The following is a 57,671-nucleotide window of genomic DNA, read 5'->3' as shown; positions in this document are numbered from 1 at the left end:
GGCGCGCCGCGCGCGGTCGACGTCGAGGCGATGAGCGACGGGGAGGTGATGCGGCTCAGCTACGAGGCCTTCGAGTCCCTCAGCGCTCGCAACCCCGCGCTCGCCCGCCACATCCTGCTCGACCTTGGGCGCATCCTGTCCGCCCGCCTGCGGGCCGGTGACGATCACACGCCGGGGTGGACGGGCTGAGCTTCCCGAACTACACCCAGATCCCGTCGCGGCTGCCGATCCGCTGGTGGCAGGCGATCCGGAGCGGGAGCATCGTCCTCGCGCTGGGCGTGGCCGCGCTGCTGATCGCCGTCCCGGACACGGGCCTGGTGGTGATGTGGAAGGTCGTCATCCCGCTGCTCCCGGTGCTCTTCCTGGTCGCGCCCGGCGTCTGGCGCAACATCTGCCCGCTCGCCGCCTCGAATCAGACGCCGCGGGCGCTGGGCATCACCAAGGCCAAGACCGCGCCGCCGTGGTTGAAGGAGTACGGCTACGTGATCGCCTTCAGCCTGTTCATCGGCTTCGTCGTGCTGCGGCGGTTGGGCCTCGACGACAGCGGGCCATTCAGCGCGATCCTGCTGCTCGGCGCGATGACCGCGGCGTTCACCGGCGGGATGCTCCTGAAGGGCAAGAGCGGCTGGTGCTCGACGATCTGCCCGCTGCTGCCCGTGCAGCGGATCTACGGCCAGACGCCGCTGCTGATGGTCGCCAACGCGCACTGCCAGCCGTGCGTCGGGTGCGTCAAGAACTGCTACGACTTCAATCCGCGCGCCGCCTACCTCGCCGACCTCAACGAGGGCGACACCTACTGGAGCGGCTACCGCAAGTACTTCGTCGGCGCCTTCCCGGGCCTGATCTTCGGCTTCTTCGCCGCGGCGAATCTCGGCTGGATGGCGGTGGCCGTCGCGATCAGCATCGCCTCCTTCGCCACGCTGATCGCGTTCTGGAAGACCTCCGCGCACACGATCACGTCGCTCTACGGCGCGGTCGCGTTCAGCATCTTCTATTGGTTCGCGACCCGCATCCTGCCCGAGGCGCTGACGTGGGTGGGGCGGGCGGCGGCGATCGCGCTGGCGGCGACGTGGTTCGTGCGCACGGTGCGCAAGGAGAAGCCGTTCCTGGAGTCCGCGAGCGGCCCGGTGGCCGCGCCCGCGGGCACGGTCGCCGGCGTCGGGGTCCGGACGCTCGCCCGCCGCGCCGCCAACGCGCCCGAGGTCACCTTCGTGCCCGACAACACGCGCGTCGCGCCCAAGCCCGGCCAGACGCTGCTCGAGGTCGCCGAGGCCGCGGGGATGACGATCGAGGCGGGCTGCCGGATGGGCGTCTGCGGTGCCGATCCGGTCGCGATCCGCTCCGGCCTGGAGAACCTGTCGCGCGTCACCGACGACGAGCTCGCGACCCTCGGGCGGCTCGGGTACGCCGACAACACGCGGATGGCGTGCTGCGTGCGCGTGTCCGGCCCGGTCGAGGTGGCGCTCACGCCCGACAAGGCCGAGACGCCGAACCTCAGCCAGATCGAGATCAAGTTCGACACCTCGCTCAAGAAGGTGGTCGTGGTCGGCAACGGCATCGCGGGCGTGACCGCGGCCGACCAGCTGCGCCGCCGCCACCCGGACGTCGAGATCGACCTGATCGCCGAGGAGCCGCACCACCTCTACAACCGCATGGGCATCTCGCGGCTCGTCTACGGGCGCAGCGCGATGCAGGGGCTCTATTTGAACCCGGACGCCTGGTACGAGGAGCGCCGGATCACCGCCTGGCTGAACACCCGTGCGCTGGAGATCGACCGCGCGGCGCGCACGGTGCAACTCGGGACGGGGGAGACGCTCGGCTACGACCGCGTGATCCTCGCCACCGGCTCGAGCAGCCACGTCCCGCCGATCGAAGGCTTCGGCGTGCCCGGCACCGCGGTCCTGCGCTCGGCCGACGACGCGATCGGGCTGCGGGCCTTCGCCCAGCGCCCGGCCACCCGCTTCGCCGCGATCGCCGGCGGCGGCCTGCTCGGCCTGGAGGCCGCGTACGCGCTGCACAAGATCGGCCTGAAGACCGTCGTGCTCGAGCGCTCGAACCGCCTGCTCAAACGCCAGCTCGACGCCCGCGCGGCGAAGATCCTGCGCAACTACCTCGAGGGTCTCGGCCTCGCGTTCGAGATGGAGGCCGAGGCCGAGTCCGTCGACGCCAACGGGCGCCTGCGCGGCGTGACGCTGACCGACGGCCGCCGGCTGGAGGCCCACATCCTGCTCGTCGCCGCCGGCATCCGGCCCAACGTCGACCTGGCCAAGGCCGCGGGCCTGGCCGTCAAGCGCGGCGTGCTGGTCGACGAGCGCATGCGCACCGACGATCCGAACGTGCTCGCCGCGGGGGACGTGGCCGAGTTCGGTGGCCAGCTCCCCGGGCTGTGGCCGACCGCGGTGGCGATGGCGGAGGTCGCGGCGGACACCGTCGCGGGCGGCGAGAAGACCTACGCGGGCATCGTGCCGGTGACGATCTTGAAGGTCGTCGGCATCGAGCTGACGTCGATCGGCCGCTTCGAGCCGTCCTCGCCCGACGACGAGGTGATCGCGCTCGAGGACGACCTCGGCACCAAGTACCGCAAGCTCGTGATCTCCGACGGCAGGATCATCGGCGCGATCCTGCTCGGGTACCAGGCCGAGGTCGCCCCGGTGCGCGCCGCGATCACCCAGGGCACCGACGTGACACCGCACCTCGCGGGGCTGCGCCAGGGACGCTGGGGGGTCCTCGGCGGGGAATAGGCGCTAGGCCACCCGCGTCTTGGGTGGCATGAAGCCGAGAATCCGAACCACTCCTCCGCGCATCGCCGCGCTGGCGCTCGCCGCGGGGGTCGCGGCGCTCGCGCTCCCCGGCGCGGCCAGCGCAGCGGTGACTCCCCAGTTCGCCAACGGCACGCTGACGATCGACTCCGACAACGCGAGCGACAACATCACGCTCACGGTCAACGGCGCCGGCCTGATCACCCACAACTTCCCCGTCACCGGCCAGGTGGGCGTCGGCATCGAGGACAACACCGACTTCGATCCAGGCGCCGGCAAGGTCACCGTCCCGTCCAACGGCACGGCGAACCTCGTCGTCAACGGCGGCGGCGGCAACGACAACATCAACGTCCAGGCGCCGAGCTTCGCCGGCTCCCCGGCGCTCAACGGCGGCGAGGGCGATGACATCATCCTCGGCACCGGCGTCGCCGACACCATCGACGGCGGCGACGGCAACGACCGGATCACCGGCTTCCGCGGCAACGAGACGATCGTCGGCGGCAACGGCAACGATGTCACGATCTGGGCCAACGGTGACGGCAACGACACCAACCAGGCCGGCCCGGGCGTCGACGAGACCCTGATCACCGAGGGCAACGCCGACGATGTCAACGCGATCACGCAGGTCGGCGCCGCCGTGCACTTCGCCCGCACCAACGCGCCGTTCACGGTCGATTCGATCGATACCGAGAAGCTGACGCTCACGTCCTTCTCGGGCAATGACACGCTGACGACCGCCGCCGGCGTCGCCATCGGCATGAACATCGACGCCGGGCCCGGCGATGACACGATCACCACCGGCGCCGGCCCGGATCGCATCCTCGGCGACCGTGGCAACGACACGCTCAACGGCGCGGGCGGCGATGACACGATCGTGTGGACCAACGGCGACGGCAACGACGTGATGAACGGCGACGCCGGCTTCGACGTGATCGAGAACGACCTCGGCAACGCCGACGACAACTCGTTCATCAAGCTCGAGAACGGCCGCGTCCGCTACGACCGCACCAACGCGCCGTTCAACCTCAGCATCGGCAGCGCCGAGCTGATGCAGCTCAACACGTTCGGCGGCAACGACACGCTGCACACCGCGCAGGACGTCACGATGAACCTCGACGTCAACGGCGGCTCGGGCAACGACGTCCTCGACGGCTCGCTCGGCAACGACCGCCTCGACGGCGGCGACGGCGACGACACGCTGGCCACGCGCGACGCCAAGGCCGACTTCGTCGTCGGCGGCGCGGGCGCCGACACCGCCCTCGTCGACAATCTCGACGCGGTCGCGGGCGACGTCGAGACCGTCGAGAGCGTCGGCGGCGCGCCGGCTCCGCCTCCCGCTCCGAACCCGGGTCCGGCCGCGGGCGCCGCGTCGCTGAGCAAGACCGCCAAGGTCGCCAAGGGCGTCGCTCAGGTCAAGGTCTCCTGCCCGGCCGGCACCGCGGGCTGCAAGGGCTCCGTGGCGCTGTTCTCGTCGGGCGCGATCAAGGTGGGCCCCCTCAAGGCCAAGCTCGAGCTCGGTCGCGCGAACTACACGGTCGGCGCCGGCCAGAGCAAGACGATCAAGGTCAAGCTCGCCTCCGGCACGGCCAAGCTGGCCAAGAAGAAGAAGCTGGCCGTGACCGCCCGCGTCGTCTCCGACGGCGCCGGCGAGCGCAGCTCGAAGCTGACCCTCAGCTTCTAGAGCGGCTCAGCCGCCGAGCACCCGCTGCGATAGCCAGAACAAGCCCATAGCCGCGGCCGCTGAGCCGGCCGCGGCGTGGGCGAAGCCGGACCACTTGAACTTCCGGACGGCGAGCAGCAGCGGGAAGACGGCGGCGATGATCAGCGCCTGGCCCGCCTCGATGCCGAGGTTGAAGCCGATCAGCGCGCCGAGGAGCGGCGTCCCGTCGGCGAACGTCACCGCGCCCGCGAAGCCGAGCCCGTGCAGCAGGCCGAAGAGGAAGACGACCGCGAGCCTGGTCCGCGATTCCCCGCCGAGCACGTTCTCCACCGCCACATAGACGATCGAGGCGGCGATCAGGGGCTCGACGATCGCGCTCGGGACCTCGACGACGCCGAGCACGGCCAGTGCGAGCGTGACGCTGTGCGCGACGGTGAACGCCGAAGCGAGCTTGATCACGCTCTTCAGGCTCGATGCGCCCAGCAGCAGGATCACGAGGAAGAGCACGTGGTCCCAGCCGAGCAGGATGTGCTCGACGCCGAGGTGCACGAAGCGCGGGAAGCCCGGGCTGTCCGCCGTCATCGACGTGTGGTCGGGATCGAAGAGGTATGTCCCCTTGGCGCCGCCGAGCTCGTAGTCGACGACGTTCTCCATCGGCAGGTCGTAGTCGACGCGGAACGCGCCCTGGGCCTGCGGGCACTCCATGTCCAGCCAGATCCGCGTGTACGGCGTCTCGCGGTGCGGGAGCGGCTCGGCGCTGCGCATCTTCGTGCGGCAGGACTCGCCGTCGACCGTCAGCCGGACCGCGCCGGTCAGGTAGGACTCCATCGCCGCCTTGGACTCGCCGGCGACGGCGACGAGCGGCTCGGTCTCCAGCCCCAGCACGTAATTGACGTGCGTGCCGTGCTGGCGGACCTCGGAGAAGCCGGGCTTGGTGACGTGGGCGTGGGCGGTCGCCGCGCTCGCGACGAGGGGGATGAGGAGCGCGAGCAGCGCGACCAGTCTTCTCATGGCGCGCTCACTGAACCAGCGAGCGGCCGGGTGCTCGTTACCGAGTTGTGACGTCACGACCTCGTAACGGGCTCACGCCACTCTCATCAAATACTCCGCGCCGGTCATCTAACTCTCATTCAAGGAGTCAATACGTTGAACGCAGCAAGGTGGCGCCACGCTCCCGTGGCGCACCGTGCGATGCTCGTCGGCGCCCTCACGACGGCGATGTTCGCCGGAGCGTGGAACGTCGCGCAGAGCCAGAACGAGCCGACCCCGGCGTACCCGCAGGCGGACAAGCACCGTCCGTCCACGCTGGCCGACCGCGTCGTGCTGACGTGGGAGGGCGACCCGTCGAACTCCCAGTCGGTCACGTGGCGTACCGATGCGACGGTCAAGACGGCTCAGGCGCAGCTCGCGCTGTCGGGCGAGGGCCCGTCGTTCAAGACCGGCGCGAGCACCGTGCTCGCGACGCGCAACCTCACCCAGACCACCAATCTGGGCTACGACTCCGTCTACCACACGGTCCGGTTCACGGGGCTGGCGGCGAAGACGAAGTACCTCTACCGCCTCGGCGACGGCACCAACTGGAGCGAGTGGTACGAGTTCCAGACGGCGTCCGCCGCTGCGGAGCCGTTCTCGTTCGTCTACTACGGCGACGCGCAGAACGACATCCAGGAGCACTGGTCGCGCGTCGTGCGCCAGGCCTTCAAGGAGGCGCCGGACACGAAGCTCTTCCTGCACGCCGGCGACCTGATCGACAGCTCCACGTCGGACTCGCAGTGGGGCGAGTGGTTCAACGCGGGCGAGTGGGTCAACGGCATGGTGCCGTCCTTCGCGACCACCGGCAACCACGAGTACAGCGGCTCCGCCGTCGCGCCGCAGTGGAACACGAACTTCGCGTGGCCGCAGAACGGCCCGCAGGGTACGGGTCCGGTCTACGACGCGCTCAAGGGCACGGCGTTCTACACGGACTTCCAGGGCGTCCGGTTCATCTCGATGAACTCGAACACCGCGGCGGTCGCGTCGAACCTCCGCACGCAGTTCCTCGACGTCCAGACGGCGTGGCTCGAGGACCTGCTCAAGAACAACCCGAACAAGTGGAGCGTCGTGACGTTCCACCACCCGATGTTCTCCAACGAGCCGGCGCGCAACAACCCGGAGCAGCGCAACCGCTGGCTGCCGATCCTCGAGAAGTACGGCGTCGACCTCGTGCTCCAGGGCCACGACCACTCCTACGGCCGCGGCAACGTCATCCAGGGCACGACGACCGAGGGCGGCAACGGCACCATGTACGTCGTCTCGGTCTCCGGCCCGAAGATGTACGGCGCGGACGACTCCAACTGGGTCGAGAACGGCGCCCAGGTCAAGCGCATCCTCACCAACACGCAGCTCTATCAGGTCATCAGCGTCGAGGGTGACCGCATGACGTACAAGGCCAAGACGGCCACGGGCCGCCTGCACGATCAATTCACGATCGACAAGCCGACCGGCAAGGGCAAGATCGTCACCGACGACCTCGCCAACGTGAAGCCGCAGAGCGTGGGCGCGACGGTGCCGGGCACGCTCTCGCTCGAGCTGGGCGCCGCCCCGACCCTGGGCGCGTTCACGCCGGGCGTCGCGAAGGACTACGAGGCGGGCGTCGGCGCGACGATCACGAGCACGGCGGGCGACGCCACGCTCTCGATCGTCGACCCGGCCACGACCGCTCCGGGCAAGCTGGTCAACGGCACGTTCGCGCTCGCCCAGCCGCTCCAGGCGGCCGTCAGCGGGGCGTTCGCGCCGGTCGGCGGCGCGCCGTTGGCGCTGCACAGCTACAGCGGGCCGGTGTCCAAGGACCCGCAGACGATCCGGTTCAAGCAGTCGATCGGCGGCGCCGAGCCGCTGCGCACCGGCGCGTACGCCAAGTCGTTGACGCTGTCGCTGTCGACGACGGCGCCGTAAGCGATGCTATAGGCTGGGTTGCGTGACGCAACCCAGTTCTTTGACGGAGAGCGAGCGGGTCCGGACCTTCACGTGGTCGGACCCGCTCGCGACCGCCATGGCCGCGGCGTCGCTGCCGGGCCTGGAGGCGATCCGCAAGATCGCCGCGGGTGAGCTCCCGCCGCCGCCGATCGCCCAGCTGCTCGACTTCGAGATCTCGCTCGTCGAGGAGGGCCGCGTGATCTTCGCCTTCACGCCCGCCGAGTGGATGTACAACCCGATCGGGTCCGTCCACGGCGGCGTCGCCGCGACGCTCCTGGATTCCTCGCTCGGCTGCGCCGTGCACACGACGCTGGCGGCCGGGCAGCAGTACACGACGTCGGACCTGCAGGTCCGCTACGTGCGGGCGATGAGCGCGGACTCGGGGCGGGTGCTGGCCGACAGCCACGTCGTGCATGTGGGGCGCAGGCTGGCGACCGCCGAGGGTCGTCTATACGCCGAGGAGAGCGGCAAGTTGTTCGCTCACGCGACGACTTCCTGCCTGATTCTCTAGGTGTAGTTGCCGGAGCCGCGCGAACTCAGCGGTGCACGTTGACCGTGAACGTGAAAGGCCCATCCGGGAAGCCGATGTCGAGCGTGACGACGTCGCCGTCGCGCAGGCCGTCGATGATCGCGGCGTGGCCGTGGGCGGTGAAGGTTTGCAGGCCATGGTGCTCGCCCTCGGGCACCCAGACCCAGCGCCAGCGGGTGACGAACTCGAACCGATGCCGGTCGATCTCGACCGACCGCCCGCGGGCCGAGAGCCGCAGGCCTTCGATCGGCGCGTCGGACTCGACCGCGCAGCGGCGCTGCTCCCACGGCGCGCGGACACCTTCCCAGCTGGCGCAGTACGCGCCGAACTGGATGAACAGGCGCGCTCCCGCCGGCAGGTCGCACGCGATCGGCTCGCCCGTGGTGGAGTAGGGCTGATAGAGGCCGGGCGCCAGCGGGGCGCATTTCCCGTCGTAGGGCGCGTTGCGCCCGTCGAACGCGCGCTGCCAGCCATCGCCGGCGAGCTCGCCGGCGGCTGGAGCGGGGCCGATGTCGAGCGCGTGCGCGCGGGCGGGCGCTGCGGTGGCGAGCGCGACCGCGGCGGCCAGGATGAGCGGGAGACGACGCATGGGGAACCTCCTCGTGGTTCGGTTGCTCCCAGCCTCCTCATACGTGGTCTAGCGCCGGTAGAGCCGTGGTCGAGGCGCGCTGTAGGCTCGCGCTCGGACGCTCGATGGACGTATTCCTGCTCGGGCCGGTCGAGGCTCGCCTCGACGGCCGGCCACTCGCGCTCGGGGCCCGCAAGCAGCGGGCGCTGCTGGCAATGCTCGCGCTGGAGGCGGGGCGAACGGTCTCCACGGACCGGCTGGCCGAGGGCCTGTGGGGAGAGGCGCTGCCGTCGAGCGCGCCGAAGATGGTCCAGCACTACGTCTCGCAACTGCGGCGCCTCGGCGCCGACATCGCGACCCGCGGGCGCGGGTATGAGCTGACGCTCGACGGCGAGCTGGACCGCGAGCGCGCCGAGCGCCTGCTCTCCGACGGGCGCCCGCGCGACGCGCTCGGCCTGTGGCGCGGGGCACCGCTCGCGGACGTCGCCGACGAGCCGTTCGCCGCGTCCGAGATCCGCCAGCTGGACGAGCTGCACTGGCGCGTCGCGGAGGCGGCCGTCGACGCGGACCTCGACGCGGGCCGGCATCGCGAGATCCTGGCCGAGCTGGCCGGGCTGCTGGACGCCGAGCCGCTGCGCGAGCGCTTCCACGCGCAGCGGATTCTCGCGCTCTACCGGTCCGGGCGCCAGGCCGAGGCGCTCGCGGCCTACCAGCAGGCGCGCGCGCTGCTGGTCGAGCGCATCGGCGTCGAGCCCGGCGCGGAGCTGCGGGAGCTGCAGCGTGCTGTCCTGGCCCAGGACCCTTCGCTTGACCTCCCGCGCCCGGCGGTCGCGCCCCGGCGGCGGCGCCGGCGTCGCTGGGCGCTGATCGCCGCGGCGCCGCTCGTCGCGCTGGGCGTGTTCGCGGTCGCTCGCCCCGGCGGCCTCGAACGCATCGACGAAGACCACGCGGGCCTGATCGACGGCGAGCGCATCGCGCGTCAGCTGCGGATCGGCCACGGCGCCTCGGCCGCGATCGCCGGCGGCGGGTCGGTGTGGGTGGCGAACGCGCTCGACGGCACGGTCTCGCGCATCGACGACGAGCAGGTCGGCGCGATCACCGTCGGCGGCGCGCCGTCGGCGCTGGCCTACGGGCTCGGCTCGGTCTGGGTGGCCGACGGCAGCGGGCGCCGGGTCATCCAGATCGACCCCGAGGACAACGCCGTCGTCGCCCGCTACGCCGCGGGCAACGCCCCGCGCTCGGTCGCTGTCGCGGGCGGCGCGCTCTGGGTCGCCTCCGGCGTCGACCAGGCGGTCCGCCGGATCGTGATCGGGCGCGAGCTCACCACGCAAGTGGTCCGGCTCGGCTCCAGCGCGACGGCGATCGCCGCGGGTGCGGGCGCGGTCTGGGTCGCGAGCGAGGAGACCGGGACCGTCGCGCGGATCGACGCCCGCTCCGGGAAGGTCGTCAGCACGGTCGGCGTCGGCCAGGGACCGAGTGCGATCGCGGTCGGCGAGGGTGCGGTATGGGTCGTCAACCGCCACGACGGGACGCTCTCGCGGATCGATCCGGCCCGCAACGCGGTCACCGGCGTCGTGAGCGTGGGGCGCGATCCCACAGCGGTCGCGGCGGGCGAGGGTGCGGTGTGGGTCGCGGGCGGCGAGGACCGCACGGTCGTGCGCGTGGACCCGGTGACGGTGCGCGTCGCCGGGCGCGTCGCGGTGGGAAGCTGCCCGGCGGCGATCGCGGCCGCCCGCGGCGCTGTCTGGGCGGCGGGCGTCGCACCACAGGCGACGCATCGCGGCGGCACGTTGCGGGTGCGGATGCCGACCGCGAAGCCGATCCGGGTCCCGATCGACTGGCTGCACCCGGAGGGGTGGAGCTGGCAGACCTGGAATCTGAGCTCGCTCGCCTACGACGGCCTCGTCGGCTACCGGCGCGTCGGCGGGGCGAGCGGAGCCACGCTCGTCGGCGCGCTGGCCACGAGCGTCCCGCGGCCGACTCGGGGCGGTAGGACCTACGTCTTCACACTCCGGCGCGGATTGCGCTACTCGGACGGCACTCCGGTCCGGGCCGGTGACTTCCGGGCGTCGATGGAGCGGATGCTCGTCGCCACCCGGGCCAACCATCCGCCCTACTTCGACGGGATCGTCGGCGCCGGCGGCTGCGCGCGGCGCTGCGACCTGTCCGCGGGGATCGAGTCCGACCCGCGAGCGCGGACGGTGACGATCCACCTCACGCGTCCCGACGCGGAATTCCCGCACAAGCTCACGACCGCGTTCGCCTACGTCGTGCCCGCCGGAGCGAGCGGGGTGCCGCCCGGGACCGGTCCCTACCGCGTCGCGCGCTGGGATCTCGAGACTGGCGGGCTGCTCGTCCGCAATCCCTACTTCGGCGCGCGCGCTCGCCCGGCCGGCTTCGCGGAGCGCATCGAGGTCGCGTTCACGCCGCCGGCCGGTGTCGAAGCGCAGATCGCCACGGTCGACCGCGGCGACGCCGATCTCGTGGTCCTCGCCGAGCCGTTCAGCAGCTTCGTCTCGTCCGCGCGGCTGAAGGCGCTCACGGCCGGCTCGCCCGCGCGCGTGCACAGCGTGCTCAACGCGGTCACGGAGTGGATGTTCCTCAACGTCTCGCGGCCGCCGTTCGACGCGCTCGACGTCCGGCGCGCGCTGAGCTTTGCGATCGACCGCGCCCGGATCGTCAGGCTCACGGGTGGCGCGGCCGTGGCCGCGCCGACGTGCCAGTTCGTGCCTGCCGTCGCACCTGGGTACGAGCCCTATTGCCCCTATACGCGGGCGCCGTGGGGCGCACCGGACCTGCGCCGCGCACGCGGGCTCATCGCGGGGTCGGGGCGCGCGGGGTCACGGGTCACCGTCGTCGTGCCGGAGTTCCGGCGCGACGTCGGGCGCTACTTCGCGGGGCTGCTGAACGCGCTCGGGTTCCGCGCCTCGCTGCACGTGCTCACGCTCCTCGAGTACTTCGGCTCGGTCTACGACGACGGCGCGCAGATGGGGTTCATGGGCTGGTCGGGCGACTACGTGAGCGCGGCGAACTTCATCGCGCCCCATTTCACCTGCGCCACGCCGGCCGAGCGGCTGCGCGAGAACGTGTCGCGGTTCTGCGACGGCCCACTCGCTCGCAGCGTCGGCGCGGCACTCGACGGCCGCGACCCTGACCCGGTGAGCGCGCTGGCAGCGGCCGACCGGCGCCTGGTCGATCTGGCGCCGGCCGTGCCTCTGACGAACCATCGGTCGGTCGTCTATGTGTCGCGCCGCGTCGGAAACGTCCAGAGCCATCAGTCCTTGTTCACGCTGCTCGACCAGTTGTGGGTGCGCTAGGCCGCCCGTGAACTGATACTGGTCTTGCTGGCAATGAGTGCCAGTGCTTGACCAACAACTCAGCTCCGACGGGTCGCTGATCGCGGCCTCGCTGACCGACGCGGCGGCGTTCGCGGCCGTGTTCGATCGCCACTGGCAGGCGATCCACCGCTGGTGCGTGAGCCGCGCGGGCCCGGCGGGGGAGGATCTCGCCGCCGAGACCTTCCGCGTCGCGTTCGACGAACGCGCGCGCTTTGACCCGCGCTACGACGACGCGCGGCCGTGGCTCTACGGCATCGCCACCAACGTGCTGCGGCACTTCTTCCGCAGCGCGGCGCGGCGGGGTGAGCCGCCGATCTCGCGTGATGTCGACTTCACCGAGGACGCGCTGGGCCGCGTCGAGGCGCGGGCGCTCGGCCCGTCGCTCGCGGCGGCGCTGAGCAAGGTGGCCGCGATCGACCGCGACGCCCTGCTGCTGCACGTCTGGGCCGATCTGACTTATGGCGAGATCGCCCGCGCCACCGGCATTCCGGTGGGCACGGTCCGCTCCCGCATCCACCGCGCGCGCACGCAGCTGCGCGCCCACCTGGACAGGACTTACGAATGAACGAGCTCGAGTGGCTGGCTGAACAGCGTCCTGAGGTGGCGGGGGCTGATGAAGAGACGACGGCGTACGCCCGGACGGCACTGCTGGCGTACAGCACAGGGACCTCGCGCGTGAACAGCGCAGGGACAGAGCCCGTGGTAGCGGGGGCGCGACGACCGGGCCAAGCAACCGGGCTTCGCCCGACGGGGGGGATGTTGCTCGCCCCGGCCGTCGCGCCCCCGCAGAGACGCGCCGGTGGCGGACGCCGTCGGCCCTATGCGCTGTTGGTCACAGCCGCCGCCGTGGTCGCGATCGCCATCGTGGTGGTCGCCGGAGCCTCGCCTTCGGGTGACGGGCCCGCGAAGCAGATTGCGAAGCGGATTGGGGCGCCGGCGGTGGCCGAGGCGGCGCCGCTGGTCAAGCTCGCGCGGCAGATTCAGGAGCTGCCCGCGCCGACCGGGGACGCGACGCTCGTGCTGCGCAGCCATGACTTCCCGGAGGCGAAGGACTTCACCGGGGCCGATCTCTACATCGACGACGGCCGGTACTACTACGGCATGACGCTGGCGCAGTTGAAGGCCGTGGGTAAGGCCGACGACCTGGGCGAAGGCGTGCCGAAGCAGGAGCGCGACGCGGCGATCGCGGCGGTCGGCCTCGCTCCCGATGCGGCCCGCGAGCGGATGCTCGCGGCGACGTGGCCGGGCAACCACAAGCCGGCCGAGTCAGAGACGTCGCCGGCGAACCTCGCGAAGCGGGCCGCGATCATCAAGCTCAAGCAGCCGAAGGGGCCGATTCCGGCTCCGGCCAGCCAGCTGACGATCGACAACAACCGGATCTGGATGGCCAGCATGGACTCGCTGATCGCCGGGGCCGGCAACAAGGACGTGCGCGCCGGCGTCATGAAGCTCCTGAGCACGATCAATGCCGTCGTCACGGATCGCGGCGCCACGCTGGAGATCACCGACACGGACTTCTCCGACCACTATCAGGAGACGCTGACCGTGGACGCGAAGACCGGCGTGATTCAGAAGATGGTCGGTCAGACCGCCGGGCAGCGACCGGACGTGACCGTGACCTACGACATCAAGCGCGTCGACGCGAAGGACTACATCCGCTAAGTCGGCCGGCGCGGCGGGCGGGGGCGCGAGCGTCGCGCCGCCTCGCCCGCGTGCGGGTCGGGCGGGGGCGTGGGCTTGGAGGCCTCGCGCTCCTCGTCCTCGGAGCGCCCGACCACGAAGAACATCAGCGACACGGCGACCACGCACGCGACGCCGAAGAGCGCGATCGCGACCGCTTTGAGCGCCACGGAGTCACCCGCGAAAGCGAGGAGGACGGCCGCCGCGAGCAGCAGGCCGGCGATGCCGAAGAGGGAGCCGCGCATGGACGCTTCACATTACGTGACAATCCGGCCATGTCTGAGCCGGCCTGGTGGCAGCGGGGCGCCATCTACCAGATCTATCCTCGTTCCTTCGCGGACGCAAACGGCGACGGAGTGGGGGATCTGGCCGGCATCGCCGCCCACCTCGACCATCTGCAGGCGCTTGCGGTGGAGGCGATCTGGCTCTCACCGATCTTCACCAGCCCGATGGCCGACTTCGGCTACGACGTCGCCGACTACTGCGACGTCGACCCGGTCTTCGGCACGCTGGCGGACCTTGACGCGCTGATCGCGGCCTGCCATGCGCGTGACATCAAGCTCGTGCTCGACTGGGTCCCGAACCACAGCTCCGACCAGCACCCCTGGTTCAAGGAGTCCCGGTCCAGCCGCGAGAACCCCAAGCGCGACTGGTACACGTGGCGCGACGGCAAGGACGGCGGACCGCCGAACGACTGGGAGTCGGTGTTCAAGGCCTGCGGCCCGGCGTGGACGCTCGACGAGACCACCGGCCAGTACTACCTGCACAGCTTCATGCCCGAGCAGCCCGACCTCAACTGGGAGAACCCCGAGGTCGTCGCCGCGATGCACGACACGCTCCGGTTCTGGATGGACCGCGGCGTCGACGGGCTGCGCCTGGACGCGATCGCCAAGATCGCCAAGGACCCGCTGCTGCGCGATCAGGAGGGCGCGTCGCGCCGTCACGACGAGGACTGGGAGTCGATCCACGAGCACCTGCGCGGCATCCGCCGGGTGATCGACGAATACGACGACCGGATGCTCGTGGGGGAGGTGGCGCTGCAGGACCTGCACCGCGTGGTCGGCTACCTCGAGTCCGGCGACCAATTGCACCTGGCGCACAACTTCGTGTTCATCGACCAGGCCTGGGACGCCGACACCTACGCCACCTCGATCGCCGACTTCGAGGCGCTGGCCGAGGAAGCGGCGTGGCCGGCGTGGTTTCTGTCCAACCACGACAACCCGCGCCCCGCCACCCGCTTCGACCACGACGGGCTGGGCGCGCAACGCGCCCGCGCGATCCTCGTGATGCTCTACGCGCTGCGCGGCACCCCGTTCATCTTCCAGGGCGAGGAGCTGGGGCTGCCGAACGCGACGATCCCCGCCGACCGGATCGTCGACGTCGACGGCCGCGACCCCGAGCGCGCGCCGATCCCGTGGACGCCGGAAGCGCCCGGCCACGGCTTCACGACCGCCGCCGACGCGTGGCTGCCGTTCGTCGACGACGCGCTGACGCTGAACGCGCAGACCCAGGCCGAGGACCCGGACTCGACGCTGCAGCTCGCGCGCGCCATCGCGCGCCTGCGCGCGAAGAGCCCGACGCTGCAGACGGGCGCACAGCAGCCGTACGACGCGGGGCCGGACATCCTCGCGTGGACCCGCGAGGGTGAGGACGAGCGCCTGCTCGTAGCGGTCAACTTCAGTGACCGCGAGCTGCCGCTCCAAGTCGAGGGCGAGCTCGTGCTCTCCAGCGATCCGGGCCGCAACGCGGTGAGCGCCTCGCTCGCACCGAGCGAGGCGCTCATCCTGCGACTGGCTACCTAGCGGAGAGGGACCGGCCGGAGTCGGCGTCGAAGAAGTGCATCTTCGAGGCGTCGAGCCAGACCTCGGTCTCCTCGCCGGCCTTGGCGCGGCTCTCGGCGTCCAGGCGGGCGACGACGACCGCCTCGCCCTCCTCGCCGCTCTCGGCGATGCCGCCCTGGTCCTCCATCAGCGCGTCCATGTGCGCGCCGCCCTGCATCGCGTCGGCCTTGACGCCGAAGTGGACGTAGAACTCCGCGCCCATCGCCTCGACGAGGTCGAACTTGGTCTTGAACGTCGTGCCGCGGTCGCGGGATTCGGCGGGAACCCGCTCGGCGTCCTCGAAGTCCTCGGGCCGGATGCCGGCGATGACCTTCTTGTTGCCCTCGATGCGGCCGATCCGCTCGCGGACCTCCTGCGGCAGCTTCACGGTGACCATCGGCAGCTTCGCCGTGTCGCCGTCGATCGTCGCCGGAAGGAAGTTCATGCCCGGCGAGCCGATGAAGCCCGCAACGAACAGGTTCTGTGGGTTGTTGTAGAGCTCCATCGGCGAAGCGACCTGCTGCAGTTCGCCTGAGAGCATGATCGCGACGCGATCGCCCAGGGTCATGGCCTCGGTCTGATCGTGGGTCACGTAGACCGTGGTGGTGTTGAGCCGGTGCTGGATCCGGGCCACCTCCGCGCGCATCTGCACGCGCAGCTTGGCGTCGAGGTTCGACAGCGGCTCGTCCATCAGGAACGCCTTCGGCTGGCGCACGATCGCGCGGCCCATGGCCACGCGCTGGCGCTGGCCGCCGGAGAGGTTGGCCGGCTTGCGCTCGAGGTGCTGGCCGAGGTCGAGGATGTCCGCCGCCTCCTGGACCTTGGCGTCGATCTCCTCCTTCGGGCGCTTCGCGAGCTTCAGGGCGAACGCGATGTTGTCGCGCACGGTCATGTGCGGGTACAGCGCGTAGCTCTGGAACACCATCGCGATGTCGCGATCGCGCGGCGCCTTCTTGTTGACGACCTCGCCGCCGATCCGCAGCTCGCCGGCGGAGATGTCCTCCAGCCCGGCGATCATGTTGAGCGCCGTCGACTTCCCGCAGCCCGACGGGCCGACGAGGATCATGAACTCGCCGTCGCCGATCTCCAGGTTGAGGTTCTTGACGGCGGTGTAGCCGTCCGAGTAGGTCTTGTAGACGCCGTCGAGAACGATGTCAGCCATATCTACCCCTTGACCGCGCCTGATGTGAGGCCGGAGACGATTCGGCGCTGGAAGATCAGCACCATGATCAGGATCGGGATCGTGACGATCACCGCGCCGGCCGCGATGGCCCCGCTGGGATCGGTGAACTGCGACGCGCCGCGGAAGAACGACAGCGCGACTGGCGCCGTGCGTGCGGCGTCGGTCGACGTCAGCACGTTGGCGAACAGGAAATCGTTCCAGGCCGAAATGAACACCAGGATCCCCGCGGTGAACACGCCGGGCATGGCGAGCGGCAGGATGACCCGCCGGAACGCCTGCGCGCCCGTCGCCCCGTCCATCTGGGCCGCCTTCTCGAGATCCCACGGGATCTCGCGGAAGAACGCCGACAGGATGTAGATCGACAGCGGCAACGAGAACGACAGGTACGGCAGGATCAGGCCGGGCCACGTGTCGTAGAGGCCGACGACGCGCCACACGTTGAACAGGCCGCCGACGATCGAGATCGCCGGGAACATCGAGATCGCGAGCGCGCCCGCGAGGATCAGCGTCTTGCCGGGGAACTCCAGGCGGGTGATCGCGTAAGCCGCCATCGACGCGAAGACCAGCGCGATGAGCGTCGTGATCATGGCGATGCCGATCGAGTTGAACAGGGCGTGATTGAAGCCCAGGCCGCCGCTGAAGACGGCGTTGTAGTTGTCCGTCGTCCACTTGGTCGGGAAGAACTTCTGGTCGCCGATCGTGGTCGGATCCTTGAGCGACAGCGAGATGATCCACAGAACGGGGATCAGGGCGTAGAACAGGACCACGAAGGTGCCGATGATCCACAGGAACTTCTGCCGTGGGGTTGACTCGGTCATGGTCCGTTACCTCCGCTCAGGGCTGGCGCCGAGGAACCGGAAGAAGATGAACGCGATGAGCATCACGCACACGAAGATCAGGATCGCGACGGCCGATCCCAACCCGAGATTGAGCCGGTTGACGAGCTGGTTGTACCCGAGCACCGACACCGTCTCGGTGTCGTTGGCGCCTCGGGTGATGATGAAGACCGCGTCATAGATGCGGAACGCGTCGAGCGTGCGGAACAGGACCGCGACCATCAGCGCCGGGCGGATCAATGGCAGCGTGATCTTCACGAAGCGCTGCCACGAGGAGGCGCCGTCCATCTTCGCCGCCTTGTAGAGGTCGTCCGGCACAAGGGCCAGACCTCCCAACAAGAGCAGCGCTATGAAGGGCGTCGTCTTCCAGACCTCCGCGAAGATGATCACGAAGAACGAGCCGCCCCGCGTGGTCAGCGGCGGCGGGTCGAGGTTGAACAGCGCCACGGCGAAACCGGTCGCCGGGTCGAAGGCGAGACGCCAGGCGAACGCGGCCACAACCGTGACGGCACCGTACGGCACCAGCACGGACGCGCGGATCGCCGTGCGGGCGAAGATCGCCCGGTACATCGCCTGCGCGATCAGCATGCCGAGCACGAGCTCGAGCGTGACCGAGATGACGGTGATGAACAGCGTGTTGCCGACGTCGGTCCACCAGGTGCTGGACTGCAGCACCGCGCTGTAGTTGGAGAAGCCGACGAACTCCCCGGCGTTCGGGAAGCGCAGATCCGCGCGTCGGAGCGAGAGGTAGAACGCGTAGATGATCGGGAAGCCGGCCACGAGCAGCATGACGATCACGGCGGGGGCGCACAGCATCCAGGCGAGCTTGCGCTCGGCCCTCGCGCGGTCGGTCAAGCCCGTGTGGGCGGCGGGCGGCGCAGCGGTCTCGCCTGCGCGCGTTGCGGCGACGGCCATTAGTACATGCCTCCGTCGGCGAGGATGTTCAGGCGGTCACGCAGCGTGTTGATCGACTTCGCCGGGTTGATGCCTGCCGGTGGGTGTAGCGAGGACTGGATCGCCAGCGTCACGTCCGAATAGGACGGGGTCGCGGGACGCACCACGGAGTCCTTGAGTTGCTCACGCAGCAGGTCGGCGAACGGGTAGACCTTGCGGACCGCCGGATCGTCGTAGGTCGCGTTCGTGACCGGCGGGAGACCTTCGTTGATGGCCTCCTGCGCCTGCCACTTGGCGCTCGTCATGCAGAGCGCGGCCTTCGTGGCCAGCTCCGGGTTCTGGCCGGTCTTCGGGATGCCCAGGTTGGCGCCGCCGATCGAGACCTTGCTCGGCTCGCCCTTATTGACGCCGGGCCAGCGGGCGTAGCCCATGTTCGCGAAGACCTTCTTCGTGACCGGGTTGGTCTCCGCGTCGGTACGCGCTGCCGCGTAGACGTAGGGCCAGTTGAGGAGGAACGCGCCCTTTCCGGCCTCGAAAGCGAGCCGGGACGGGTCCTCCTGTGAGGTCGACAGCGACGGGTCAGACCGGCCCGACGTCGCGACGTCCTTGATGATCTGCGCGGCCTTGACCGCCGGCGCGCCCAGCGTCGGGCGACCCTCGGCGTTGACGATCGTTCCGCCCGCCGACGCCACGAGGTTGTTGAACCACACGACGTAGCCCTCGTACTTCTGGCCCTGCTCGAGGATGTTGCCCTCGCCCGCCGGAAGCTTCTTCGCCATCGCGATCATCTCGTCCCACGTCTCAGGCGGGGTGGGGACGAGGTCCTTGCGGTACCAGAGCAGCTGGACGTTGGTGTTCAGCGGGATCGCGTACGTCTTGTTCTTCCACTGGACGGACGCCTTCGGCCCGTCGAGCACGTCGTCGAGCGCTTGTGTCTGCTCCGAGCCCTTGAGTTCGCGCAGCCATCCGGCCTCCGCGAACTCCGGAGTCCAGATCGTGTCCATGTTGACGATGTCGATGTTCTTGTCGCCGGCAGCGAGCCGGCGGACGATCAGTTCGCGCGACGCGTCGGCGCTGTTGGCCACCGGCGACTGCTTGATCGTGTACTCGCCATTGGACTGCTGGCTGCATTCCTTGGCGGCCTTCGTGTTGGTCCCGCCCGGATCCAATGGCCCGAGCAGATTGAGGGTGACGGGGCCGCCACTCGACCCTCCGCACCCAGCCGCGACTATGGCGCACGTTGCCGCTAGAGAAGCGGCCCCTACGCCGATGCCCCTACGCCTCATTCTGCTCCTCTCCTCACGACGCCCGGATCTCCCCCTGGCATCTGTACGACGAGTTCCGAGCTCTTGAGCGACACCACATCGCGCATGCTCGGTATCCCAGTGAGCCGAGATGTACTGCGGTTGTGTGTGACTTCTGCAACAAGCATGTCACACCCTTCTGCGTTAGGAATTTGTGACCGCGACGTACCCATCGGACCTCCGTCCGATGCGTCTTGCCACGCAAAAATCGCGGGTCGCCATCATCCGAGCCTCCTCAAGCTCGACGAACCATGAAACCGGTTACATCCCGATCCCATCACGCACCCGTGGAGCTTGTCAAGGGTGTGGGGCGCGTGCGCCGGTCAGTCGGATTAGGCTCTGCAGTCCGATGCGCGGACCCACCATCCGGGACGTGGCACGCCGTGCCGGCGTGAGCGCCGCAACGGTTTCGCGCGTGCTCAACGACAGCCCTTTGGTGCTGGAGCCGACGCGGGAGCGGGTGCAGGCGGCCGTCGACGAGCTCGGCTACCGGCTTAACGCGACTGCAAGAAATCTTTCGATCGGGCGGGCGATGGCGATCGGCGTCGTCGTGCCCTTCTTCACCGCACCGTCCGTGATCGAGCGCCTGCGCGGGGTGGTCGAGCGGCTCGGGCGGGGCGAGCACCGCGAGTACGACCTGATGCTCTTCGACGTCGAGGGGCCCGAGCAGCGCGGCGGAGCGTTGCGTGACCTCGCCCGCCGCGATCGCGTCGCCGGCCTGTTGATCATGTCGCTGCCGATCTCCGACGCCGAGGTGGCAGCGCTGGAGCGCGATGAGCTGCCGGCGGTGCTCGTCGACGGCACCCACCCACGGCTCCCGCGCGTCGTGATCGACAATGTGCGCGGTGGCGAGCTGGCGGCGGAGCACCTATTGGTGCGGGGCCATCGCCGGATCGGCTTCGTCGGGGACCATCCCGCCAACCCATACGGCTTCACGTCCAGCGAAGATCGCCGGCGCGGGTTCCGGAATGCGCTCGAGCGGGCGGGGGTCGAGTCCGACCCGGCGCTGGACCGTCTCGGGCCGCACGGGCGCGAGGAGGCGGGTGAGCTCGCGGCCGCTCTGCTGTCGCTGCCGGAGCCGCCGACGGCGATCTTCGCCGCTTCCGACCTGCAGGCGATCGGGGTCCTGCGGGCGGCGGAACTGCTCAACGTCCGGGTTCCCGACGAGCTGGCCGTGATCGGTTTCGACGACGTCGACCTCGCCGAGATCGTCGGGCTCACCACGATCCGGCAGCCCTTGCGCGAAGGCGGCGCGCTGGCCGCCGATCTCCTGCTCGCGGCGATCGACCGGGGCGGTTCCGGCGTGCCCGTCGAGGAGCAGCAAGCGCTGACGGTCGTCGAGCGGCGCACCACGTGATCGAGGCGGTGCTCTCCGACGAGGGCTGGCCGTACGCGTCGGCGCCGCCGGTCGAGGCGGGGGATCCCGGCCGCTTCCACGCGCTGTTCGGGCGCGACGCGCTGATCACGTCGCTGCAGCTGCTGCCCGAGCGGCCGGAGCTGGCGGCGGCGACGCTGTCGGCACTGACTTTACGTCAAGGACGGCGATTTGATCCGGCGACGCTCGAGGCACCGGGCAAGATCGGGCACGAGTTCCGCGACGCGCCGCCGGCAGCGTTCGTGGCGGCCGGGTGGCCGCCGGGGGGCGCCTTCGCGTACTACGGGACCGCGGACGCGACCGCATGGTTCCTCGTCCTGCTGGCGGCGAGCGGCGAGGGCGGGTGGGAGCGGGCGCGCGACGAGGCGGGTGCGTGGCTGGCAAGCGTGCTGGACGCCGGGAACGGATTGGTGCGTCACATTGCGGGTGGTCGGGGCGGCCTCGTCCAGCAGGGCTGGCGGGACACGATCGACGCGGCGGCGGACGCGGACGGCGGCGGGTACGTGCGCGCGGACGGGTCCAACCCCGCGCCACCGTTGGCGGACGCCGACACGCAGGCGGCGACCCACGCCGCGCTGCGCGCGCTCGCGCGCATGACGGGCGATCCGGAGTGGACTCGGCGTGCCGACGCGCTTCGGGCGCTCCTGAGTGAGCGCTACGGGCCGGGCGTGATGGCGCTGGAGGCGGGCGACGTGGTCGTCCCGGGCGCCGGTTCGCAGCTCGGCTGGCTGCTGTGGGCGGACGCGCTGGAGCCGGAGGCGGCCCGCGCGGCCGCGGATCGCCTGTGCGAGCCGGACATCCTGACGCCGTTCGGCCTGCGCACGCTCGCCGCGAGCGACCCCAACTTCGGCGTGTCGGCGTATCACCGCGGCGCGACCTGGCCGTTCGACTCCTGGTTGGGGTGGGGCGGGCTGCGCGCGGCGGGGCGGTTCAAGGAAGCAGAACGGGTACGTGTCGGTGTCCTGCGCGCTCTCGACCAACTTGGGCGCGCGCCGGAGTTCTACGCGGTCGGGCTCGACGGCTCGCTCGCCCCGATCCCGCTCTCCAACCGCGTCCAGGCGTGGACGATCGGGGCCCGCTGGGCGCTCGAGCACGAGTGGGACGGCCGTGCCATTTAGGACAGAACCCGACCGCTGTCCCCTCTATCGTTGATCGGGTATGCCGCCCTTCAAGCTTGACGCCGTCTACTCGCCCACCGCCGATCAGCCGGAAGCGATCGCGACGCTGGCGCGCGGCATCGAGCGCGGTGACCGCGGGCTGACGCTGCTGGGCGCGACCGGCACCGGCAAGACGATGACGATGGCGGCCACGATCGAGGCCGTCCAGCGCCCCGCGCTGATCATGGCGCACAACAAGACGCTCGCCGCGCAGCTCTGCAACGAGTTCCGGACGTACTTCCCGACGAACTCGGTCGAGTACTTCGTCTCCTACTACGACTACTACCAGCCTGAGGCCTACGTCCCGTCGCGGGACCTCTACATCGAGAAGGACTCGGCGATCAACCAGGAGATCGACCGGCTGCGGCACGCCGCCACGGCCTCGCTCTTCGCCCGCCGCGACGTGATCATCGTCGCCTCGGTCTCCTGCATCTTCGGCCTCGGCTCGCCGGAGACGTACAACGCGAACTGCCAGGTGATCGTCAAGGGCACCGACATCGACCGCGACGAGCTGCTGCGCAAGCTGGTCTCGCTGCAGTACAACCGCAACGACACGGCGCTCGGGCGCGGCACGTTTCGCGTGCGCGGGGAGACGCTGGAGGTCTTCCCGGCCTACGAGGAGACGGCGTTCCGGGTCCTGCTGTTCGGCGACGAGGTCGAGCGCCTGCAGCACTTCGACCCGCTCACGGGCGAGATCATCCGGGACGATCTGGAGCACGTCGCGATCTGGCCCGCGACGCACTACAACGTCAAGGAAGGCACGATGGAGCGGGCCGTGCTCGAGATCGGGCAGGAGCTCAACGAGCGCACGGGCGAGCTCGAGGCCGAGGGCAAGCTGCTCGAGGCGCACCGCCTGCGCCAGCGCACGCAGTACGACATGGAGATGCTCAAGGAGGTCGGCTTCTGCTCGGGCATCGAGAACTACTCGCGCATCCTCGACGGCCGTGAGCCCGGCTCGCGCCCGTACTGCCTGATCGACTACTTCCCCAAGGACTTCGTCTGCTTCATCGACGAGTCCCACCAGACCGTGCCGCAGATCGGCGGCATGTACGAGGGCGACCGGTCGCGCAAGTCGACGCTCGTCAGCTACGGCTTCCGGCTGCCGAGCGCGATGGACAATCGCCCGCAGACGTTCGACGAGTGGCTGTCGATCACGCCGCAGATGGTCTTCGTCTCGGCCACGCCCGGCCTGTACGAACGCGAGCACTCGCAGACGCTGGTGGAGCAGATCGTCCGCCCGACCGGGATCGTGGACCCGGAGATCAGCGTCCGCGAGACCAAGAACCAGATCGACGACCTGATGGGCGAGATCCGCACGGTCGTGGATCGCAACGAGCGGGTGCTGGTCACGACGTTGACCAAGAAGATGTCCGAGGACCTGACGGACTACCTGCTCGAGATGGGCTTCCGCGTGCGCTACCTGCACTCGGAGATCGACACGCTGGAGCGGATCCAGATCATCCGGCAGCTGCGGCTCGGCGAGTACGACGTGCTCGTGGGCGTGAACCTGCTGCGCGAGGGCCTCGACCTGCCGGAGGTCTCGCTGGTCGCGATCCTCGACGCCGACAAGGAGGGCTTCCTCCGCGGTGCCACGTCGCTGATCCAGACGATCGGGCGCGCGGCGCGCAACGTCGACGGCAAGGTCGTCATGTACGCCGACAAGGAGACCGACGCGATGCGTACGGCAATCGGCGAGACCGACCGCCGCCGCGCCATCCAGGTCGCCTACAACGAGCAGCACGGCATCACGCCCGAGACGATCGTCAAGGGCATCTCGGACATCTCGGAGTTCCTGCAGTCGGACTCCAAGGTGCCGACCAAGGGCCGCCGCAAGCGCGCCGCGAAGCCCGACATGGCGCCGGCCGAGATCGAGCAGACGATGCGCGAGCTCGAGGAGGAGATGCTCACGGCCGCCGAGGAGCTGCGCTTCGAGTACGCCGCCAAGCTGCGCGACGAGATCCGCGACCTGCGCCGCGAGCTGGACACCGCCACGGCGCCCGCGGCGGACTAGCTGCGGTGTTCCTGGCGTCCTTCCGCGTGAGCGCGGACGAGAAGGAGGCCGTGCTCGATGCGTTGCTCCCACTGCTGCCGGCCGGGGTGCACGAGAACGGGGAGCTGCTGTCGGTCTTCTCCGGCGTGCCGCTCTCGCAGTCGGTGATGGAGGCCGCGGCGGGGCGCCCGCTGGCGGATTGGACCGTCGAGGAGGTTCCGGCCGACTGGCGCGCGCGGCGGGCGCGGCTCGGCGAGGGCGGCGTCATCGTGGGAGGCCGGATCTCGATCCGCTCGCCGTGGGAGCCGCCGGCGGCCGGCGGACTCATCGACATCGTCGTCGAACGGCGGGGAGGAGCGTTCGGCTCCGGCTCGCACCCGACCACGCAGATGTGCCTGGCGTTGCTGCTGGACGTCGAGGTGTGCGGCGGCGCCGTCGACCTCGGCTGCGGCGTCGGGACCTTGGCGATCGCGGCCGCCAAGCTCGGGTGGTCGCCGGTCGTCGGGGTGGACCGGGTGCCGGTGGCGATCGAGGTCGCGCGCGAGAACGTCGCCCGCAACGGCGTCGCGGTCGATTGCGCGGTGGTCGACCTCGCCGCCGATCCGGTGCCGCTCGCGCCCCTGCTGCTCGTCAACGCGCCGCCGCCGGTGCACGCGCGGGTGGCCGAGGCGATGACCGACGAGGTCCGGCACGTGATCGTCTCGGGCATCGTGGCCGAGGAGGTCGAGGCGGTTCTGGCCGGCTACCACGCGGTCGGGTTCGACGCAGCCGCCGCGCTGGGTACGGAGGACGAGTGGATCGCACTGCGCTTGAGCTGCTGAACCCCGATCAGGCGGCCGTGGCCGGCGCCGCTCTGGGTCAGCTGGCGTGCGAGCTGCCGGACGGCGGCCTGCTGATCACCGCGTCGCGGCTGGTCGAGTTCGGCGCGCGCGCCACGATCCTGTTCGCTCCCGGGTTGTTCCGCCTGGACTTCACGCCCCAGGAGGAGACGCTCGGGCTCTACCCGAAGGCGCTGGGGCCCGCGGCCGAGTGGCACGCCAACGAGCAGACGTGGGACGGCTACCGGGATCCGACGGGGCCGGGGCCGATCGAGCTCCGCGGCACGTTCGAGAACGGCCTGGAGGTCTGGATCCACGTCCTCTCGTTCACGGAACGGGACGCCTTGGCCACGCACTTCGTGGCCAAGGCGGAGATCCGTTCGAGCGCGCCCGGCTCCGACTAGCGGGCATCGCCGGCCAGATCACGGGTCGTCGCTGCCAGCACCGGCAGGCACGTCGCATACTGGTTGTACGTGTGTGCCTGCCGGGGCCCGGCAGCGGCGGGCCGGGCCCGCCGGAATGCGTGGTAGACGGAGCCGGGTGTGCCCTACGGGGTCGTAGTGCTCAGCGTGAACGTGAGCGTCTTGGTGTAACTGCCGGTGCGCAGCGGGTCGGTCGCGGCGACCGGCTGCAGGAGGTGGACCGTGACCGGGTCATTGCTGACCGGGCCGGTCCAGGTCGCGAGCTGAGTGGGGTTGCTCGCACCCGCGACCGCGGTGCCGTTGAGCTTCAGCGCCTGGGGGAGGGCGAAGGCGCCGTTGACCAGGTGCCCGGGGGCGGTGGCGCTCGGGTCGTGGACGGTCAGGGCAGCGTCGCCGGCGGTGCTGGTGACGGAGGCCGCGAGGTCCGCGGTGTAGTCCTTGGCCACGCCGGGCGTCAGGGCGCCGAACGACACCGGGGAATTCAGCGTCAGGGCGAGCGTGGCCGGAACCCGCGCGGTGACGTCGCCGTTGACGCTGGTGGCATCGACGATCGCCGCCAGGAAGCGGTAGCTGCCGCTGCCGACCTCGTACACGGCGTCGCCATTGCTTGTGCCCTTGTAGGTCACGCCGGGCTGCTGCGCGGCGGGCTTGCCGCTCTCGAGCGCCTGCTGCCCGTCGGTCAGCGGCACATGGACCTCCGCCCGGGTGTTGACCGGGACGTCGACGTCGATGCTCAGGCGCCCGGCGGCGTCGCGCGACCAGCTCGTCTTCGCGTCGCCGTAGTTCGTCTTGACGGCGCTCGACGCGCTGCTTAGCTCCGCGCCGGTCGACGGCTTGACCAGCTGCGTCTTGTAGCCCGGCGTCTGCGGGGCGAGACCGCCGACGCTGTCGTAGAGCCAGTCGCCGATCGAACCCAGGCCGTAGTGGTTGAACGAGTTCATGCCGGCGTCCTGGAGCGAGCCGTCGGGGCGGATGCCGTCCCAGCGCTCCCAGATCGTCGTCCCGCCGCGGCCCATCATGTAGCCCCAGCTCGGGTAGGAGTCCTGCGTGAGGATCTTGTAGGCGACGTCGCCGCGGCCGCCGTCCTGGAGCACGGAGAGCAGGAACGGGGTGCCGAGGAAGCCGGTGCTGAGGTGATCGCCGCGGCTGACGACGTCGTCGACGAGGCGGTTGAAGGCCTGCGTCTTGAGGTTGTCCGGAACCAGGCCGAACTTCAGCGCGAGCACATAGCTGGTCTGGGAGTTCGAGCCGACGGTGCCGTCCGCGTGTACCCAGCGGGCGTCGAACGCGCTCTTGATCTGGCTGTAGAGCGACGCGTACGTGGCGGCGTCCTCGTCCTTGCCCAGCACCTGCGCGGCCTGGCGGACGATGTCGGTGCTGTAGGCGAAGAACGCGGTGCCGATGAAGTCCAGCGGGGTGGACCCGTCGGGCGCGAGCCAGTCGCCGTAGCCCTGGTTGGGGCGGATCAGGTTGCTGCTGTTGGCCTTCAGGTAGGCGATCCAGCGGGTCATCGCGTCGTAGTTGGCCTGCAGGACGCGGGGGTCGCCGTAGCGGCGGTACAGCGCCCACGGCACGACGGTGCCCGCGTCGCCCCAGCCCGCGGTGCCCTCGCCGCAGCAGGTGACCGGCGCGACGTCCGGGAAGGCGCCCGCCGCGGTCTGGCTGTCGCGCATCGTCTGCATCCACTGGCCGAGGAAGCCGCTGGCGTCCTCGTTGAACGCGCCGGTGGAGGCGAAGGCCTGGATGTCACCGGTCCAGCCGAGGCGCTCGTCGCGCTGGCTGGCATCGCTCGGCACGCCGAGGAAGTTCGAGCGCTGGCCCCAGCGGATCGCGCTCTGGATCTGGTTGACCAGCGGGTTGCTGCTCGTGAACGTGCCGTAGTCGGGGAGGTCGGAGCTGACCTCGCGACCCTCGAGGGAGTCGACGGTCCCGCCGGTCACCTCGACGTAGCGGAAGCCGTGGTAGGTGAAACGGGGCTCGTAGGTCTCCTCGGCCCCGCCTCTCAGCGTGTACGTGTCCGTCTGCAGCGCCGAGCGCAGGTTGGTGGTGTAGAGCGTGCCGTCCTGGTTGAGGATCTCGCCGAAGCGGAGCTTGATCGTCGTGCCGGCGGCGCCGTGGGCGGTGATGCGCGCCCAGCCGGCGAAGTTCTGCCCGAGGTCGTAGATCGTGGTGCCGGCCGTGGGCTGGGTGACCTTGACCGGCTGGAGCGTCTGCAGGACCCGGATCGGCGGGGCCTGGGAGGGCTCGACCGCGGTCGTCTCGGTGCGCTCGACGGCGTTGGGCCAGTTGCCGGCGAAGTTCGGCTGGTCCCAGCCGGGCCTGTCGAGGCGGGCGTCGTAGGTCTCACCGTCGTAGATGCTCGTGGCCTGCAGGCCGCCGCGGCCGGCCTGCCACGTGTTGTCGGTGGCGATGCGGGCGGTGGTGCCGTCGGTGTAGGTGAGCTTCAGCTGCGCGATCAGGCCGGGGTTGGTGCCCCACGTGCGACCGCCCTGCAGGCGCCCGGCGTACCAGCCGTCGCCGAGCACGGCGCCGATGGCGTTCGCGCCCTGCTTGACGAGGCTTGTGACATCGTAGGTCTGTGACGGGACGCGCTTGGAGTACTCCGTCCAGCCGGGCGCGAGCACGGCGTCGCCGACCTTGGACCCGTTGATGCGGACCTCATACAGACCGAGCGCCGAGACGTACAGGCGGGCGTCGGCGATCGCTTTGGCGGCGTTGAACTCCTTGCGCAGGTACGGGCTCGGCTGCGGCGGAAGGCTGACATTCGCGCCCCACGGTCCGCTGCCATAGGTGGCGAGCTCGCGCGCGGGCGTCCACGCAGTGTCATCGAATCCGGGCTGCTGCCAGCCGTCCGGGCCGGTCGTGCTCGACTTCCAGGCGCTGGACGTGTCAAGCGTGGTGGTGTCGGCCTTGAGGCGGGCGATGAAGCCGCCGGGCGTCTGGGCGCCGTTCTGATTGAGGCGGTTCTTGACCTGGACGGCGAGCGTGTTGGCGCCCTGGTGCAGGAGGCTTGTGACATCGAGGAGTTTCGCCTTCTGCCAGGCGTTCTCGTCGGCGTCGCGGATCGCCTTGGTATCGATGACCTGCGTGCCATTGACGTAGACGATCGCCTCGTCGTCGACGGTGAAGAGGAAACGCGCCTCGGTGGGTGCGGCGGCGAGGTTGACCGACGCGCGCAGGTAGCGCGTGTTCGCCGGCATGTTGTTCGTCGCGTCGTCGTTCGTGAACCAGATCCACTTGTCGCCGCTGAAGTTCAGGTCGTTCGCGGGCGCGCCGATCCACTTCGCGGTCCAGTCGCTCTGCTGCAGGAGGCCGGTCTCGAGCGTCGCGGGCGCGCTGTAGGCACTGGGCGCGCCCGTCTCGTCCCACACGCGGACCTTCCAGGCGTACTTCGTGCCCGAGGCCAGGGCGGGGCCGCCGAACGGCACGTTCGCCGACGCCGACGAGTGCACCTCGCCGCTGTCCCAGACGTCGGCGCCGTCCTTGGAGACGATCACCTGGTAGGCGGACTGCTCGCGACCGCGGCCGTCGCCGGTCAGCTTCCACCCGAGCGACGGGCGGGCATCGCCCAGGCCGAGCGGCTCGGATTGGCGGTCTGCCGTGAGCCCGCTGACGGTCAGCGGAGCGGCTGACGCCGTCGACGGCACCACCAGCGCAGCGACCAGCGCCGCGCCGGCGAAGGCACGTGAGAACACTTTCTCTCCTCCCTGCGTGAACTAGAGCGCGAATCGTATAAAACGATCACGTTCGAACGCAAACGACAACCGTCAGCATGAGTACCGTCTGCGGCGTGGACGTCGGCGCGTTGTTGGAGTGGTACGAGCGGGTGCGGCGGCCGTTGCCGTGGCGCGCCACCCGCGATCCGTACGCGCTGCTCGTGAGCGAGGTGATGCTCCAGCAGACGCAGGCGCTGCGGGTGGTGCCGTACTACGAGCGCTGGCTGGAGCGGTTCCCGGACGCGGCGGCGCTCGCGGACGCGCCCGCGCGTGAGGTCTTGGCGCTCTGGAGCGGGCTGGGCTATAACCGGCGCGCGTTGGCGCTGCAGAACGCGGCGCGGGTGGTCGCGTCATCGGGGTGGCCCGATGATCTGACCGTGTTGCCCGGGGTGGGGCCGTACACCGCGGCGGCCGTGTCGTCGTTCGCGTGGGACGTGCAGGTCGCGGCGGTCGACACCAACGTGCGGCGGGTGCTGTCGCGCCGTGACGGCGTGGTCCGTTCTGAGCGCGAGCTCGCCGCGCGGGCGGCGACGCTGGTGCCCGCCGGCCGGGCGGCGACGTTCAACCAGGCGATGATGGAGCTCGGCGCCGTGGTGTGCCGGCCGCGCGTGCCCGTGTGTCCGGAGTGCCCGGTCGCCGCCGGGTGCGGCGGTCCGCTGCCCGCGGAGCCGCGCCGGCGTGGGGGAGTGCGGTTCGAGGACACCGACCGCTGGGCGCGTGGGCGGGTGGTCGCGGCGCTGCTCGCGGGTGAGGAGCCGCCGGTCTCGGGCGAGCGCCTGGCCCGCGCCGTCGCCGGCCTCGAGCGCGACGGCTTGGTGGTCCGCGCGGCGGACGGCTCCGTCCAGCTGCCGTGATCGACCGCCGGGCTCCCTATCCTCAGCGGTCGTGGATCGGGACCGGATCGAACGCCGAGACTTCCCCACCGGCCGCCGCGGTTACGACCCGGCCGCCGTGGACGAGCACCTCCGCCGCGTGGCTGACGAGTTCGAGGCGCGCGCCCACGCGCCCGCGCCCTCGATGGCCGACAGCACCTCCGAGCAGGTCCGTCTGATCCTCGCCGCGGCCGAGCGCGGCGCCGCCGAGATGCGCGCCACCGCCGGCACCGAAGCCTCCGACCACGTCGCGCGCGTCCAGGCCGCCGCCGACGGCATGCTCGGCAAGCTCGACGCCCTCGAGTCCGAGCTCACCCGCCTGCTCTCCGCACTGCGCACGTCAGGCGAACGCCTCGTCGAAGGCCTCGCCGAACTCCAGTCCGCGGCGACCCTGGGCGAACCGCGTGCCGCCGCGCCGCCGCCGGCCGCCGCGGGCGATGCGACGGACCCGCGCGGTGTCGACCTGCCGGGCGCGGCCGCACCGCCGACGGACGCCTCGAGCGCCGAGCCGCCTGCGGATCTCCCGAGCCCCGTCCCGCCGCGCGCCGCGACGGAGCCCACGGTCCCGACGCCCGCCGACGGGGAGCAAGCACCGAGCCCCGCCTCGCCAAGCCCCACCTCGCCGAGCCCCGACGCACCGGGCGCCGACTCGCCAGGCCCGGTCGCCGACGCGCCCACTTCGCCGGACTCCGTCTCGCCGAGCCCCGAAGCCGAGAGCGCCGCCCACGAAACTCCGCCCCTCTCCGCCCCTGACGCCCCCGATTGGCCCGCGCCCGCCGAGGCGCTCTTCGATGCCGCGCCGGCCGGCGATGCCGTCCCGGACGAAGCCGGCGCGCGGCTGATCGCCCTCAACATGGCCCTTGGCGGCAGCCCGCGCGACGACACGCGCATCTTCCTCGAGGAGCACTTCGAGCTGCCCGACATCGAAGCGCTGCTCGACGACGTGTACGCGCGAGCGGGTCGATGAGCGCCGAGCCCGTCGAGCTGACGGAGCTGCGCCGGCGGGCGGGCGAGATCGCCGACCTCGGCGGCATCGGCGGCCTGCTCCTGTGGGACCAGAACACGATGATGCCCTCCGGCGGGGCCGACGCGCGCGCCGACCAGTTCGCGGCGCTCGAGCGGATCCTCCACGACCGGATCACCGATCCCGCGCTCGGCAAGCTGCTCGACGCGCTCGAGTCCTTCGAGGCGAGCGCGGACCCGGATTCCGACGACGCGGCGCTGATCCGCAACCTCCGGCGCGACCAGCACAAGGCGGTCAACGTCCCGACTGAGCTCGCGGCGGAGATCTCCAGCGCGGGCGCGCACGCGCAGCAGGCCTGGATGGCGGCGCGCGACGCGGCCGACTTCGCCCGCTTCGCGCCGGCGCTCGAGCACGTCCTCGACCTCACCCACCGCTACATCGCCTGCTTCGACGCCGGCGGGGAGTTCGCGCACCCCTACGACGTGCTGCTCGACGACTACGAGCCGAGCCTGACGACCGAAGAGGTCAAAGAGATCTTCACGACGATCCAGCAGGAACTCGTCCCGCTCGTCAGCGCGGCGGCGGCCGCGGGGGAGGACGGCCGCGTGTTCCCCGGCCACTTCCCGCAGGACGCGCAGCGCGGCCTCGCGGACGAGTTGCTCCGGGCCGTCGGCTACGACCCCGAGCACTGGCGCCTCGATCCCGCCGTGCACCCCTTCGCGCGCAGCATGGCCCATACCGACGTGCGGGTGACGACGCGCTGGGAGGAGGACGACCTGGCGATGGCGGTCTACTCCTGCCTGCACGAGTTCGGGCACGGGCTCTACGAGGCGCAGATGGACCCGCGCCACTACCGCACGACGCTCGCCGAGGCAACGGGTCTCGGCGTCCACGAGTCGCAGTCGCGCCTGTGGGAGAACCTCGTCGGCCGCTCGAGGTCCTTCTGCGAATACGCGCTCCCGCTGATGCGCAAGCACCTCGGCGGCCCGTTCGAGGCGATCGAGGTGCCCCAGCTCTACCGCAACGTCAATCAGGTGCGCCTGAGCCTGATCCGGATCGAAGCCGACGAGACCACGTACAACCTGCACATCGCGCTGCGGTTCGAGCTCGAGCTGGCGCTGATCGAGGGGCGGCTGGCCGTCAAGGACCTGCCCGAGGCGTGGAACGAGGCCACGTACCGGCTGCTCGGCCTCGAGACGCCCTCGCTCAAGGAGGGCGTGCTGCAGGACATCCACTGGGGCACGGGGATGATCGGCTACTTCCCGACCTACACGATCGGGAACCTGATGTCCGCCCAGCTGTGGCGCGCGCTCTCCACCGACCTCCCGGAGATCGAGGCGAGCATCGCCGCCGGCGACTTCGCGCCCTTGCGCGAGTGGCTGCGCGACAACATCCACCGCCAGGGCCGCAAGTACACCTCGCGCGAGCTGCTCAAGCGCGCCACAGGAGAGGAACTGCGGGTCGATCCGTTCCTCGAGTACCTCGAGGGCAAGTTGCTGGATGCCGGGTTGCTGACCGCCCCGGTCAGAGTTCCCCGCTCCTAGCGGGTGGGTCGAACACCAGTTCGCTTTTTCCGTCCGCCACCGTCATAGACTGGAGGGCGGTCTTATGTCCTCTCGCCAGAACTCCATCGTCGTCTCGGGCGCCCGTGAGCACAACCTCAAGGACGTCACCGTCGAGCTGCCGCGTGACTCGCTCGTCGTCATCACCGGCCTGTCGGGTTCGGGCAAGTCGTCGCTCGCCTTCGACACCATCTACGCCGAGGGCCAGCGGCGCTACGTCGAGTCGCTGAGCGCCTACGCGCGCCAGTTCCTCGGGCAGATGGACAAGCCGGACGTGGACTCGATCGAGGGTCTGTCGCCGGCGATCTCGATCGATCAGAAGACGACGTCGCGCAACCCGCGGTCGACGGTCGGCACGGTCACGGAGATCTACGACTACCTGCGCCTGCTGTGGGCGCGGATCGGCAAGCCGCACTGCTTCAACTGCGGCCGGCCGATCGCCGCGCAGTCGGCGGAGCAGATCATCGACCAGATCATGGGCCTCGAGGACGGCACGCGGTTCATGGTCATGGCGCCGATCGTGCGCGGGCGCAAGGGCGAGTACGGCAAGCAACTGGCCGAGCTGCGCGGCGAGGGGTTCACGCGCGTGAAGGTCGACGGCGAGATGCGCCAGCTCGAGGAGGAGATCGTCCTCGACAAGCGCTACAAGCACGACATCTCGGTGGTCGTGGACCGGTTGGTGATGCGGCCGGAGCTGCGCAAGCGGCTGGCGGACAGCGTCGAGACAGCGGTGGCGCTGGCGGACGGCATCCTCGAGGTCGAGACGGTGCCGCGCGACGGCGAACCTGAGATCCACACGTACTCGGAGCGCTTCGCCTGCCTGCACTGCGGCATCTCGATGCCCGAGCTGGAGCCGCGCTCGTTCTCGTTCAACGCGCCGCATGGCGCGTGCCCGCGCTGCACGGGCCTGGGGTCGATGATGGAGATCGACCCGGACCTGGTGGTGCCGGACCCGTCGCTGTCGATCAACGACGGCGCGATCCTGCCTTGGTCCTCGGGCGCGACCGGCTACTACGAGCAGATCACGCAGGCGATCGCGGACCGCTATGAGGTGGACGTAGACGCGCCGTGGGAGAACCTGACGCAGGAGCAGCAGGACCTGTTCCTGTACGGCACCAACGGCGACAAGCTGTACGTCTCCTACCGCAACCGGATGGGGCGCAAGCGGTCGTACATGACGACCTTCGAGGGGATCGTCCCCAACCTCGAGCGCCGCTACAAGGAGACCGACTCCGACTGGTCGCGGGAGAAGATCGAGGAGTACATGTCGATGCGGCCGTGCCCGGAGTGCGACGGCGCGCGGCTGCGTCCGGAGTCGCGGGCGGTCAAGGTCGGCGGTATCCCGATCCACGAGTTCACGCGCCTGTCGGCCAAGCGGGCGATCGAGTGGATGGACGGCCTGGAGCTCTCCAACCAGGACCGGGCGATCGCGAAGCTGATCCTGCGCGAGATCGACGAGCGGTTGCGGTTCCTGGACAACGTGGGCGTCGGCTACCTGTCGATGGAGCGGGCCTCGTCGACCCTGTCGGGCGGTGAGGCGCAGCGGATCCGGCTCGCGACCCAGATCGGCTCGTCGCTCGTCGGAGTGCTGTACATCCTGGACGAGCCGTCGATCGGCCTGCATCAGCGCGACAACGAGCGGCTGATCAAGACGTTGGAGCGGCTGCGGGACCTCGGGAACACCGTGCTGGTCGTCGAGCACGACGAGGGCACGATGCGCGCGGCGGACTACGTCGTGGACATGGGTCCCGGCGCCGGCGAGCACGGCGGGCACGTGGTGGCCAAGGGCACGGCGGAAGAGATCATGGCCGTCCCGGAGTCGCTGACGGGACAGTTCCTCTCGGGTACGCGGCGGATCGAAGCGCCCGGCGCGCGGCGCAAGCCCACCGGCTACGTCGAGATCGTCGGGGCGAGTCAGCACAACCTCAAGAACGTCGACGTGAAGATCCCGCTCGGCGTGTTCACCGCGGTGACCGGCGTCTCGGGCTCGGGCAAGTCGACGCTGATCAACGAGATCCTCTACAAGGCCGTCGCGAACAAGCTCAACCGGGCGCGGATGCGGCCGGGCGCGCACAAGCGCATCAAGGGCCTCGAGCACCTCGACAAGATCATCAGCGTCGACCAGTCGCCGATCGGGCGCACGCCGCGGTCGAACCCGGCGACCTACATCGGGTTGTTCGACGTCATCCGCGACCTGTACTCGAAGACGCAGGAGGCGAGGGCGCGCGGGTACAAGCCGGGCCGCTTCTCGTTCAACGTCAAGGGCGGGCGCTGCGAGGTCTGCCGGGGTGACGGCCAGATCAAGATCGAGATGCACTTCCTGCCGGACATCTACGTCCCGTGCGAGCAGTGCCACGGCAAGCGCTACAACCGCGAGACGCTGGACATCCGCTTCAAGGGCAAGACGATCGCCGACGTGCTCGACATGCCGGTCGAAGAGGCGCTGCCGTTCTTCGCCCACATCCCGAAGATCGCGCGCCGGCTGCAGACCCTGCAGGACGTCGGCCTGAACTACATGCGGCTCGGCCAGCCGGCCACGACGCTCTCCGGCGGCGAGGCGCAGCGGATCAAGCTCGCGTCCGAGCTGGCGAAGATCGCGACCGGCCGCACCCTCTACATCCTCGACGAGCCGACCACCGGCCTGCACTTCGCGGACATCCAGAAGCTCCTCGAGGTCCTCCAGCGCTTGGTCGAAGCGGGCAACTCGGTGGTCGTCATCGAACACAACCTCGATGTGATCAAGACCTCCGACCGCATCATCGACATGGGCCCGGAAGGCGGGGAGGAGGGCGGCACGCTGATGGCCGCCGGCACCCCGGAAGAGATCGCGAAGGTCGAGTCCTCCTACACGGGGCGCTACATGCGCGAGCTGCTCGCGAGGTCTCCGGCGAAGCCGAAGCCGGCCGCTCGCAAACGGGCGCCGCGCAAGGTCGCGGCGGCGGCCTAGAACGAAAAAGACCGCCTCGGCGGGCGGTCTAATTCGTTTATCGGCACGCGCCGGGCGAACCTTTAGCGCGAATTCGCGAGCTGGCGCGTTGCCGCTCTTCGCGCTTTCGGGTCGGAGCGTTGACGAGGGGGTGGCTGACGTTTGTCCCCATATGTGGGGAGGTTCGTAAACCACCCCCCGGTCAACGCGGGTCGCGGGGCGGCGTCAGCCGGTGACGACGACCGGCTCGGCTGCCTCGGCACCCGCCGTCGCCACGCGCGATGGGCGCAGCACGACGATCCCGACCACGAGCGCGGCGAGCACGAGGCCCGCGGCGACGGTGAACGCGGCGCCGTAGCCGTCGACCAGCGCGGCGGCGGAGGTCGCGTCGCCCGTGCGGTTCTCGGCCACCGTCGCCAGGATCGCGAGGCCGAGCGCGCCGCCGACCTGCTGCGTGGTGTTGACGAGGCCCGAGGCGAGGCCGGAGTCCTCCGGCGCGGCGCTGGACATCGCGAGGGTCATCAGGGCGGGGAACGCGAGGCCGCCGCCGATCCCGAGCAGGATCATCGCCGGCAACAGGTCGGACACGTACTGGCCGTCGACCGGCACGCGCGAGAGCAGCAACAGGCCGGCGGTCATCGACGCGAGGGCCGGAAGCAGCACGTTGCGCGGGCCGAAGCGAGCGTTGAGGCGGGCGGAGAAGCCGAGCGAGAGCACGCCGATCGACAGCGAGATCGGCAGGAACGCCGCGCCGGTGCGAACGGCGTCGTAGCCCAGCACTCGCTGCAGGTAGAGGACGGCGAGGAAGAACACGCCGAGCATCCCGGCGATCATCAGCATCTGCACGACGTTGGCGCCGGCGACGTTGCGCGAGCGCAGGATGCCGAGCCGCAGGAGCGGGCGTGAGGCGGTGGCCTGGCGCCAGACGAACCCCGCCAGCAGCACCACTGAGATGGCGCCCAGCGCGAACGAATGCGCATCGACGATCGTGTAGACGCCGAGCATCAGCGCGCTGGTGACCAGCACGGCGCCAGGCACATCGGCGCCCTCGCGCAGGCCTACGCCGCGCTCGTGCTCGAGCAGGCGCAGAGCGAACAGCAGCGTCGCGGCGCCGATCGGGACGTTGACGAAGAAGATCCAGTGCCAGCTCAGTGCCTGGGTCAGAACGCCGCCGAGGAGCAGGCCGATCGACGCGCCGGCCGAGGTGACGAAGGCGAAGACGCCGATCGCCTTGCCCTGCTCACCGGGTGAGGGGAACATCGTCACGATCATCCCGAGGATCACGGCGGAGCTGAGCGCCCCGCCGACGCCCTGGACGAAGCGCGCGGCGATCAGCATCTCGGGCGAGCCCGACAAGCCGCACAAGAGCGAGGCCAAGGTGAAGACGGTGAGGCCGGCGAGGAAGATCGTCCGCCGCCCGATCAGATCACCGAGCCGGCCGGCGAGCAGCAGCAAGCCGCCGAAGGCGATCAGGTACGCGTTGACGACCCAGGCCAGCCCGGAGGCCGAGAAGCCGAGGTCTTCCTGGATGGTCGGCAGGGCCACGTTCACGATCGTTTGATCGAGGATGACCATCAGCATCCCCGCGCAGAGGACCACGAGGGCCAGCCAGCGGGAGTCGCGGGTTTGGGACTGCATGGGAGTCGCCTCCTGGTTCGTGGACACAGGAGGGACCGTAGCAGATGATCTACTAGTAGACGATCTACTTCAGGATCATGAGGTGCGCGGGCGCCTCACGGGGGTGACGCAGGTCGGCGGATTCGACAGGCGATCGGTGACCAGTCGCGCCAACGCGTTGGCGAAGACCGCGCGCTCGTCGTCCGGCAGTGAGCCGAGGATGTCGGCGTAGATCCCTTCGATCAGCGCGTCGCCCTCCTCGGCGACCGCCTTGCCCTTCTCGGTCACGGCGATGATCCGGGCGCGGCGATCGGTGGGGGAGGGGCGGCGCTCGACCAGGCCGGCCTTTTCCAGCCGGTCGACGGTGACGACCATCGTCGTCTTGTCGAGCTCGCAGCGCTCGGCGAGGCGGATCTGCGTCTGCTCGCCCTCGAGCGCCTTGCTCAGCACGCACTGCTCGCGCGGCATGAGCCCGATGTGCTCGAGCCGCGCGGTCATCTCGGTCTGCAGGGAGTGCGCGGCCTTGGCGAACAGAAACCCGAGGTCTGGTGTTCTCTCTACTGTCGCCATGCGTTCAGCGTAGCAAGATTGGTCCGCAACGAGATCATCTCGCTGCGGACCAATCGGAAGCGCGACTACTAGCCGCCGAAGCGTCCGCGCAACGCCTGGACGTTGGCGACGTACTTGGCGGTGTCGTCGAACACGCCGCGCGAGCGGAGCGCCCCAAGGCCCTGGTAGTACGCGGCGATCGCCTGCGACTCGTTGCCGCCGGTCTGGTTGAGCAGCGACTTGAGGTACAGCACGCCCGCGGTCACGTTGTCGGACGCCGAATACGGGTTCAGCTTGCGGCCGCCGGCCAGGTTCTGCTGCACGTAGTTCCACGTGCCGGGCATGACCTGCATCACGCCGCGGGCGTTGGCGGACGACACCATCCCGTTGTTGAAGCCGCTCTCCTGCCAGGCGATCGCGGTCGCCAGCGAGGGCGAGACGCCGTGGGCGGCGGCGACCGATTGCACGTCGGCGGCGCCGACCCGCGTGCTGGTGGGCTCGGGCGCCGCGACCGGGACGACCGTGGCGGCCGGTGCGGGCTGCGAGGCGCGGGCGGGGGCGGGCGCGCCCGTCGGCAGCTTGATGACGGTGCCCGCGATCAGCAGGCCGCTCGGGTTGAGCCCGTTCATCTGGGCGATCGCGTTGACCGACACGCGGGCGCCCGCGGCGAGGCCGGACAGGGTGTCGCCCGGCCGGACGGTGTAGCCGCCCATCGGGGCGGGAGCGGCGGCCGGAGCCGCGGGCGCGGTGGTCGCCGGCGCCGAGCCGGGCGCCGGCGCGACGGGCACGAGCCCGTTCTTCTGCAGCGCCGAGTAGCCCTCGGACGTGCTCGGCACCTGGATCGTGCTCCCGAGCACGACCTGCGCGTTCTCGGACAGGCCGTTGAATGCGGCGACGGTTCGGGTCGTGAGGTTATTGGCCGCCGCGATCGACCAGAGCGTCTCGCCTGGCTGAACGGTATGCGGCACGGCGGCTCCAGCAGGAGCGGCGAACAAGATGGCGAAGCAAAGAGCGAAAAGCGGAGTACGGCGCAACACGTAGCCTCCCAGCGAAGTGTCTGACTGCGCTCAGGCTTGCCCGTCGCGGTCCGCAAGTGAAGTCCTGCGAGCGGGGTTACGTGAACGTGCATGCAATCTGTCGACCCGGCTGACCTCAAACTCTGGGCACAGAAGTGGCGCTGGTACGAGCGCTCGACCCTGCCGTGGAACCGCGCCCGGATCCACTACGAATTCGCGCGGCGCCGTGCTTTCACGCGCTGGCCGGTCCACGGAAACGTGCTCGAGATGCTGCTCGACGGGCGCCTGGAACTGGGCGAACACGTCCTCTTGGAGCCCAATGTGTGGCTGACCGCGCCCGCGCCAGGAAGGATTCGCATCGGCGGCGGCAGCTTCCTCAACCTCGGCGTTCAGGTCGCGGCCGTCGAGCTCGTCGAGATCGGCGAGCACTGCATGTTCGCCAACGGCTGCTTCGTCACCGACGGCAACCACCGCTTCGACGACCCCGACAAGCCAGTGACCTGGCAGGGCTTCACGTCCAAGGGCCCGACCCGCATCGGCGACAACGTGTGGTGCGGCGCGAACGTCGTCGTGACGAGCGGCGTCACGATCGGCGAGCGCTGCGTGATCGGCGCCAACAGCGTCGTCACGACCGACCTCCCGCCCTTCAGCATCGCCGCCGGCTCACCCGCCCGCGTGCTCAGGACGATCGAGTACTAGCTCGGGACGAACGTCAACTGCGCCGGGTGGGGAGGGGGAGTGGCGAGCCACCCGTCCCGGGCTGCCGCCGTCCGCCGTGCCGCTCGGCTCTGTTGGCTTGGGTTGCCGTGCCGGGACACCGACAGTTACGGGCCACGAGACGGAGAGTGTGTCCCTGACTCGCGTTGTCCCGGTCGCCGTGGTTGACCGTGCGCGTTTGAGGCGCGGGTCGCGGGTTTCGATCGGGTTCGCGCTGTTCGATGTGGCGCGTTGATGGGGGTGCTGCACAAAGTGCCCTCCCCCCGGAAGGTTCGTGGATCACCCCCCTCGCGACCCGCCCGATGGGGTGATCGGCGTGCGTGAGAACGCCCTTTCTGTCTCCGTGGCCCGCACCGCAACGGCCCCTCCCTCACCGGAGCAGTTGACGTTCGTCCCCAGCTACCGCTTGGTCAGCAGGACGTCGATGGCGTAGACGAAGCCGCCGAAGAAGACGATCAGGAACACCACCGCGAGCGCGCCGTAGGCGACCGTGGCGATGCTGTGCCCTTCGCGCCGCGCCTCCGCCGACCGCCCGCTGCCGAGCACGACGAACGAGAACGAGGCGGTGATCCCCACCCCCGCGATCAGCGAGACCCAGATCACCTCGAAGATGTCGCCGATCATGCGGCCACCGGCTCCTGGACCCGCAGCCGCCGCAGCGAGAAGACCGCCAGCGCCGCCAGCAGCGCGCCGGCGACGACGATCGGGCCGGTCGACCCGGTCCCGAAGAGCCGCACCACGCCGTACGTCACGGCGCCGACGGCGGCCGAGCACGGCAGCGTCAGCACCCACGCCAGGACGATGTTCCCGGCGACGCCCCAGCGCACCGCGGAGAGCCGCTTGGCCGCACCCGCGCCCACGATCGCGCCGGACATGACCTGCGTCGTCGACAGCGGGAAGCCCACGTGCGACGCCGACAGGATCACCGCTGCCCCCGCGCCCTGGGCCGCGAAGCCCTGCGCCGGGTCCATCTTGATGATCTTCGAGCCCATCGTTCGCACGATCCGCCAGCCGCCGAAGTAGGTGCCGAGCGCGATCGCCGACGCCGAGGACACGACCACCCACGTCGGGATGTCGGCGTCGGCGCTCAGGTTCCCGTTCGTGACCAGCGCGAGGAAGATGATCCCCATCGTCTTCTGCGCGTCGTTGGTGCCGTGCGAGAGCGAGAACAGGGCGCTCGTGGCGAGCTGGCCGAGCCGGAAGCCGCGCGTCACGACGCCAGGCGATTGGCGCCCGACGATGCGGTAGGCGACGAGGATCGCCAGCCCGGCGGCGGCCATCGCCAGCACGGGCGCGACGAGCGCGGGGATCGCGACCTTGTCGAGGAGACCCTGCCAGAGCACGGCGCTGGACCCTTCGGAGACGAGCGTCGCGCCGACCATCCCGCCGATCAGGGCGTGCGACGAGGACGAGGGCAACCCGAACCACCAGGTCGTCAGGTTCCACGCGATCGCGCCGACGAGGCCCGCGAAGACCGTGAGCAGCGTGATCGAGGTCGAGTCGACGATCCCCTTGGCGATCGTCGCGGCGACCGCGAGCGAGAGGAAGGCGCCGACGAAGTTCAGGCTCGCGGCCATGGCGACGGCGACCCGGGGCGACATGGCGCGCGTCGACACCGACGTGGCGATCGCATTGGCCGTGTCGTGGAAGCCGTTGGTGAAGTCGAAGGCGATCGCCGTGCCGACGACGATGAACAGGATGACGTCGGAGTGCACGTCTACCGGTTCTTGATGATGATGCCTTCCATGATGTTCACCGCGGTCTCGGTGGCATCGATGGCATCTTCCAAGCGCTCGTAGATGTCCTTCCAGCGGATGACCATCATCGGGTCGATCCCGTGGTCGAACAGTGCGGCGACTGCCTCGCGGAGGATCCGGTCGCCCTCGTTCTCGAGCCGGTTGACCTCCACCGTGTAGTGGTGGATGTCCTGCAGGCTGCGCAGGCGCGGCATCGCGCCGTTGATCTGCCGGGTCGCCTGATGCAGGACCGCGGCCATGCGCTCCGCCTGCTCGGTCGACGCCTCGATCCGGTAGAGGCCGAGGAAGTCGGCGACCTCCTCGATGAAGTCGACGATGTCATCGATGCCCGAGGCGAGCGCGATGATGTCCTCGCGGTCGAAGGGCGTCACGAACGTCTGGTTGAGGCGCTGGATGATGTCGTGGGTGATCCGGTCGCCTTCCTGCTCGCAGTCCACGACCTCACGCAGCGACTGGCCGTCGTCCGGCCACTGCTCCAGCATGTGCTGGAGCAGACCGGCGGCCTTGACGCAGTTGTTCGCCGCCTCCTCGAAGAGGTCGAAGAACTCCCGTTCCTTGGGCGCGAAGATCTGAGACAGCCGGCTCATGTGGCCCGGCAGTCTACTTGTGAAGAAGTTGTTATCTGCGGGCGTGGTGCTCCACCGGCGCCAGGCTGTCCCGGAAACGCTCGAGTTCCTCGGGGGCGATCCCGTAGGTGTGCTCGGGCGCGGGGAACTTGCGTGTGCGCACCTCTTCGGCGTACGCCTCGACGCCGCGCAGCATCTCTTCCTTGACCGCGGCGAAGCGCTTGGCGAACTTCGGCTTGAAGTCGTCGTGGATCGCCAGCAGGTCGTGCAGGACCAGCACCTGGCCGTCGGTGCTCGGGCCCGCGCCGATGCCGATCACCGGGATCTCGAGGTAGGGCATGATCGCGTCGGTGACCTCGGCGGGGATCGCCTCGAAGACGATGCTGAAGCAGCCCGCCTCCTGCAGCGCGAGCGCGTCGTCGAAGACCTGCTTGGCGCGCGCCGCGGTGCGCCCCTGGGCGCGGTAGCCGCCGAGCATCGTGGCGGTCTGCGGCGTCAGGCCGATGTGGCCCATCACCGGCACCCCGGCGCGGATGATCGCCCGGGCACGGTCGGCGGAGGCGCCACCGCCCTCGAGCTTGATCGCGTCGCAGCTGGCCTCCTTGACGAAGCGGTGGGCGGTCGCGATCGCCTGCGCGTCACTGGCCTCATAGGACCCGAACGGCAGATCGCCGACCAGCAGCGGGGTCTTCAGCCCGCGCCGGACCGCGCGGGTGAGCATCAGCAGCTCCTCGACCGTGACCGGCACCGTGTCGGTGTAGCCGAGCACGTTGTTGGCCGCGGAGTCGCCGACGAGGACGACGTCGACGCCCGCCTGCTCGACCACGAGCGCGCTCGGGTGGTCGTAGGCGGTGATCATCACGATCGGCTCGCCCAGCGCTCGCATCTCGGCGAGCTTGGTGAGCGTCACGCGCTTGCGCTGATCCTTGGGTGGGGTGGACATCTCGCTCCTTAATGTGGTTGACGCCGGCTAGCCGGTCGCCACCGGGACGGGTTCGAGGACGATGTTGTCGATCAGGCGGACGGGCCCGACCTGCGCGGCGATCGCGACCAGCGTGCGGGCTGAGACCGTGCGCAGCGGGGCGAAGGTGAGGGGGTCGACGATCGCGAGGTACTCGGGGTCGAGCCCGTCGAGCTCGGCCAGCGCGGCCGCGCGGATCGCCTCCGCGTCGCGCGCCCCGCCCGCCACCGCGGCGGACGCGGCCCGCAGCGCGCGGGAGAGCCCCAGGGCGCGGGCGCGGTCCTCGGGGGAGAGGCGGACGTTGCGGGAGGAGAGCGCGAGGCCGTCGGGCTCGCGCACGGTGGGCATGACCTCGATCCTGACCGGCATGTCGAGATCGCGGACCATCCGCTTGACCACCGCGACCTGCTGCGCGTCCTTCTGGCCGAAGTAGGCGACGTCGGGCGCGACGATGTTGAAGAGCTTGTTGACGACGGTGCAGACGCCGGCGAAGTGGCCGGGGCCGCGCTCGGCGCCTTCGAGGACCTCGGCGAGGCCGCCGACCATGACCGTCGTGGCGAAGCCGTCCGGGTAGATCTCGCTCACCCCCGGGGCGAAGAGCACGTCGACGCCCAGCTCGGCCGCCTCCGCGGCGTCGTTGCCCTCGGTGCGCGGGTAGGCCGCGAGGTCGCGCTGGTCGTTGAACTGCGCCGGGTTGACGAACAGCGAGACGACGACGGAGTCCTGCTCCTCGCGCGCGGCCCGCATCAGCGAGTGATGTCCGGCGTGGAAGGCGCCCATCGTCGGCACCAGGCCGACCGTCCGGCCCTCGGCGCGCACGTTTCCGAGCCAGGCGCGCATCTCTCCGATCGTGCGGATCGTCCTCATACCCAGCTCTTCCTACCCGCCACGGCCCGGGTGACCTCCGCGAGCTCGGTCCACACCGGCAGCAGCTCGGGGGTCCGCTCCGCCACCGCCGCCCGGTGGCGCTCGACGGTCCCCTCGTCGCCGCGGGCGATCGCGCCCGTCAACGCGGCCTCGGGGCCCAGCCGCGCCCACTGCTCCGCGGTCGCGAGCACGAGCGGGGCGAGCTGCTCGCGGGTGATGCCGGTCGTCGCCGCCAGCCGCTCGGCGCAGGCCTCCAGAGCGACGAAGAAGTTGGCCGCGATCGCCCCCGCCGCGTGGTAGGCGACGCGATCCTCCGGCTTGACGCGCGTGGCGCGCATGCCCAGCGCCTCCGCCAGTGCGTTGGCCACCGCCAGCGCGCGTTCGGAGGACCCGTCCACCGCGGCACCCGCCCCGCGCAGCACGCTCGGCTCGCTCCCGGTCGGCACGGACATCAGCGGGTGCAGCGAGAACCCCTCGCGCCCGCCGAAGACGTCGAGGCCAGTCGCTCCGGAGCAGTGTCCGAGCAGCGGACCAGGTCCGACGGTGAGCGCGACCTCGGCGATCTTTGCGTCCGGCACCGCGAGCAGGACGACCTCGGCGGACGCCGGGACCGGCTCGCCGCGCCGCAGAGCGGGGCCATCCGAAAGCGCCGCGGCCAGCACCGTGCCGAGACGCCCAGCGCCGACGACGGTGCAGGCAGGCGGGGTGTGGGGGCTCTTCGGGTCCAGTTCTCGCATCGAGATACCGGCGCGGTTGAATCTTAGTGCCGCACAGTGCGGCGTAAACGGCCGGCTCCGCCGCGGGCGCCGATATTTTGGAGATATGTCCAGCGCTTCGGAGCGGCGCGAGGAGCTGAAGGCCGTCTGGGAACAGGCCCGGACCTGCCAGCGCTGCCCGCAACTCGCGGGCACCCGCACCACCGTCGTCTTCGGCTCGGGCAACGCCGACGCGGACCTCATGTTCGTGGGCGAGGCGCCCGGCGCCAACGAGGACAAGCAGGGCCTCCCGTTCGTCGGCCAGGCGGGTCGTCTGCTCGACACGCTGCTGAGCGAGATCGGCCTCACCCGCGGCGACGTCTTCGTCGCGAACGTCCTCAAATGCCGCCCTCCCGGCAACCGCGACCCGCTGCCGCAGGAGATCGACTCCTGCCAGGAGTACCTGTTCCGGCAGCTCGAGCTGATCGAGCCGAAGGTCGTCTGCACGCTCGGGAACTTCGCCACGAAGCTGCTGCGCGACGACATGACCGGGATCACCCGCCTGCACGGGCGCGACGAGCTGCGGCAGATCGGGCCGCGCGTCGTGCGCCTGTACCCGCTCTTCCATCCCGCCGCCGCGCTCTACACGCCCGCGATGCTGGCGACGCTGCGCGCGGACTTCGCGCGGATTCCGGAGCTGCTCGCCCGGCCCGCACCCGAGCAGCCAGAGCCGGTCTTGCCGGAGCCGGTCATCGAAGAGCCCGAGCTCGTGCTCGTGCCGGACGACCCCGGCGACGAGCAACTGGGACTCTTTTAGGCATCTATGAAGCCAGAGACCTGGGCCATCGTGGGTGGCCGGCCGGACCGTGTGCCCGGCGCACCCTTGAACACTCCGCTCGTCCCCGCATCGAACTTCGTGCTGGGTACCGAGCGCCTATACAGCCGCACCGAGGCGACCGAGACGTGGGAGGCCTTCGAGACCGTGCTCGGCGGCCTGGAGGGCGGCGAAGCCGTGTCGTTCTCCTCCGGCATGGCGGCGTGTGCCGCCGTGCTGGGGCAGCTCCCCAGCGGCGCGCACCTCGTGATCCCCGACGACTGCTACCAGGGCGTCGCGGGCATCGCCGAGGCGGGCGCGCGTGACCACGGCTGGACGGTCGAACGGCTGCCCGCGCCGGACCTGGACGGGTGGGTCGCCAAGGCGCTCGAGGCCGACATGCTGTGGCTCGAGTCGCCGACCAACCCGCTGCTGGACGTGTCCGACGTCGCGGCGATCTGCGCCGCGCCGCGCAAGTCCGGCACCCGCGTGGTCGTCGACAACACCTTCGCGACGCCCCTGCTGCAGCAGCCGCTGTCGCTGGGCGCGGACATCGTCATCCACGCGGCGACGAAGTTCCTGGGCGGCCACTCCGACCTGCTGATGGGCGCCGCGGTGGCCAAGGACGCCGAGCAGCGCGACCTCCTGATCACTGCTCGCAAGCTCTATGGCGCCACGCCGGGCACGCTCGAGGCGTTCCTGGCCACCCGCGGCGTCCGCACGCTCCCGGTGCGGCTGAAGACCGCGATCGCCACCGCCGTCGAGCTGGCCAAGCGGCTGGACGCCCACCCGGCCGTGCACCGCGTGCGCTATCCGGGCTTCGGCGCCGTCGTCAGCTTCGAGCTGGCGGACGCGCCCACGGTGGACCGGGCCTGCGCCGCGATCAAGATCATCTGGAACGCGACGAGCCTCGGCGGCGTCGAGACGACGATGGAGCGCCGCAGCGTCCACCCCGGCCAGGAGCACATCCCGGACGGGCTGATCCGCATGAGCGTCGGCTGCGAGGACGTCGACGACCTCTGGGCCGACCTCGAGCAGGCGCTCGCCGCGTAACTACGCCGCTTCGGAAGCGGCCTTCGCGGCCGCGTGCTCGTCGTTGGTGATCGCGTAGCGCTCGTGGTCGCGCCACTGGCCGCCGATCAGCAGGTAGCGCGGGGAGAAGCCCTCCAGGCGGAACCCCGCGCCCCGCGCCAAGGCGATCGAGGGCGCGTTCCCGGGCTGGATGTTGGCTTCGATGCGGTGCAGGCCGAGCGCGCCGAACGCGTGGTCGAGGACCTGTTCGAGCGCCTCGCGCATCAAGCCCTGGCCGGCGTACGCCTCGTGGGCGTAGTAGCCGAGATAGGCGGACTGAAACGCGCCGCGGACGATCTGGGAGATCGTGAACACCCCGGTGATCGCGCCCGACTCGACATGCACGGCGATCAGGCACAGGAAGTCCTCGCGGCGCGAACGGCTGTAGAGCTCGTCGAACTGATCGGCCCGCTCGGGGGGATAGGTCCACGGCCGGTGCAGGCGACGGCTCTCGCGGGCGAGGGCGAGGAAATCGGCCCGATCCTCGCGGGTGAGAACCCGGATGCGCACGCGGGCGCCAGGCGGCGGGTCGGGCAGGGCGGTTTCCGCGGGGTGAGCGGTGTCGTCCGGGCGGCGGCGAAGAACGGGGCGTTTCATGGGGGCTCATGTCCAATAAAAGCGCACGGACGGTGAGAACGCCTCGATAGCGTGCGGCGCGATGACCTCGGCCGTGATCGACGGACGCGCCGCCGTACGGCCGGAGCTCGGTGGGGTGGAGCGCTGGGCGCGCGAGCTGTGCGAGCGCCTGCCGTACCGCACGCTCGCCCCGCCACCCGCGCTCTCGCACCGCGCGGGCCACGCCTGGGAGCAGTTCGTGCTGCCGATCCAGAGCGCCCGCGCCGACGCGTTGCTGTGTCCCGCGAACCTCGCGCCGATCGCCGCCGGCAACGCGGTCGTGATCCTCCACGACGCCGCGCCGCTGCGCCATCCCGGCTGGTACAGCGGGCTGTACGCGGCCTGGCAGCGCCGGCTGCTGCCGCTGATCGCCCGCCGTGCCCGCACCGTGATCACCGTCTCGGACTTCTCCCGGAACGAGCTCAAGGAACTGTTGAACGTCGAGGCGGAGGTCGTCCATGGCGGCGTGGACCCGCGGTTCACCCCCACGGCGACCCCACTCGTGCGCGGCCGGCCCTACGTCCTCTGCGTCGCCTCCCACACCGCGCGCAAGAACCTCGGGGCGCTCGTCCCGGCCGCGGCGGCGCTGAGCGCGCAAGGCGTCGACCTCGTGATCGCGGGCGGCCATCGCCCGCAGTTCACCGCCGAAGCCGGCCTCGACGGCCTCACGCTGCTCGGCCACGTCCCCGACGACGACCTGCCCGGCCTCTACACCGGCGCCGAGGCCTTCGTGCTGCCCAGCCTCTACGAGGGGTTCGGCCTGCCCGTCCTGGAGGCGATGGCGTGCGGGACGCCCGTGGTCGCAGCGAACACCACGGCCTTGCCGGACACCGCGGGCGGCGCCGCGCGGCTGGTCGCGCCCGAGCCGGAGGCGCTGCGCGAGGCGCTCGTCTCGCTGGTCGGCGATCAGGCCGAGCGCGAGCGACTGCGCGCGCTCGGGCTCGAGCGGGCGAAGGGCTTCACGTGGGAGCGGACGGCGAGCGCGGTCGAGGCGATCGTCAGCCGCCGGCCATAGCGCGGCGCAGCTGGGCCGGGAGGCGCAGCGTGTGCAGGCGGGGCTCCGGCGCCGGCTCGGCGTCCGACACGCGCTCCTCGGCCACGACGGCGTGCGCCGCCTGGACCACGCGCGGGTCGAACCGCGTCCCGGCGGCGTTCTCGAGCTCCAGCAGCGCCTCGGCGTGGGAGAGCTGCGGGCCGCCCTTGGCGGTCAGCGCGCTCCAGGTGTCCGCGACCGCGACGATCCGCGACGTGACCGGCGTGACGGGGCCGCGCAGGCCGGCAGGGCCGCCGCCGCCGTTCCACCACTCGGCGACGTGCCCGGCTTCCCAGCTCGCGCGGGAGGGGTCGCGAATGGTCTGGCGGGCGTAGGCGATCGGATCGCCGGCGTCGGCACGGCGCTCGAAGGCGATCTGGGTGACGCGGGCGAGGTGCCGGCGCTCGTGCCGGTCGAGCCCGAGGTGCATCGCCAGCGCCTGAGAATATTTTCGCGTCGCCGTCAACGGATCGAGACGCGCGACCGGGCGCGTGAGAGATGCGTACATCAGCGCGCTCTGCGGGACGACCGCGATCAGGGCGAAGATCGCCAGCGCGGCGATCCCGAGCGGGCCGACGAGGATGGCCGTGATCGCCGCCAGCGTGATCATCAGCAGGCCGGCCGGCAGCGAGTCGATGTACAGGCGCGGCAGGACCGAGACAGGCGCACCGACGTACAGGGGGACGTAGATGCCCGGGCCGACGAGGCCGTTGACCCAGTACATGACGAAGCCGGCGAGCAGCAGCCACGGCAGTGCGTCCACACCGATGCCGGCGACGCCGGCCGCGGCCAGCAGGCAGGTGGCCGCGATCGTCTCCCACCCGTAGGCGGCGACGTTGGCGAGGTTGCCCTCGCGAATGATCTTCTCCCGGCGGATCGCGCCACCCACGGCGATCGGTACGAGATCGACCAGCAGGGCGGGCAGCGGGCCGAGGATGGCCAGCGTGATCAGCGCGAGCGGCATGCCCGCGTCGAAGTGCAGCCCGTTCTTGAGCGGGACCTCGTTGAAGTCGGCGATCACCGCGAGGATCAACAACACGGCGAGCAGACCAGGGCGATCCCACTTGGACTCCGGTGCCAGCCAGACCAGGGCAGGCACCAGGGCCGCCGCAGCGGCCCCGTGGATCGCCAGCTGAAGTCGGGTGCGTGAGACGGACTGCGACACGTTCGCCGCAAGCGTATACACCGCAGGGGCGGTACACCCGTCCGGATTGATGGGTTGGGGCTCTGGTGTCGGCGCGCCGACAGTCAGCGCTCAGCACTTGAAATGGCTCATGACACCCCCCTATGTCGCAATCCCCTGACGCCTTGTAAAACGTCTTGGCGGAAGGTACTCAACGAACTTCGGTCGCCCGTGCTCATTTGAGTACGCGCACGGACATCACAGCGGCAGCGGCGGCGGGAACGGTCCCCGCGAACGCGCACGCCGCACCGAGCCACAACCCCGCTGCCGCGCCTGATCCCTCGGCCAGCGCGCCCGCACCCGCGGCACCCAACGCGATGCCGCCGTTGTTGGCCGTCACCAGCCACGCGAACGTGCGGGTGCCGGATCCCGGGGGCGCCAGCCGGTCGGCCAGCACATAGGCGGTCGCGAACAGCGCACCAAGTAGTAACCCCGGGATCAGCAGCGCCGCGCCGAGCAGTGGCAGCCGCGACGTCATAGTCGCGGTCAAAGCGATCCCCGCGCCCATCAGGGCCGTGAGCGCGGCGATCCGCCACTGCGGCGAGATGCTCCAGCTGCGCCGCCCGGCCAGCAGGCTGCCGGCGACCGTGCCGATCGCCATCACCGCGAACAGCACGCCGGCAGCGCTGAAGTGGTCGTTCTCGCGCGCGACGGCGGGCAGCGAGATGTCGATCGCCCCGAGCGCCGCCGCCGTGCACGCGAGCGCGGCATAGAGCAGCCACAGCGAGGCGGGGAGCGACACCCGACGGGCGTGCGTGGTGGGCTTCGGGCCCGGTTCCGGCGCCGCGCCCGCCGTCGCGACCGACCCGGCGAGCAGCGCCCCGGCCGCGATCGCGACCGCCGCCTCGGGGGAGAGCAGGCCGGCCAGCAGCGCTGCGAGCAGCGGCGCGACGATCACCGCGCCCTCCTCGCCCGCCGAATCGAGCGCGAACGTGCGCTGCCGCAGCGTCTCGTCCAGCATCCGCCCATAGGCCGCGCGGGTGAACGGGCCCAGCGGCGGAGCGACCAGGCCCACCAGCGCGCTCATCGCCACGAGCACCGCGGTGGGGGCGTGCAGCAGCGAGGCCGCGACGAGCGCCCAGGTGAAGACGCCGCAGGCCAGCGCGAAGGCGGTCAGCGCCCGCGCCCCGTGCCGGTCGACCACGCGGCCGCGTGCGGGCGTCAGCGCGCTGGCGATCGAGAACGCGGCGATCAAGGCTCCCGCCCGCGCCGCGGTCTCCGCGAGGAAGATCAGCCCCAGCGGCAGCATCAGGAAGCCGACACGCCCGGCGAGCGAGGCCGCGAGCAGTCGCCGGATCGATCGTTCCGCCAGGACAGCGCGATAGCCGTCTCGCCCCCGCACGAGGGCTGCAGCGTATTCGTGTCAGCGACAGCGGCGTGCGTCGCCTGACTGCTTCTCGCAGCCCTGCAAGCGACGCGCCAGGCGCGTGAAAATCGTCAACGCCGGTGAGCTGACGAGTTGGCCGGCGCGCAGGCGCCGCAGCCCGGAGAAGTCGAACGCGCTGCCCGAGATTCCCTCTTGGGACAGCCACGTGTACCAATAGACGCGCCCGATCCCGAGCGCCTTGCGCTGGTCGGCGAGCATCGGCAGCCCCGCCTTGAGGCGGTCGGATTGACCGCGATCGGTCGTCTCGAAGTCGTGGTGCTGAACCGTCTTCCCCTCGGCGGCGGGCCAGGAGAGCTCCGTGACCCAGATCGGCAACTTGCCATCGCCCCGGCGTTGCATCTCGCGGCGAACGATCTTCACGATGCGCACGACGTTCTTGGGCTGGCCGGTGTAGGGGTGCAGCGTGGCGACGTCGAACGAGCCGCGCGCGCCGGCGTCGTAGATGGCCGCGATCGCCTTCCAGCTCTCGTTCGGGAGCCCCGCGAGCACGGTCTTTGACCCGGGATCGGCCGCCTGGAGCGCTTTGTGGGCGCGTTTGAGGAGGGCGACGTATGACGGCGCCCAGGGGGAGACGTTCCAATAGCGGGTGAGGTTGGGCTCGTTCCAGATCTGCCACGAACGGACAGGTTGGCGAGACACTTCGGGATGTTCTGCCCATAACGAGCCATTCGGTCCGTAGCGCGTGACGAGCGCGGTCAGGAAACGCGCGAAGTCCGCATTGTCTCGTGGCGGCGAGGCCGGGTCGAAGGGAGTCCTGGCCGCCCAGGTGGGCGTGCCCTGGATCACCGGTAGCACGTCGAGGCCACGCTGCGCAGCCGCCAGGAAGATTGGGTCCGACGCTGTGAAGTTCTGCTCCGTCGGCCCGTTGGGCTGGATCTGGTTCCAATAGACGGCCGCGCGGACCGATTCGGCACCGCTGCCCGCGAGCGAGTCCCACTCGGCCGGCGCCTGCGCGAACGCCGGGTCGGTCATCGGGCCGTCGACGACGACCCCGAGCCACCCGCGCGGCACCTCGCGGCGCGCGGCATCGGCCCCGGCCGGGAGAGCCAGGGCGCAGACCAGCGCGAGCAGCACGACGCGCAGCATTGGTACGTAGGATGGCGCGCCTTGCCGCGCGTTGCGCTCATCCACGATTTTCTCTTGGACCTCCGGGGCGCTGAACGCGTCTTCGCGGCGATCTGCGACGCCTATCCCGACGCCGACGTGTTCACCGCGGTCTATGACCCGGTGGGGACCGAGGGGCGCTTCGCCGCCCGCGCGCCGCAGGCGTCGTTCCTGCAGAAGATGCGCCCGACCGCGCGCACGTTCCGGCCGCTGCTGCCGCTGTACCCGCACGCGATCGAGTCGCTGGACCTGCGCGGCTACGACATCGTCGTCTCCTCGTCCTCCGCGTGGGCGCACGGCGTCCTCGTCGATCCGGGCGCGACCCACGTCTGTTACTGCCACAACCCCTTCCGTTACGCGTGGAGCGAGCGCGAGGCGACGCTGGCCGCGCGCAACCCGCTGACGCGCCCGCCGCTGCGGGCATTGCTGTCGCGCTGGCGCCAGTGGGACTGGATCGCGGCCCAGCGCGTCGACGTCTACATCGCGAACTCGGCGATCACCGCGGCGCGGATCCGGCGCTACTTCGGGCGCGAGTCGACGATCCTGCACCCGCCCGTGGAGCTCTCGCGCTTCTCGCCCGGGCCGGTGGGGGCGCACTACCTCGTGCTGGCCGAGCTGATGGCGCACAAGCGGATCGACGTCGCGATCCGGGCGTTCAACGCGCTCGGGCTGCCGTTGGTGGTCGTCGGCGACGGTCCGGAATGGCGGCACCTGCGGCGGCTCGCGGGTCCGACCGTCCGGCTGACCGGCCGGCTCTCCGACGGCGAGGTCGCGGACCTGCTGCGCTCCTCCCAAGCGCTGATCGTGACCGCGGAGGAGGAGTTCGGGATCGCCGCGGTCGAGTCGCTGGCGTCCGGGCGGCCCGTCATCGGCCTGCGCGCCGGCGGCCTGCTCGAGACCGTGGCGGAGGGACGCACCGGCTGGTTCTACGACGACGGCGACGACCCGGCCGCGCTCGCGGCGGCGGTCCGCGGCGTGTCGGTGGACTCGATCGATCCCGCCGCTTGCGTCGCGTCCGCGAGACGGTTCGGAGTCGAACCTTTCCAGCAACAACTGCGAGCTATCGTCGATGAGGCGAGCGGTCGATCGCCCCGCGCCACAGAGCGTCCGCTGGGCGGTCTATTACCTCGCAGATCGTCACGCCGAGGCGCCGAATCCATGAGGATTCGTTAAATCTCTTGCGCAGCGGGCACAAAGACCGTAACCCCGTGACATGATTCGGGTTGTCTGTTGTGCGCGGACGCCGTCTGCGCGCGCTCAGCTCGTCGCTTGGGTCACAAGCTTAGCGGCGAGGTGAGGCCTCTCTGGGGGGACAACTCGTGGGCAACACGGGCATCCCCACCTTGCAGGACCGCCGCCGAGCTTCGGCGAAATCGTCAGGGCCGTCGGCGGGTGGTTGCAAGATCAACGAAATGTGCCTATAATACCTACTGGATCAGTAGGACTTGAGACTTCGAGCGAAGGACCCCAAAACGAGCACTATCACCGACACCCCACGCCGACGCACCGAGACCGAGCACGAGGTCGACCCGACCCTCGACTCGCTCCAGCTGCTCCTGCGTGAGGCTGGCCGGTACCCGCTGCTCAAGCCGAGTGAGGAGATCGAACTCGCCAAGCGGATCGAGCGCGGGGACCTGGCAGCCAAAGAACGCATGATCAATTCCAACCTCCGCCTGGTGGTCGCTAACGCGCGCCGCTATCAGGGCCAGGGCCTCGCCCTTGGTGACCTGATCCAGGAAGGGATGCTGGGACTGATCCGCGCAGTCGAGAAGTTCGACTGGCGCAAGGGCTTCCGTTTCTCGACGTACGCGACGCTCTGGATCCGTCAGGCGATCCAGCGTGGACTTGAGAACACCAGCCGTACCATCCGCCTTCCCGTGCATGTGGCGCAGCGCTCCCGCAAGGTCGGGCGCATCGAGCGTGAGCTCACGACGAAGCTCGGTCACGAGCCTTCGGACGAGGAGATCGCCTCGGCTGCGGACCTTCCGCTGGAGGACGTCATCGAGATCCGCAAGGCCGACCGCGCAGTGGTCAGCCTGGACAAGCCCGTGGGCGACGACGGCGACACCGCCTTCGGCGACCTGCTGGCGATCGAGACGCCCGCCGTGGACGAAGAGGTCCATGAGGCACTGAAGTCAGAGACGCTGTTGACCGCCATCGCCGAGCTCCCCGAGCCCGAGCGTGACGTGATCGAGATGCGTTTCGGCGCGGGCGACCGCGAACCGCAGACCCTGTCGCAGGCCGGCCGCAAGCTCGGTGTGAGCACCGAGCGCGCGCGTCAGATCGAGGAGCGCGCCCTGAAGCGCCTCTCGCAGCGGCCCGAGCTCATCGCTCTCCGCGAAGCGGCCTAAGACCCACCTCGTAGAAGCAGTCCAAGGAGCGCGCCCAACTGGGCGCGCTCTCTTGCGTTAAAGGGAGTTTTTGCGACCGCCCTCGTCGCGAAGGTCAGCAGTTGCGCTGCGTCGTCGAGCGCCCGCGCGCGACGCCCGCGGGTCCTGGCGATCACGTCGCGACGCTGTCTGGCGAGCAGCTCGAAGGGCTCGGTGGCGATGCTGTGGCCGCCCGTGTGGGTGATTTGGAGGTCCGGGTGAAGGACCGTTGGCAGGTGTTGCTCGCGCGCTCTGAGACAGAGATCCATGTCCTCGGCGAACAGGTGGATGCTCGGGTCGAAGGGTCCCAGGCGCTTGAGCGTCGCCGTCCGCGCGGCGAGGCAGGCGGCGACGGCCCACCCGACGGTGCGCGGCGTGTGCGCCCGATACGGCTCGGCGCGGTGGGCGATCGCGCGGGGCAGGACGGGAAATGCGGCGGGGAGGAAGGCGCCGAACGTGCCGGGGAGGGGGTGGGCGCTGCGCTGGACGCTTCCGTCTTCGTTGAGCAGGCGGGGCGCGTGCAGGCCGGGGAGGTGGGCGCGGCGCGCGAGTGTCGGGAGTTGCCCGTGTGCGTCCAGCGTGTCCGGGTTGAGGAGCACCGTGATCGCCTGCGTGACGTGGTCGAGCGCGAGGTTGTTGGCGGCGCCGAACCCGGGGTTGTCGCGGCGCTCGATCACCGTCGCGCCGTGCTGGGCGGCCAGTTGCGCGCCGCCGTCGTCGGGGCCGACGTCGACCACGACCAGCTGCGCGGGCGCGATCGTGGGGAGGAGCCGGGCGAGCTCCTCGCGTGAGCGGTGCAGGACGATGACCGCGGCGTAGTTCATCGCTGGGCCGCCTCGATCGTCGCTTCCAGGCGGCGGGTGGAGGCTACGACGTCGAAGTGGGTCTCGGCGCGGCGGCGGGCGTTGGCGGGTGCGTCGGGGTCTTGGAGGATGGCCTCGATGGCCTCTGCGGCCGCGATCGCGTCGCCCGGCGGATAGAGCCGCCCGGCGCCGTCCTGCACGATCTCCACCGGCCCGCCCGCGCTGGGCGCCACGACCGGCCGGCCCGCCGCGAGGGCCTCGACGAGCGCCATGCCGTAGGGCTCCGCGTCGGCGCAGTGCAGGAGCAGGTGGGCATCGGCGAGCGCGCCCGCGACGTCGGCGACGGCGCCGGCGAGCTCGACCTGCGGTCCCGCTTGTCGTCTCAGCCTCGTCTCGAGCGCTCCGTCGTCGCCGGGGAGCGTGGTGCCGGCGATGGTGATGTGCAGCTCGGGGAGGTGCCGCGCGATCTCCAGCGCGAGCCCCGGCCGCTTCCAGGCGACGAGGGCGCCGAGGACGAGCGCGCGGGGCGGGCGCGGCGGCAGCGGCCGCGGTGAGAAGCGGTCGAGGTCGACCCCGGGGTGCAGGATGGTGGCCTGCTCGAGGCCGAGGTCGCGCGCGATCGCGTGCGAGGCGGCGACGACGCCGTTCGCGCGGCGCGTGGTCGCCCGTAGAGCGGCGCGAAGCTTGGCGTTGGGCTGCAGGTCGTGGTGGACGGCAAGCCACGGGCGCCCCGACGGCGCGGCCGCGAGCACGGCACGCGCGCCCCACGCAACAACGAACGACGGCTTGAGCCTGCGGATGTCGAGGGCCAGACCCGCGATTCCCTTGAGGTGCGCGGGGCCGCGCTGCAAGGGGCGCCGGCTGGTGGGCGCGTGCTCGATGCCGGCTCGCCTGAGCGCGTGGGCCAGCTGGCCGTCCGGGCACGCGACGACCGGCGGGCGCTCCATCCGCGTCACCGCGTCCAGGAGCACGCGCTCGGCACCCCCGAGCACGCCGGAGTAGGACACGAAGAGCACGGGCGAAGCGGCCATCGGCGCCCAGGATGGCGCGTCTCAGCTCACGACCGTCGAGTTTCTCGCGCTGTCCTCGAGAAACTCGACGCTCGACGACCGCCGACTAGCATCGCGGCCCATGGCTCCCCGCGGCACTGCAGGCCTGCGCGTCCTGACCGCGCGCGGTGGTGCGATCAATGCCGTCTTCCTCTCCGGCGCCGAGCTGCTCGTGCTGCTGCAGGGGCTGCTTGCGACCGCGCTGCTCGGCCCGGGGCTGATCGGCCTCTACGGCGTGGTCACGACGACCGCCATGACGATCGTGGCCCTGCGGCGGGTGGGCATCGACGAGGCGTTCGTGCAGACCGAGGCCGACGACGAGGAGGCCGAGTTCCAGCGTGCGCTGACCGTCGAGCTCGCGCTCGGCGTGGTGGGCGCGCTGGCGGTGGCCGCGCTCGCGCCGGTGCTCGCCGCCGCCTACGACGACGACCGCCTGCTCGGGCTCACGCTCGCTGTGTCGTATCTGCCCGTGGCGTTCGCGCTGCAGGCACCGCAGTGGGTGTTCTTCAAGCGCATGGAGTACGTGCGGCTGCGGACGCTGCAGGCGATCGTGCCGCTGGTGACCGTCGCGGTCACGGTGCCGCTGCTGCTGGCGGGGGTCGAGGTCTGGGCGCTCGTGATCGGGCCGCTGTGCGGGAACCTCGCCGCGATCGTCGCCGCCTGGCGGGCATCGCCCTACCGGTTCCGGCTGCGCCCCGACCGCGCCGCCGCCCGTCGCTACCTGCGCTTCTCGTGGCCCGTGTTCGTCACCGCGGCGGTCGGCCTGTTCGTCGCGCAGGGGCAGATCGCGGTGTTCGGGATCCACGACGGGCTCGAGGCGGCCGGCTGGATCACGCTCGCGGCGACCTTGACGCGGTACGCCGATCGTGCCGACCAGATCCTGGCGACGACGATCTACCCCGCGATCGTCCGCGTGCGCGATCGCGCCGACGTGCTCGAGGAGCTGTTCGCCAAGGCGAACCGGCTGACGTTGATGTGGGCGTTCCCGTTCGGCGCCGGGCTCGCCCTGTTCGGGCCGGACCTGATCGTGTTCGTGCTCGGCGACGAGTGGCGCGGAGCGATCGTGCTGCTCGGCGGCATGGCGATCGCCGTCGCGCTGCAGCAGGTCGGCTACAGCTGGTTCGCGTTCTATCGGGCGCGCGGCGAGTCCTGGCCGCAGGCGGTCGAGTCCGTGGTCTTCGGCGTCTCGTTCGCCGTCCTGGCGATCCCGGGCGCGCTGGCCGGCGGCTCGTGGGGGTTCGTGGCCGGTCGCGTCGGCTGCACCGCGTGCGTGCTCGCGGTGCGGCAGGTCTACGTGCGGCGCCTGTTGCCCGGCGTGCGGCTGGGGATGATCGCGCTGCGTGCGCTGGTCCCGGTCGCGCTCGCGTCCGTGCCGGTGATCGTGTTGCGGCTGGCGCTGTGGGGCGGGGAGCGGACGCTCGCACAGGCGCTGGGGGAGCTGGCGCTGTGGCTCGGCGGCCTCGCGCTCGCCACCCACCGCCTCGAGGGCGGCCTGCTGGCCGAGCTGCGCGGGTACCTGCGCGCGGGCGTCACCGCGTGAGGCTCGCGCTCCTCTGGCTCGCGGCGGCGGCTATCTCCGGCTTCACGTTGCGCCGCTACCTCGGCCCGCTCGACGAAGGCATCCTGATGCAGGCCGCGACCCGGATGGCCGACGGCCAGTGGCCCTGGCGCGACTTCGGCTGGTCCTATGGTCCGGGCCAGCCGCTGTTCGTCCTGGCCGCCGGGAAGCTGTTCGGCCCGTCATTGCTCTGGTGGCGGCTGCTGCGCGTGGCCGCCGACGCCACGTGTGCGGTGCTCGTCTACGTGCTCGTCCGCGACCGGCGGCCGCGGTGGGCGTGGGCGGCATGGCTGGCGGCGGCGCTGACCGCGGCGCAGCCGACGAGCGCGAATCCGACCGCCCCGGCCCTCGCGTTCTCGCTCGCCGCGGTCCTGGCCGCGACCCGCGGCCGCCCAGGCCTGGCGGGTTTGATGGCCGCCGCGGCGGCGTTCTGGCGCCCGGACGTGGGCGCGATCGCGGCCCTGGCCGCCGCGGCCACGCTCTGGGCCGCCGGCCGGAACCGCGAGGTCGTGGGTGACGGCGATGAGGCGCGCGACGGCGCGGCGGCGCGGGGGGGCGACAAGGCGCACGGGGGCACGGCGACGTGGGGCGGCGATGAGGCGCGGGGCAGCG

48 protein-coding genes and 1 pseudogene (1 of these 49 running past the window's edge) are annotated in these 57,671 nt (G+C 70.8%); 26 read left to right on the top strand and 23 right to left on the bottom strand.

Features of this window, described 5'->3' with window-relative positions; all coding sequences use genetic code 11:
- The 3 genes in view from OM076_RS33610 to OM076_RS33600 are tightly spaced (at most 28 nt apart) and all read left to right on the top strand, a layout consistent with a single transcriptional unit that may run on beyond the window.
- Positions 1–189 carry the final stretch of a Crp/Fnr family transcriptional regulator gene (locus tag OM076_RS33610; protein WP_270044533.1) on the top strand. The gene continues 261 nt to the left of window position 1, outside the view, so the window shows 189 of its 450 coding nt (coding positions 262–450); its start codon lies off the left edge, out of view; the stop codon is at positions 187–189.
- Positions 177–2,741 carry an FAD-dependent oxidoreductase gene (locus OM076_RS33605; RefSeq protein WP_270044532.1) on the top strand — a complete coding sequence of 855 codons (2,565 nt, stop codon included), beginning with the start codon at positions 177–179 and terminating at the stop codon, positions 2,739–2,741. Before OM076_RS33610 ends, OM076_RS33605 begins: the two co-directional genes overlap by 13 nt.
- A 28-nt stretch (positions 2,742–2,769) precedes the next feature.
- Positions 2,770–4,440 carry a calcium-binding protein gene (locus tag OM076_RS33600; protein WP_270044531.1) on the top strand — a complete coding sequence of 557 codons (1,671 nt, stop codon included), beginning with the start codon at positions 2,770–2,772 and terminating at the stop codon, positions 4,438–4,440.
- A gap of 6 nt (positions 4,441–4,446) precedes the next feature.
- Here the strand turns inward: OM076_RS33600 and OM076_RS33595 are convergent, their stop codons facing one another.
- The gene (locus OM076_RS33595; protein WP_270044530.1) at positions 4,447–5,430 is read right to left on the bottom strand and encodes a HupE/UreJ family protein; all 984 of its coding nucleotides are present in this window, start codon (positions 5,428–5,430) and stop codon (positions 4,447–4,449) included.
- 135 nt (positions 5,431–5,565) lie between these two features.
- Here OM076_RS33595 and OM076_RS33590 point away from each other — a divergent pair, with 135 nt between their 5' ends.
- Positions 5,566–7,353, top strand: coding sequence for a purple acid phosphatase family protein (locus OM076_RS33590; protein ID WP_270044529.1), 1,788 nt, complete (start codon positions 5,566–5,568; stop codon positions 7,351–7,353).
- Positions 7,354–7,375: 22 nt separating this feature from the next.
- Positions 7,376–7,885, top strand: a complete 510-nt coding sequence (locus tag OM076_RS33585) for a PaaI family thioesterase (RefSeq protein ID WP_270044528.1) — start codon at positions 7,376–7,378, stop codon at positions 7,883–7,885.
- Between the two features lie 25 nt (positions 7,886–7,910).
- Here OM076_RS33585 and OM076_RS33580 read toward each other — a convergent pair whose 3' ends face one another.
- Positions 7,911–8,492, bottom strand: coding sequence for a hypothetical protein (locus tag OM076_RS33580; RefSeq protein WP_270044527.1), 582 nt, complete (start codon positions 8,490–8,492; stop codon positions 7,911–7,913).
- Between the two features lie 104 nt (positions 8,493–8,596).
- Here OM076_RS33580 and OM076_RS33575 point away from each other — a divergent pair, with 104 nt between their 5' ends.
- From OM076_RS33575 to OM076_RS33565, 3 genes are read left to right on the top strand one after another with little or no spacing between them, the layout of a single operon-like run.
- Positions 8,597–11,788: an ABC transporter substrate-binding protein gene (locus tag OM076_RS33575; protein ID WP_270044526.1), complete on the top strand. Its 3,192-nt coding sequence runs from the start codon at positions 8,597–8,599 to the stop codon at positions 11,786–11,788.
- A 43-nt stretch (positions 11,789–11,831) separates the two neighbouring features.
- Positions 11,832–12,374: an RNA polymerase sigma factor gene (locus OM076_RS33570; protein ID WP_270044525.1), complete on the top strand. Its 543-nt coding sequence runs from the start codon at positions 11,832–11,834 to the stop codon at positions 12,372–12,374.
- On the top strand, positions 12,371–13,471 hold the full coding sequence (locus tag OM076_RS33565) for a hypothetical protein (RefSeq protein ID WP_270044524.1): 1,101 nt from the start codon (positions 12,371–12,373) through the stop codon (positions 13,469–13,471). The genes OM076_RS33570 and OM076_RS33565 overlap by 4 nt, the downstream gene beginning before the upstream one ends.
- On the opposite strand, the gene OM076_RS33560 is transcribed toward OM076_RS33565, so the two are convergent.
- Positions 13,468–13,734 carry a hypothetical protein gene (locus OM076_RS33560; protein WP_270044523.1) on the bottom strand — a complete coding sequence of 89 codons (267 nt, stop codon included), beginning with the start codon at positions 13,732–13,734 and terminating at the stop codon, positions 13,468–13,470. The two genes, OM076_RS33565 and OM076_RS33560, sit on opposite strands and share 4 nt — an antisense overlap.
- A gap of 30 nt (positions 13,735–13,764) precedes the next feature.
- Here OM076_RS33560 and OM076_RS33555 point away from each other — a divergent pair, with 30 nt between their 5' ends.
- Complete coding sequence (locus tag OM076_RS33555; protein ID WP_270044522.1) at positions 13,765–15,291, top strand: alpha-amylase family glycosyl hydrolase; 1,527 nt, start codon at positions 13,765–13,767, stop codon at positions 15,289–15,291.
- Here the strand turns inward: OM076_RS33555 and OM076_RS33550 are convergent.
- From OM076_RS33550 to OM076_RS33535, 4 genes are read right to left on the bottom strand one after another with little or no spacing between them, the layout of a single operon-like run.
- Complete coding sequence (locus OM076_RS33550; RefSeq protein WP_270044521.1) at positions 15,284–16,471, bottom strand: ABC transporter ATP-binding protein; 1,188 nt, start codon at positions 16,469–16,471, stop codon at positions 15,284–15,286. The genes OM076_RS33555 and OM076_RS33550 overlap by 8 nt on opposite strands.
- A 2-nt stretch (positions 16,472–16,473) precedes the next feature.
- Complete coding sequence (locus OM076_RS33545; protein ID WP_270044520.1) at positions 16,474–17,310, bottom strand: carbohydrate ABC transporter permease; 837 nt, start codon at positions 17,308–17,310, stop codon at positions 16,474–16,476.
- Between the two features lie 6 nt (positions 17,311–17,316).
- A complete protein-coding gene (locus OM076_RS33540; protein WP_270044519.1) occupies positions 17,317–18,243 on the bottom strand; it encodes a carbohydrate ABC transporter permease in 927 nt (308 codons plus the stop codon).
- Positions 18,243–19,391 (bottom strand): ABC transporter substrate-binding protein, encoded by a 1,149-nt coding sequence (locus OM076_RS33535; protein ID WP_270044518.1) that lies wholly within the window; start codon positions 19,389–19,391, stop codon positions 18,243–18,245. Before OM076_RS33535 ends, OM076_RS33540 begins: the two co-directional genes overlap by 1 nt.
- Positions 19,392–19,899: 508 nt before the next feature.
- Between OM076_RS33535 and OM076_RS33530 the strand changes: the two genes are divergently transcribed.
- Genes OM076_RS33530 through OM076_RS33510 form a run of 5 tightly spaced genes read left to right on the top strand, consistent with a single transcriptional unit; the run spans position 19,900 to position 25,270 of the window.
- Positions 19,900–20,883 (top strand): LacI family DNA-binding transcriptional regulator, encoded by a 984-nt coding sequence (locus OM076_RS33530; protein WP_270044516.1) that lies wholly within the window; start codon positions 19,900–19,902, stop codon positions 20,881–20,883.
- Positions 20,880–22,019 carry an amylo-alpha-1,6-glucosidase gene (locus tag OM076_RS33525; RefSeq protein WP_270044515.1) on the top strand — a complete coding sequence of 380 codons (1,140 nt, stop codon included), beginning with the start codon at positions 20,880–20,882 and terminating at the stop codon, positions 22,017–22,019. The genes OM076_RS33530 and OM076_RS33525 overlap by 4 nt, the downstream gene beginning before the upstream one ends.
- Before the next feature lie 40 nt (positions 22,020–22,059).
- On the top strand, positions 22,060–24,069 hold the full coding sequence (gene uvrB, locus OM076_RS33520) for an excinuclease ABC subunit UvrB (RefSeq protein ID WP_270044514.1): 2,010 nt from the start codon (positions 22,060–22,062) through the stop codon (positions 24,067–24,069).
- A gap of 26 nt (positions 24,070–24,095) precedes the next feature.
- Positions 24,096–24,869 carry a 50S ribosomal protein L11 methyltransferase gene (locus OM076_RS33515; RefSeq protein WP_270044513.1) on the top strand — a complete coding sequence of 258 codons (774 nt, stop codon included), beginning with the start codon at positions 24,096–24,098 and terminating at the stop codon, positions 24,867–24,869.
- Positions 24,842–25,270, top strand: coding sequence for a hypothetical protein (locus OM076_RS33510; protein WP_270044512.1), 429 nt, complete (start codon positions 24,842–24,844; stop codon positions 25,268–25,270). Before OM076_RS33515 ends, OM076_RS33510 begins: the two co-directional genes overlap by 28 nt.
- Positions 25,271–25,413: 143 nt before the next feature.
- On the opposite strand, the gene OM076_RS33505 is transcribed toward OM076_RS33510, so the two are convergent.
- On the bottom strand, positions 25,414–28,983 hold the full coding sequence (locus OM076_RS33505; RefSeq protein ID WP_270044511.1) for a family 78 glycoside hydrolase catalytic domain: 3,570 nt from the start codon (positions 28,981–28,983) through the stop codon (positions 25,414–25,416).
- A 77-nt stretch (positions 28,984–29,060) separates the two neighbouring features.
- Between OM076_RS33505 and OM076_RS33500 the strand changes: the two genes are divergently transcribed.
- The 4 genes from OM076_RS33500 (at position 29,061) to uvrA (ending at position 35,349) form a co-directional block, all read left to right on the top strand.
- Positions 29,061–29,858 (top strand): HhH-GPD family protein, encoded by a 798-nt coding sequence (locus OM076_RS33500; RefSeq protein WP_270044510.1) that lies wholly within the window; start codon positions 29,061–29,063, stop codon positions 29,856–29,858.
- 31 nt (positions 29,859–29,889) lie between these two features.
- Positions 29,890–30,843: a DivIVA domain-containing protein gene (locus tag OM076_RS33495; protein WP_270044509.1), complete on the top strand. Its 954-nt coding sequence runs from the start codon at positions 29,890–29,892 to the stop codon at positions 30,841–30,843.
- Positions 30,840–32,384, top strand: coding sequence for a carboxypeptidase M32 (locus tag OM076_RS33490; protein ID WP_270044508.1), 1,545 nt, complete (start codon positions 30,840–30,842; stop codon positions 32,382–32,384). The genes OM076_RS33495 and OM076_RS33490 overlap by 4 nt, the downstream gene beginning before the upstream one ends.
- A gap of 64 nt (positions 32,385–32,448) precedes the next feature.
- On the top strand, positions 32,449–35,349 hold the full coding sequence (uvrA, locus tag OM076_RS33485) for an excinuclease ABC subunit UvrA (RefSeq protein ID WP_270044507.1): 2,901 nt from the start codon (positions 32,449–32,451) through the stop codon (positions 35,347–35,349).
- Between the two features lie 204 nt (positions 35,350–35,553).
- On the opposite strand, the gene OM076_RS33480 is transcribed toward uvrA, so the two are convergent.
- From OM076_RS33480 to OM076_RS33470, 3 genes are all read right to left on the bottom strand, one after another.
- Entirely contained in the window at positions 35,554–36,966 is a 1,413-nt protein-coding gene (locus OM076_RS33480) for an MFS transporter (RefSeq protein ID WP_270044506.1), read from the bottom strand.
- Between the two features lie 75 nt (positions 36,967–37,041).
- Positions 37,042–37,515, bottom strand: a complete 474-nt coding sequence (locus OM076_RS33475; protein ID WP_270044505.1) for a MarR family winged helix-turn-helix transcriptional regulator — start codon at positions 37,513–37,515, stop codon at positions 37,042–37,044.
- A 68-nt stretch (positions 37,516–37,583) separates the two neighbouring features.
- Entirely contained in the window at positions 37,584–38,462 is an 879-nt protein-coding gene (locus tag OM076_RS33470; RefSeq protein ID WP_270044504.1) for a lytic transglycosylase, read from the bottom strand.
- Positions 38,463–38,621: 159 nt separating this feature from the next.
- On the opposite strand from OM076_RS33470, the gene OM076_RS33465 reads away from it, so the two are divergent.
- On the top strand, positions 38,622–39,209 hold the full coding sequence (locus tag OM076_RS33465) for an acyltransferase (RefSeq protein WP_270044503.1): 588 nt from the start codon (positions 38,622–38,624) through the stop codon (positions 39,207–39,209).
- Positions 39,210–39,626: 417 nt separating this feature from the next.
- Here the strand turns inward: OM076_RS33465 and OM076_RS33460 are convergent, their stop codons facing one another.
- The 6 genes from OM076_RS33460 to OM076_RS33435 are packed head-to-tail and all read right to left on the bottom strand — an operon-like array spanning position 39,627 to position 44,115.
- Positions 39,627–39,851 (bottom strand): hypothetical protein, encoded by a 225-nt coding sequence (locus tag OM076_RS33460; RefSeq protein WP_270044502.1) that lies wholly within the window; start codon positions 39,849–39,851, stop codon positions 39,627–39,629.
- Positions 39,848–40,942 carry an inorganic phosphate transporter gene (locus tag OM076_RS33455; RefSeq protein WP_270044501.1) on the bottom strand — a complete coding sequence of 365 codons (1,095 nt, stop codon included), beginning with the start codon at positions 40,940–40,942 and terminating at the stop codon, positions 39,848–39,850. The genes OM076_RS33460 and OM076_RS33455 overlap by 4 nt, the downstream gene beginning before the upstream one ends.
- A gap of 2 nt (positions 40,943–40,944) precedes the next feature.
- A complete protein-coding gene (locus OM076_RS33450) occupies positions 40,945–41,571 on the bottom strand; it encodes a DUF47 domain-containing protein (RefSeq protein ID WP_270044500.1) in 627 nt (208 codons plus the stop codon).
- Between the two features lie 31 nt (positions 41,572–41,602).
- Positions 41,603–42,493, bottom strand: coding sequence for a 3-methyl-2-oxobutanoate hydroxymethyltransferase (panB, locus tag OM076_RS33445; protein ID WP_270044499.1), 891 nt, complete (start codon positions 42,491–42,493; stop codon positions 41,603–41,605).
- 27 nt (positions 42,494–42,520) lie between these two features.
- On the bottom strand, positions 42,521–43,378 hold the full coding sequence (gene panC / locus OM076_RS33440; protein WP_270044498.1) for a pantoate--beta-alanine ligase: 858 nt from the start codon (positions 43,376–43,378) through the stop codon (positions 42,521–42,523).
- Positions 43,375–44,115: a DUF2520 domain-containing protein gene (locus OM076_RS33435; RefSeq protein ID WP_270044497.1), complete on the bottom strand. Its 741-nt coding sequence runs from the start codon at positions 44,113–44,115 to the stop codon at positions 43,375–43,377. The genes panC and OM076_RS33435 overlap by 4 nt, the downstream gene beginning before the upstream one ends.
- An 85-nt stretch (positions 44,116–44,200) precedes the next feature.
- On the opposite strand from OM076_RS33435, the gene OM076_RS33430 reads away from it, so the two are divergent.
- Together OM076_RS33430 and OM076_RS33425 are read left to right on the top strand one after the other, a co-directional pair.
- Positions 44,201–44,890, top strand: coding sequence for a uracil-DNA glycosylase (locus tag OM076_RS33430; protein ID WP_270044496.1), 690 nt, complete (start codon positions 44,201–44,203; stop codon positions 44,888–44,890).
- Between the two features lie 6 nt (positions 44,891–44,896).
- Positions 44,897–45,940, top strand: coding sequence for a trans-sulfuration enzyme family protein (locus OM076_RS33425; protein WP_270044495.1), 1,044 nt, complete (start codon positions 44,897–44,899; stop codon positions 45,938–45,940).
- Here the strand turns inward: OM076_RS33425 and OM076_RS33420 are convergent, their stop codons facing one another.
- A complete protein-coding gene (locus OM076_RS33420) occupies positions 45,941–46,555 on the bottom strand; it encodes a GNAT family N-acetyltransferase (protein ID WP_270044494.1) in 615 nt (204 codons plus the stop codon). It lies immediately after the preceding gene.
- 61 nt (positions 46,556–46,616) lie between these two features.
- Here OM076_RS33420 and OM076_RS33415 point away from each other — a divergent pair, with 61 nt between their 5' ends.
- Complete coding sequence (locus OM076_RS33415; RefSeq protein ID WP_270044493.1) at positions 46,617–47,588, top strand: glycosyltransferase family 4 protein; 972 nt, start codon at positions 46,617–46,619, stop codon at positions 47,586–47,588.
- On the opposite strand, the gene OM076_RS33410 is transcribed toward OM076_RS33415, so the two are convergent.
- From OM076_RS33410 to OM076_RS33400, 3 genes are all read right to left on the bottom strand, one after another.
- A complete protein-coding gene (locus OM076_RS33410; RefSeq protein WP_270044492.1) occupies positions 47,572–48,771 on the bottom strand; it encodes an HD domain-containing phosphohydrolase in 1,200 nt (399 codons plus the stop codon). The two genes, OM076_RS33415 and OM076_RS33410, sit on opposite strands and share 17 nt — an antisense overlap.
- Positions 48,772–48,964: 193 nt before the next feature.
- Entirely contained in the window at positions 48,965–50,131 is a 1,167-nt protein-coding gene (locus OM076_RS33405) for an MFS transporter (protein WP_270044491.1), read from the bottom strand.
- A 21-nt stretch (positions 50,132–50,152) separates the two neighbouring features.
- Entirely contained in the window at positions 50,153–51,307 is a 1,155-nt protein-coding gene (locus OM076_RS33400) for a hypothetical protein (RefSeq protein WP_270044490.1), read from the bottom strand.
- 9 nt (positions 51,308–51,316) lie between these two features.
- On the opposite strand from OM076_RS33400, the gene OM076_RS33395 reads away from it, so the two are divergent.
- Positions 51,317–52,453 (top strand): glycosyltransferase, encoded by a 1,137-nt coding sequence (locus tag OM076_RS33395; RefSeq protein ID WP_270044489.1) that lies wholly within the window; start codon positions 51,317–51,319, stop codon positions 52,451–52,453.
- Positions 52,454–52,725: 272 nt separating this feature from the next.
- Positions 52,726–53,631: a sigma-70 family RNA polymerase sigma factor gene (locus OM076_RS33390; RefSeq protein WP_053227242.1), complete on the top strand. Its 906-nt coding sequence runs from the start codon at positions 52,726–52,728 to the stop codon at positions 53,629–53,631.
- Here OM076_RS33390 and OM076_RS33385 read toward each other — a convergent pair.
- A complete protein-coding gene (locus OM076_RS33385; RefSeq protein ID WP_270044488.1) occupies positions 53,628–54,473 on the bottom strand; it encodes a glycosyltransferase family 2 protein in 846 nt (281 codons plus the stop codon). The genes OM076_RS33390 and OM076_RS33385 overlap by 4 nt on opposite strands.
- Entirely contained in the window at positions 54,470–55,483 is a 1,014-nt protein-coding gene (locus OM076_RS33380; RefSeq protein ID WP_270044487.1) for a glycosyltransferase, read from the bottom strand. The genes OM076_RS33385 and OM076_RS33380 overlap by 4 nt, the downstream gene beginning before the upstream one ends.
- Before the next feature lie 100 nt (positions 55,484–55,583).
- Between OM076_RS33380 and OM076_RS33375 the strand changes: the two genes are divergently transcribed.
- Both OM076_RS33375 and OM076_RS33370 read left to right on the top strand, forming a co-directional pair.
- A complete protein-coding gene (locus tag OM076_RS33375) occupies positions 55,584–57,041 on the top strand; it encodes an oligosaccharide flippase family protein (RefSeq protein ID WP_270044486.1) in 1,458 nt (485 codons plus the stop codon).
- A pseudogene (locus OM076_RS33370) lies at positions 57,038–57,671 on the top strand (hypothetical protein); the annotation flags it as partial. The gene OM076_RS33375 and the pseudogene OM076_RS33370, both read left to right, overlap by 4 nt.

It is taken from the genome of Solirubrobacter ginsenosidimutans, from assembly GCF_027587205.1.
Note: the sequence above shows the minus strand (reverse complement) of the source record. Positions and strands in the feature narration are given on the sequence as shown.

What these genes read in the sequence shown, in the direction of transcription:
- OM076_RS33600 (WP_270044531.1), top strand. Translation starts at nt 2,770, where the DNA reads ATGAAGCCGAGAATCCGAACCACTCCTCCGCGCATCGCCGCGCTGGCG.
- OM076_RS33595 (WP_270044530.1), bottom strand. Translation starts at nt 5,430, where the DNA reads ATGAGAAGACTGGTCGCGCTGCTCGCGCTCCTCATCCCCCTCGTCGCG.
- OM076_RS33580 (WP_270044527.1), bottom strand. Translation starts at nt 8,492, where the DNA reads ATGCGTCGTCTCCCGCTCATCCTGGCCGCCGCGGTCGCGCTCGCCACC.
- OM076_RS33575 (WP_270044526.1), top strand. Translation starts at nt 8,597, where the DNA reads ATGGACGTATTCCTGCTCGGGCCGGTCGAGGCTCGCCTCGACGGCCGG.
- OM076_RS33565 (WP_270044524.1), top strand. Translation starts at nt 12,371, where the DNA reads ATGAACGAGCTCGAGTGGCTGGCTGAACAGCGTCCTGAGGTGGCGGGG.
- OM076_RS33560 (WP_270044523.1), bottom strand. Translation starts at nt 13,734, where the DNA reads ATGCGCGGCTCCCTCTTCGGCATCGCCGGCCTGCTGCTCGCGGCGGCC.
- OM076_RS33555 (WP_270044522.1), top strand. Translation starts at nt 13,765, where the DNA reads ATGTCTGAGCCGGCCTGGTGGCAGCGGGGCGCCATCTACCAGATCTAT.
- OM076_RS33550 (WP_270044521.1), bottom strand. Translation starts at nt 16,471, where the DNA reads ATGGCTGACATCGTTCTCGACGGCGTCTACAAGACCTACTCGGACGGC.
- OM076_RS33545 (WP_270044520.1), bottom strand. Translation starts at nt 17,310, where the DNA reads ATGACCGAGTCAACCCCACGGCAGAAGTTCCTGTGGATCATCGGCACC.
- OM076_RS33540 (WP_270044519.1), bottom strand. Translation starts at nt 18,243, where the DNA reads ATGGCCGTCGCCGCAACGCGCGCAGGCGAGACCGCTGCGCCGCCCGCC.
- uvrB (WP_270044514.1), top strand. Translation starts at nt 22,060, where the DNA reads ATGCCGCCCTTCAAGCTTGACGCCGTCTACTCGCCCACCGCCGATCAG.
- OM076_RS33500 (WP_270044510.1), top strand. Translation starts at nt 29,061, where the DNA reads ATGAGTACCGTCTGCGGCGTGGACGTCGGCGCGTTGTTGGAGTGGTAC.
- OM076_RS33490 (WP_270044508.1), top strand. Translation starts at nt 30,840, where the DNA reads ATGAGCGCCGAGCCCGTCGAGCTGACGGAGCTGCGCCGGCGGGCGGGC.
- uvrA (WP_270044507.1), top strand. Translation starts at nt 32,449, where the DNA reads ATGTCCTCTCGCCAGAACTCCATCGTCGTCTCGGGCGCCCGTGAGCAC.
- OM076_RS33480 (WP_270044506.1), bottom strand. Translation starts at nt 36,966, where the DNA reads ATGCAGTCCCAAACCCGCGACTCCCGCTGGCTGGCCCTCGTGGTCCTC.
- OM076_RS33475 (WP_270044505.1), bottom strand. Translation starts at nt 37,515, where the DNA reads ATGGCGACAGTAGAGAGAACACCAGACCTCGGGTTTCTGTTCGCCAAG.
- OM076_RS33465 (WP_270044503.1), top strand. Translation starts at nt 38,622, where the DNA reads ATGCAATCTGTCGACCCGGCTGACCTCAAACTCTGGGCACAGAAGTGG.
- OM076_RS33460 (WP_270044502.1), bottom strand. Translation starts at nt 39,851, where the DNA reads ATGATCGGCGACATCTTCGAGGTGATCTGGGTCTCGCTGATCGCGGGG.
- OM076_RS33450 (WP_270044500.1), bottom strand. Translation starts at nt 41,571, where the DNA reads ATGAGCCGGCTGTCTCAGATCTTCGCGCCCAAGGAACGGGAGTTCTTC.
- panB (WP_270044499.1), bottom strand. Translation starts at nt 42,493, where the DNA reads ATGTCCACCCCACCCAAGGATCAGCGCAAGCGCGTGACGCTCACCAAG.
- panC (WP_270044498.1), bottom strand. Translation starts at nt 43,378, where the DNA reads ATGAGGACGATCCGCACGATCGGAGAGATGCGCGCCTGGCTCGGAAAC.
- OM076_RS33435 (WP_270044497.1), bottom strand. Translation starts at nt 44,115, where the DNA reads ATGCGAGAACTGGACCCGAAGAGCCCCCACACCCCGCCTGCCTGCACC.
- OM076_RS33430 (WP_270044496.1), top strand. Translation starts at nt 44,201, where the DNA reads ATGTCCAGCGCTTCGGAGCGGCGCGAGGAGCTGAAGGCCGTCTGGGAA.
- OM076_RS33425 (WP_270044495.1), top strand. Translation starts at nt 44,897, where the DNA reads ATGAAGCCAGAGACCTGGGCCATCGTGGGTGGCCGGCCGGACCGTGTG.
- OM076_RS33420 (WP_270044494.1), bottom strand. Translation starts at nt 46,555, where the DNA reads ATGAAACGCCCCGTTCTTCGCCGCCGCCCGGACGACACCGCTCACCCC.
- OM076_RS33415 (WP_270044493.1), top strand. Translation starts at nt 46,617, where the DNA reads ATGACCTCGGCCGTGATCGACGGACGCGCCGCCGTACGGCCGGAGCTC.
- OM076_RS33385 (WP_270044488.1), bottom strand. Translation starts at nt 54,473, where the DNA reads ATGAACTACGCCGCGGTCATCGTCCTGCACCGCTCACGCGAGGAGCTC.
- OM076_RS33380 (WP_270044487.1), bottom strand. Translation starts at nt 55,483, where the DNA reads ATGGCCGCTTCGCCCGTGCTCTTCGTGTCCTACTCCGGCGTGCTCGGG.
- OM076_RS33375 (WP_270044486.1), top strand. Translation starts at nt 55,584, where the DNA reads ATGGCTCCCCGCGGCACTGCAGGCCTGCGCGTCCTGACCGCGCGCGGT.